Annotated in this window: 57 protein-coding genes; 23 read left to right on the top strand and 34 right to left on the bottom strand. The window is 68.9% G+C overall.

Features of this window, described 5'->3' with window-relative positions:
• Positions 1–89: 89 nt before the first annotated feature.
• Positions 90–626 carry a CinA family protein gene (locus A5789_RS05315; protein WP_369817534.1) on the bottom strand — a complete coding sequence of 179 codons (537 nt, stop codon included), beginning with the start codon at positions 624–626 and terminating at the stop codon, positions 90–92.
• Positions 623–1,285 carry a CDP-diacylglycerol--glycerol-3-phosphate 3-phosphatidyltransferase gene (gene pgsA / locus A5789_RS05310; RefSeq protein ID WP_227463066.1) on the bottom strand — a complete coding sequence of 221 codons (663 nt, stop codon included), beginning with the start codon at positions 1,283–1,285 and terminating at the stop codon, positions 623–625. The genes A5789_RS05315 and pgsA overlap by 4 nt, the downstream gene beginning before the upstream one ends.
• A 119-nt stretch (positions 1,286–1,404) precedes the next feature.
• Here pgsA and A5789_RS05305 point away from each other — a divergent pair, with 119 nt between their 5' ends.
• From A5789_RS05305 to A5789_RS05290, 4 genes are all read left to right on the top strand, one after another.
• Positions 1,405–1,947 carry an amino-acid N-acetyltransferase gene (locus A5789_RS05305; protein WP_064904197.1) on the top strand — a complete coding sequence of 181 codons (543 nt, stop codon included), beginning with the start codon at positions 1,405–1,407 and terminating at the stop codon, positions 1,945–1,947.
• Between the two features lie 17 nt (positions 1,948–1,964).
• Positions 1,965–2,267, top strand: a complete 303-nt coding sequence (locus tag A5789_RS05300) for a YciI family protein (RefSeq protein WP_064904196.1) — start codon at positions 1,965–1,967, stop codon at positions 2,265–2,267.
• Between the two features lie 64 nt (positions 2,268–2,331).
• Positions 2,332–2,742 (top strand): nuclear transport factor 2 family protein, encoded by a 411-nt coding sequence (locus A5789_RS05295; RefSeq protein WP_064904206.1) that lies wholly within the window; start codon positions 2,332–2,334, stop codon positions 2,740–2,742.
• Between the two features lie 36 nt (positions 2,743–2,778).
• The gene (locus tag A5789_RS05290) at positions 2,779–3,204 is read left to right on the top strand and encodes a TIGR03668 family PPOX class F420-dependent oxidoreductase (RefSeq protein ID WP_064904194.1); all 426 of its coding nucleotides are present in this window, start codon (positions 2,779–2,781) and stop codon (positions 3,202–3,204) included.
• 15 nt (positions 3,205–3,219) lie between these two features.
• Here A5789_RS05290 and A5789_RS05285 read toward each other — a convergent pair whose 3' ends face one another.
• From A5789_RS05285 to dapA, 4 genes are all read right to left on the bottom strand, one after another.
• Positions 3,220–5,808 (bottom strand): DNA translocase FtsK, encoded by a 2,589-nt coding sequence (locus tag A5789_RS05285; protein ID WP_064904192.1) that lies wholly within the window; start codon positions 5,806–5,808, stop codon positions 3,220–3,222.
• 114 nt (positions 5,809–5,922) lie between these two features.
• The gene (locus A5789_RS05280; protein ID WP_030513197.1) at positions 5,923–6,546 is read right to left on the bottom strand and encodes a TIGR03085 family metal-binding protein; all 624 of its coding nucleotides are present in this window, start codon (positions 6,544–6,546) and stop codon (positions 5,923–5,925) included.
• Positions 6,547–6,676: 130 nt separating this feature from the next.
• A complete protein-coding gene (locus A5789_RS05275; RefSeq protein WP_064904191.1) occupies positions 6,677–8,737 on the bottom strand; it encodes a ribonuclease J in 2,061 nt (686 codons plus the stop codon).
• On the bottom strand, positions 8,734–9,642 hold the full coding sequence (dapA, locus tag A5789_RS05270) for a 4-hydroxy-tetrahydrodipicolinate synthase (protein ID WP_063019211.1): 909 nt from the start codon (positions 9,640–9,642) through the stop codon (positions 8,734–8,736). The genes A5789_RS05275 and dapA overlap by 4 nt, the downstream gene beginning before the upstream one ends.
• A gap of 147 nt (positions 9,643–9,789) precedes the next feature.
• On the opposite strand from dapA, the gene A5789_RS05265 reads away from it, so the two are divergent.
• Entirely contained in the window at positions 9,790–10,236 is a 447-nt protein-coding gene (locus A5789_RS05265; protein ID WP_063019217.1) for a hypothetical protein, read from the top strand.
• Position 10,237: 1 nt separating this feature from the next.
• Here A5789_RS05265 and A5789_RS05260 read toward each other — a convergent pair whose 3' ends face one another.
• The 9 genes from A5789_RS05260 to A5789_RS05220 form a co-directional block, all read right to left on the bottom strand.
• On the bottom strand, positions 10,238–11,275 hold the full coding sequence (locus tag A5789_RS05260; protein WP_064904189.1) for a hypothetical protein: 1,038 nt from the start codon (positions 11,273–11,275) through the stop codon (positions 10,238–10,240).
• Complete coding sequence (locus A5789_RS05255; RefSeq protein WP_146100927.1) at positions 11,259–12,560, bottom strand: sensor histidine kinase; 1,302 nt, start codon at positions 12,558–12,560, stop codon at positions 11,259–11,261. The genes A5789_RS05260 and A5789_RS05255 overlap by 17 nt, the downstream gene beginning before the upstream one ends.
• The gene (locus tag A5789_RS05250; protein WP_030513191.1) at positions 12,524–13,180 is read right to left on the bottom strand and encodes a response regulator transcription factor; all 657 of its coding nucleotides are present in this window, start codon (positions 13,178–13,180) and stop codon (positions 12,524–12,526) included. Before A5789_RS05250 ends, A5789_RS05255 begins: the two co-directional genes overlap by 37 nt.
• Before the next feature lie 125 nt (positions 13,181–13,305).
• Positions 13,306–13,758: a flavodoxin family protein gene (locus tag A5789_RS05245; protein WP_030513190.1), complete on the bottom strand. Its 453-nt coding sequence runs from the start codon at positions 13,756–13,758 to the stop codon at positions 13,306–13,308.
• Between the two features lie 30 nt (positions 13,759–13,788).
• Complete coding sequence (locus A5789_RS05240) at positions 13,789–14,277, bottom strand: hypothetical protein (protein ID WP_064904188.1); 489 nt, start codon at positions 14,275–14,277, stop codon at positions 13,789–13,791.
• Positions 14,274–15,029: a 4-hydroxy-tetrahydrodipicolinate reductase gene (gene dapB / locus A5789_RS05235; RefSeq protein ID WP_369817533.1), complete on the bottom strand. Its 756-nt coding sequence runs from the start codon at positions 15,027–15,029 to the stop codon at positions 14,274–14,276. The genes A5789_RS05240 and dapB overlap by 4 nt, the downstream gene beginning before the upstream one ends.
• A 147-nt stretch (positions 15,030–15,176) precedes the next feature.
• Positions 15,177–16,292 carry an alcohol dehydrogenase catalytic domain-containing protein gene (locus A5789_RS05230; RefSeq protein WP_063019226.1) on the bottom strand — a complete coding sequence of 372 codons (1,116 nt, stop codon included), beginning with the start codon at positions 16,290–16,292 and terminating at the stop codon, positions 15,177–15,179.
• A gap of 50 nt (positions 16,293–16,342) precedes the next feature.
• Positions 16,343–17,659: a pentapeptide repeat-containing protein gene (locus A5789_RS05225; RefSeq protein WP_156747624.1), complete on the bottom strand. Its 1,317-nt coding sequence runs from the start codon at positions 17,657–17,659 to the stop codon at positions 16,343–16,345.
• A gap of 130 nt (positions 17,660–17,789) precedes the next feature.
• Positions 17,790–18,995, bottom strand: a complete 1,206-nt coding sequence (locus A5789_RS05220; protein WP_064904184.1) for an MFS transporter — start codon at positions 18,993–18,995, stop codon at positions 17,790–17,792.
• 96 nt (positions 18,996–19,091) lie between these two features.
• Between A5789_RS05220 and A5789_RS05215 the strand changes: the two genes are divergently transcribed.
• On the top strand, positions 19,092–19,436 hold the full coding sequence (locus A5789_RS05215; protein ID WP_063019229.1) for a helix-turn-helix transcriptional regulator: 345 nt from the start codon (positions 19,092–19,094) through the stop codon (positions 19,434–19,436).
• 1 nt (position 19,437) lies between these two features.
• Here A5789_RS05215 and A5789_RS05210 read toward each other — a convergent pair whose 3' ends face one another.
• The 4 genes from A5789_RS05210 to A5789_RS05195 all read right to left on the bottom strand — a co-directional run bounded on the left by A5789_RS05210 (position 19,438) and on the right by A5789_RS05195 (position 25,053).
• Positions 19,438–20,754 (bottom strand): pitrilysin family protein, encoded by a 1,317-nt coding sequence (locus A5789_RS05210; RefSeq protein WP_104406637.1) that lies wholly within the window; start codon positions 20,752–20,754, stop codon positions 19,438–19,440.
• 178 nt (positions 20,755–20,932) lie between these two features.
• The gene (locus A5789_RS05205) at positions 20,933–23,218 is read right to left on the bottom strand and encodes a polyribonucleotide nucleotidyltransferase (protein ID WP_063019231.1); all 2,286 of its coding nucleotides are present in this window, start codon (positions 23,216–23,218) and stop codon (positions 20,933–20,935) included.
• 404 nt (positions 23,219–23,622) lie between these two features.
• Complete coding sequence (rpsO, locus tag A5789_RS05200) at positions 23,623–23,892, bottom strand: 30S ribosomal protein S15 (RefSeq protein WP_040720363.1); 270 nt, start codon at positions 23,890–23,892, stop codon at positions 23,623–23,625.
• A 177-nt stretch (positions 23,893–24,069) separates the two neighbouring features.
• Positions 24,070–25,053, bottom strand: a complete 984-nt coding sequence (locus A5789_RS05195; RefSeq protein WP_030513180.1) for a bifunctional riboflavin kinase/FAD synthetase — start codon at positions 25,051–25,053, stop codon at positions 24,070–24,072.
• 581 nt (positions 25,054–25,634) lie between these two features.
• On the opposite strand from A5789_RS05195, the gene A5789_RS05190 reads away from it, so the two are divergent.
• Positions 25,635–26,297, top strand: a complete 663-nt coding sequence (locus A5789_RS05190; RefSeq protein WP_051755147.1) for a metal-dependent transcriptional regulator — start codon at positions 25,635–25,637, stop codon at positions 26,295–26,297.
• A 54-nt stretch (positions 26,298–26,351) separates the two neighbouring features.
• Here the strand turns inward: A5789_RS05190 and A5789_RS05185 are convergent, their stop codons facing one another.
• Together A5789_RS05185 and A5789_RS05180 are read right to left on the bottom strand one after the other, a co-directional pair.
• A complete protein-coding gene (locus tag A5789_RS05185; protein WP_063019048.1) occupies positions 26,352–27,413 on the bottom strand; it encodes a tartrate dehydrogenase in 1,062 nt (353 codons plus the stop codon).
• The gene (locus tag A5789_RS05180; RefSeq protein WP_064904182.1) at positions 27,413–28,888 is read right to left on the bottom strand and encodes an NAD-dependent succinate-semialdehyde dehydrogenase; all 1,476 of its coding nucleotides are present in this window, start codon (positions 28,886–28,888) and stop codon (positions 27,413–27,415) included. The genes A5789_RS05185 and A5789_RS05180 overlap by 1 nt, the downstream gene beginning before the upstream one ends.
• A gap of 150 nt (positions 28,889–29,038) precedes the next feature.
• Between A5789_RS05180 and A5789_RS05175 the strand changes: the two genes are divergently transcribed.
• On the top strand, positions 29,039–30,280 hold the full coding sequence (locus tag A5789_RS05175) for an aspartate aminotransferase family protein (RefSeq protein ID WP_064904181.1): 1,242 nt from the start codon (positions 29,039–29,041) through the stop codon (positions 30,278–30,280).
• 35 nt (positions 30,281–30,315) lie between these two features.
• Positions 30,316–30,816 (top strand): DUF3830 family protein, encoded by a 501-nt coding sequence (locus A5789_RS05170; protein ID WP_064904179.1) that lies wholly within the window; start codon positions 30,316–30,318, stop codon positions 30,814–30,816.
• 60 nt (positions 30,817–30,876) lie between these two features.
• On the opposite strand, the gene A5789_RS05165 is transcribed toward A5789_RS05170, so the two are convergent.
• Positions 30,877–32,268: an amidase gene (locus A5789_RS05165; protein ID WP_227463065.1), complete on the bottom strand. Its 1,392-nt coding sequence runs from the start codon at positions 32,266–32,268 to the stop codon at positions 30,877–30,879.
• An 11-nt stretch (positions 32,269–32,279) separates the two neighbouring features.
• A complete protein-coding gene (locus A5789_RS05160) occupies positions 32,280–33,245 on the bottom strand; it encodes a D-2-hydroxyacid dehydrogenase (RefSeq protein WP_063019053.1) in 966 nt (321 codons plus the stop codon).
• Between the two features lie 85 nt (positions 33,246–33,330).
• Between A5789_RS05160 and A5789_RS05155 the strand changes: the two genes are divergently transcribed.
• The 3 genes from A5789_RS05155 to A5789_RS05145 are packed head-to-tail and all read left to right on the top strand — an operon-like array spanning position 33,331 to position 35,481.
• A complete protein-coding gene (locus A5789_RS05155; RefSeq protein WP_063019077.1) occupies positions 33,331–34,071 on the top strand; it encodes an Asp/Glu/hydantoin racemase in 741 nt (246 codons plus the stop codon).
• A gap of 8 nt (positions 34,072–34,079) precedes the next feature.
• Entirely contained in the window at positions 34,080–34,826 is a 747-nt protein-coding gene (locus A5789_RS05150) for a hypothetical protein (RefSeq protein WP_064904177.1), read from the top strand.
• The gene (locus A5789_RS05145) at positions 34,813–35,481 is read left to right on the top strand and encodes a GntR family transcriptional regulator (protein ID WP_030513170.1); all 669 of its coding nucleotides are present in this window, start codon (positions 34,813–34,815) and stop codon (positions 35,479–35,481) included. Before A5789_RS05150 ends, A5789_RS05145 begins: the two co-directional genes overlap by 14 nt.
• 8 nt (positions 35,482–35,489) lie before the next feature.
• Here the strand turns inward: A5789_RS05145 and truB are convergent, their stop codons facing one another.
• On the bottom strand, positions 35,490–36,413 hold the full coding sequence (gene truB / locus A5789_RS05140) for a tRNA pseudouridine(55) synthase TruB (RefSeq protein WP_064904175.1): 924 nt from the start codon (positions 36,411–36,413) through the stop codon (positions 35,490–35,492).
• On the bottom strand, positions 36,413–37,051 hold the full coding sequence (gene npt, locus A5789_RS05135) for a 4'-phosphopantetheinyl transferase Npt (RefSeq protein ID WP_281210275.1): 639 nt from the start codon (positions 37,049–37,051) through the stop codon (positions 36,413–36,415). Before npt ends, truB begins: the two co-directional genes overlap by 1 nt.
• A 203-nt stretch (positions 37,052–37,254) precedes the next feature.
• On the opposite strand from npt, the gene A5789_RS05130 reads away from it, so the two are divergent.
• The 10 genes from A5789_RS05130 to A5789_RS05085 all read left to right on the top strand — a co-directional run bounded on the left by A5789_RS05130 (position 37,255) and on the right by A5789_RS05085 (position 46,415).
• Positions 37,255–37,752 (top strand): GNAT family N-acetyltransferase, encoded by a 498-nt coding sequence (locus tag A5789_RS05130; protein WP_064904173.1) that lies wholly within the window; start codon positions 37,255–37,257, stop codon positions 37,750–37,752.
• A 292-nt stretch (positions 37,753–38,044) separates the two neighbouring features.
• Positions 38,045–38,320: an acyl carrier protein gene (locus tag A5789_RS37195; protein WP_197516554.1), complete on the top strand. Its 276-nt coding sequence runs from the start codon at positions 38,045–38,047 to the stop codon at positions 38,318–38,320.
• Positions 38,317–39,825, top strand: coding sequence for an AMP-binding protein (locus A5789_RS05120; protein WP_064904170.1), 1,509 nt, complete (start codon positions 38,317–38,319; stop codon positions 39,823–39,825). Before A5789_RS37195 ends, A5789_RS05120 begins: the two co-directional genes overlap by 4 nt.
• Entirely contained in the window at positions 39,825–40,970 is a 1,146-nt protein-coding gene (locus A5789_RS05115; RefSeq protein WP_064904168.1) for a beta-ketoacyl synthase, read from the top strand. Before A5789_RS05120 ends, A5789_RS05115 begins: the two co-directional genes overlap by 1 nt.
• Positions 40,967–41,959: a beta-ketoacyl synthase N-terminal-like domain-containing protein gene (locus A5789_RS05110; protein ID WP_064904166.1), complete on the top strand. Its 993-nt coding sequence runs from the start codon at positions 40,967–40,969 to the stop codon at positions 41,957–41,959. Before A5789_RS05115 ends, A5789_RS05110 begins: the two co-directional genes overlap by 4 nt.
• Positions 41,956–42,225, top strand: coding sequence for an acyl carrier protein (locus tag A5789_RS05105; RefSeq protein WP_064904164.1), 270 nt, complete (start codon positions 41,956–41,958; stop codon positions 42,223–42,225). Before A5789_RS05110 ends, A5789_RS05105 begins: the two co-directional genes overlap by 4 nt.
• 14 nt (positions 42,226–42,239) lie before the next feature.
• On the top strand, positions 42,240–43,625 hold the full coding sequence (locus A5789_RS05100) for a salicylate synthase (RefSeq protein WP_227463064.1): 1,386 nt from the start codon (positions 42,240–42,242) through the stop codon (positions 43,623–43,625).
• A gap of 206 nt (positions 43,626–43,831) precedes the next feature.
• Positions 43,832–45,334 (top strand): PLP-dependent aminotransferase family protein, encoded by a 1,503-nt coding sequence (locus A5789_RS05095; protein WP_082940470.1) that lies wholly within the window; start codon positions 43,832–43,834, stop codon positions 45,332–45,334.
• A gap of 155 nt (positions 45,335–45,489) precedes the next feature.
• Complete coding sequence (locus A5789_RS05090; protein WP_064904159.1) at positions 45,490–46,029, top strand: hypothetical protein; 540 nt, start codon at positions 45,490–45,492, stop codon at positions 46,027–46,029.
• Positions 46,029–46,415, top strand: a complete 387-nt coding sequence (locus A5789_RS05085) for an S-adenosylmethionine decarboxylase family protein (RefSeq protein WP_064904157.1) — start codon at positions 46,029–46,031, stop codon at positions 46,413–46,415. The genes A5789_RS05090 and A5789_RS05085 overlap by 1 nt, the downstream gene beginning before the upstream one ends.
• 171 nt (positions 46,416–46,586) lie before the next feature.
• Here A5789_RS05085 and A5789_RS05080 read toward each other — a convergent pair whose 3' ends face one another.
• The 9 genes from A5789_RS05080 to rimP form a co-directional block, all read right to left on the bottom strand.
• Positions 46,587–47,546 (bottom strand): metallophosphoesterase, encoded by a 960-nt coding sequence (locus tag A5789_RS05080; RefSeq protein ID WP_104406554.1) that lies wholly within the window; start codon positions 47,544–47,546, stop codon positions 46,587–46,589.
• Positions 47,547–47,697: 151 nt separating this feature from the next.
• Positions 47,698–49,071 (bottom strand): MATE family efflux transporter, encoded by a 1,374-nt coding sequence (locus A5789_RS05075; protein ID WP_064904153.1) that lies wholly within the window; start codon positions 49,069–49,071, stop codon positions 47,698–47,700.
• A gap of 75 nt (positions 49,072–49,146) precedes the next feature.
• Complete coding sequence (locus A5789_RS05070) at positions 49,147–50,163, bottom strand: bifunctional oligoribonuclease/PAP phosphatase NrnA (protein ID WP_063019063.1); 1,017 nt, start codon at positions 50,161–50,163, stop codon at positions 49,147–49,149.
• A gap of 97 nt (positions 50,164–50,260) precedes the next feature.
• Positions 50,261–50,704, bottom strand: coding sequence for a 30S ribosome-binding factor RbfA (rbfA, locus tag A5789_RS05065; RefSeq protein ID WP_030513162.1), 444 nt, complete (start codon positions 50,702–50,704; stop codon positions 50,261–50,263).
• Between the two features lie 23 nt (positions 50,705–50,727).
• Positions 50,728–51,018, bottom strand: coding sequence for a DUF503 domain-containing protein (locus tag A5789_RS05060; RefSeq protein ID WP_063019065.1), 291 nt, complete (start codon positions 51,016–51,018; stop codon positions 50,728–50,730).
• A 101-nt stretch (positions 51,019–51,119) separates the two neighbouring features.
• A complete protein-coding gene (gene infB, locus A5789_RS05055; RefSeq protein ID WP_064904151.1) occupies positions 51,120–54,083 on the bottom strand; it encodes a translation initiation factor IF-2 in 2,964 nt (987 codons plus the stop codon).
• A 120-nt stretch (positions 54,084–54,203) separates the two neighbouring features.
• Positions 54,204–54,584: a YlxR family protein gene (locus tag A5789_RS35300; RefSeq protein WP_082857046.1), complete on the bottom strand. Its 381-nt coding sequence runs from the start codon at positions 54,582–54,584 to the stop codon at positions 54,204–54,206.
• Between the two features lie 63 nt (positions 54,585–54,647).
• Positions 54,648–55,676 (bottom strand): transcription termination factor NusA, encoded by a 1,029-nt coding sequence (nusA, locus tag A5789_RS05050; protein ID WP_063014867.1) that lies wholly within the window; start codon positions 55,674–55,676, stop codon positions 54,648–54,650.
• Positions 55,673–56,326, bottom strand: coding sequence for a ribosome maturation factor RimP (gene rimP / locus A5789_RS05045; protein WP_064904149.1), 654 nt, complete (start codon positions 56,324–56,326; stop codon positions 55,673–55,675). Before rimP ends, nusA begins: the two co-directional genes overlap by 4 nt.
• A gap of 404 nt (positions 56,327–56,730) precedes the next feature.
• Between rimP and A5789_RS05040 the strand changes: the two genes are divergently transcribed.
• The coding region (locus A5789_RS05040) for a hypothetical protein (protein WP_156772987.1) at positions 56,731–57,170 on the top strand (440 nt) is incomplete at its 3' end.

Genomic DNA, 57,170 nt, shown 5'->3' with positions numbered 1-57,170 from the left:
GCACCCCTCCGTCTACAGTGCCAACGTCGCATGCCACCCCGTTGGTTCCCGTCCGCGGGAACCGATCGGCAGCCACCGGAAAGCCGTCGTCAGCCGGTGCCGGTGCGGTCGCCGCCACCGACGCGGCGCAGCAGCTCCGCGACGGCCGTACGAACGGCGCTCATCCTGATCGTCCACCGGTCCCCGGCCAGCTGCAACCGCACCACCTCGGTCCCTTCGGGCCCGCTCAGCCCCAGGAAGACGGTGCCGACCGGGCAGCCGTTCTGCGGGTCCGGCCCGGCGACGCCGGTCAATCCGATCCCCCAGTCGGCCCCGCACACCGTGCGCGCGCCGACGGCGAGCTGTTCGGCGGTTCCGGCCGCGACCGGCCCGTCCGTGGCCAAGGTGTCCTCGCTCACGCCGGCCAGGCGATGTTTGAGATCGGTGGCGTAGACGATCACTCCGCCGCGCAACACCACACTGGCTCCCGGCACCCCCGCGATGGTGGCCGCGAGCAAACCGGCGGTCAGGGATTCGGCGGTGGCCACGGTCTGACCGATGCGGGTCAGCGTCGCCACCAGTTCGCCGGCCTCGGGGACAGCGGCCAGCGGGTCGGCGGCGGCCACCTCGGTGCCCACCGTCGTCACCGCCGCTCGACCGGCCGCGCCCACAATCGGGCCGCCTGCACCACGTAATCCAGTCCGGTCACCACGGTCAGCACCACGGCGACATACATCAGCGCCATTCCGGCGCTCGCCCACGCGCCCGCCAGCGGCAGCAGCAGAACGGCGATCGCCACCGACTGCACCAGGGTCTTGGCCTTACCGCCGCGGCCGGCCGGAATCACGCCGCGGCGCACCACCGCCAGTCGCAGCAACGTCACGCCGATCTCGCGGGCACAGATCACGACAGTGATCCACCACGGCAGATCGCCCAGCGCCGACAACCCGATCAGGGCCGCACCGATCAACGCCTTGTCGGCGATCGGATCCGCCAATTTGCCGAAGTCGGTGACCAGTCCGTACTTGCGCGCGAGCTGTCCGTCGATGCGGTCGGTGATGGCCGCGACGCCGAACAGCGCGGCCGCGGCGATCCGCCACCCGGTGTCGTGGCCGCCGGCGGCGAACAGCGCCAGCAGGAAGATCGGCACGATCACGATGCGCAGGACCGTGAGAATGTTGGCGATGTTCATCAGTGGCACCGCGGACGGCTCGACCGTCCGCTTCGGTTGCGGCGGAACGAGATTCGCCCGCGCTCTGCCGGCCTCGGCCCAGGTCCGGTCCATGTCGTCGCTCTGCACGCTCACCGGCACCCCCGGCCGGAATGCACGCAGCCGCGGCCCCCGGCGGATCGAGGCAGGCGGGCGGACGAGATGTGCGGCACTCCACCAGACTATCGGTTAACGACCCGACTACTGTGCACCCCATGACGACGCGGGCACACCACACTGATTCGATCGGCGCCACCGGCCCCGGCACCGTGGTCGTCCGACGCGCCCGCACCTCGGATGTGCCCGAGATCAAAAGCCTCGTCGACGTCTACGCGGGCCGCATTCTGCTGGAGAAGAATCTCGTCACACTCTACGAGTCGGTCCAGGAATTCTGGGTGGCCGAGGCCGACGGGCGCCTGGTGGGATGTGGCGCATTACACGTGCTGTGGGCCGATCTGGGCGAGGTGCGTACGGTCGCCGTCCACCCCGACGCCAAAGGACAGGGCGTCGGGCGCCTGATCGTGGATCAGCTGATCGCGACCGCCCGCGAACTCCAGCTGCAGCGACTGTTCGTGCTGACTTTCGAGGTGGAGTTCTTTTCCCGGCACGGGTTCGCCGAGATCGACGGCACGCCCGTCACGGCGGAAGTGTTCGCGGAGATGTGCCGCTCCTACGACACCGGTGTGGCCGAATTCCTCGACCTCAGCTACGTCAAGCCGAATACCCTCGGCAATACTCGAATGCTGTTGACCCTCTGAATCTTTCGGGAGCTCGCGTGCCGATCTTCGCCGTCCACTACACCTATTCCGATGTCACCGCCGCCGGGCGAGACGAGCATCGGCCCCGCCATCGGGAATGGCTGTCGAATCTGGTCGACCGGGATGTGGTCCTGTCGACCGGGCCGTATGCCGACGGCTCCGGCGCGCTGCTGCTGTTCCGCGCCGACGATGCCGCGGCGTTGGAGGAGCTGCTCGCGGCCGATCCGTTCGCCCGGGAGGGGCTGATCGACGCGAAGCGATTCCTGGAATGGACCCCGGTGATGGGCGCCTTCTCGGCACAGGCGGCGCCGAACGCCTAGGCAGGCGCGGCGAAGCCCGCTACGATGCTCGGCATAGTCAACCAGTTGCATATGCGAGGTGGCGATGCAGGCATTCCGACAGGCCGTGGAGGCACGTGACAGCGCGGCGATCGAGGCGTTGCTCGCCGAGAACGTCGTGTTCACCAGCCCGGTGGCGTTCAAGCCTTATCCCGGCCGGGCCATCACCGCCGCGATTCTGCGCGGCGTCATGCGGGTCTTCGAGGACTTCCGTTACGTCCGCGAAATCACCGAGGGGCACGACTCGACGTTGATCTTCGAGGCGACGGTCGACGGTAAGCATGTCACCGGTGCGGATTTCATCCATACCGACGAGGCGGGCCGCATCGACGATCTGATGGTGATGGTCCGCCCGCTTTCGGCGGCCAATGCCCTGGCCGCGGCGATGGGTGCGCAGTTCGAGCGCATCCAGGCGGAGGCGGCCGAGCAGATCCAGCGAGAGAACGCGCCGCTGTAGGCCACACCGCGCCGTCCGGCGATCTACCGTGAACCGGTGCGATTGGATCCCGATACGGCACTGACGCGAGCTCGCGCGGCCCGCGTGGCCCGGCTGGGTACGACCGATCCGACCGGCCGGCCCCATCTGGTGCCCGTGACCTTCGCGCTCTCCCCGACGGGCCGCATCCTGGTCACCGCGGTCGATCAGAAGCCCAAATCGACGACGGATTTGCGGCGGCTGCGCAATATCGCCGCCGAGAACCGGGTCTCGGTACTGGCCGACGAATACGACGAGGACTGGTCGCGGCTGTGGTGGGTCCGGCTCGACGGCACCGCCGCCGTCGCCACCGGCGACACCGAACGCGCGGAGGCGATCGCCTGGCTCACCGCGAAATACCCGCAGTATCGCGGCAACGCCCCGCGCGGACCGGTTATCCGGGTCGAGATCCGGACCGTCACCGGCTGGGCCTACACCGGGTGAGGCCTACGCCGGGAGCTAGGCATCGATCGCATCGGGTTCGGCCGCCGGCTCCGCCTCTCCCCCGCCGCGGATCGAATACAGCAGTCCGTCCAGCTCATCGGGTTTGACGAGCACGTCGCGCGCCTTGGAGCCCTCGCTCGGGCCGACCACGCCGCGGGTCTCCATCAGATCCATCAGGCGGCCCGCCTTGGCGAATCCGACGCGCAATTTGCGCTGCAGCATCGAGGTGGAACCGAACTGCGAGGTGACGACCAATTCGACGGCCTGCAGGAAGACATCCAGATCATCGCCGATATCCGGGTCGACGTCCTTCTTCTCCCCGGCCTTGGCGGTGGTGACGCCTTCCTGGTACTCGGGTTCGGCCTGATTCTTGGCGAAGTCGACGACGGCCTGAATCTCCTCGTCGGAGATGAACGCGCCCTGCAATCGGGTCGGCTTGGACGCGCCCATCGGCAGGAACAGGCCGTCGCCCATACCGATCAATTTCTCCGCACCCGGCTGGTCCAGGATGACGCGGGAGTCGGTGAGCGAGGACGTCGCGAACGCCAGCCGGGAGGGGACGTTGGTCTTGATCAGACCGGTCACCACGTCCACCGAGGGCCGCTGGGTCGCCAGCACCAGATGGATGCCGGCCGCGCGCGCCTTCTGGGTGATGCGCACGATGGCGTCCTCGACGTCGCGCGGCGCGGTCATCATCAGATCGGCCAGCTCGTCGACGATCGCCAAAATGTAGGGGTAGGGCCGGTACACGCGCTCGCTGCCCAGCGGCGTGGTGATCTGGCCCGATTTCACCTTCTTGTTGAAATCGTCGATGTGGCGGACCTTGCTGGCCTGCATGTCCTGATACCGCTGTTCCATCTCCTCCACCAGCCAGGCCAGCGCGGCGGCGGCCTTCTTGGGCTGGGTGATGATGGGCGTGATCAGATGCGGAATGCCTTCATACGGTGTGAGTTCCACCATCTTCGGGTCGATGAGGATCATCCGGACCTCGTCCGGAGTGGCGCGGCCCAGCAGCGAGACCAGCATCGAGTTGACGAAACTCGACTTACCCGAACCGGTGGAACCGGCGACCAGCAGATGCGGCATCTTCGCCAGATTCGCGGAGACGAATTCGCCCTCGATGTTCTTGCCGAGACCGATCACCAAGGGGTGGTGGTCGTTTCGCGTGGACGGCGCCTTGAGCACATCGGCCAGCCGGACCAGTTCGCGGTCGGCATTGGGCACCTCGATACCGACCGCCGACTTGCCCGGAATCGGTGCGAGCAAACGCACATTCTCGGTGGCCACCGCATACGCGATATTGCGAGCCAGGGCGGTGATCTTCTCGACCTTCACACCGGGGCCGAGTTCGACCTCGTAGCGGGTGACCGTCGGACCGCGCACGAAACCGGTGACCGCCGCGTCGATCTTGAACTGCACCAGCACCTCGGTGATCGCTTCGATCATCGATTCGTTGGCGGCGCTGCGCTTCTTCGGCGGATCACCGTCGGTCAGCAGGGTCAGCGGCGGCAGCTGATAATCCCCGTCGACCTCGCGGTCGGTGACGAATTCCAGTTGCTGCGGAGGCTGCGGCTCGGGTGTCTGGTCGACGACCTTCGGCGGCTTGCGCGTCTTGGGTTTGCTTGCGGGGGGCGGTGTTTCGTCCGGCTCGGCGATATCCTTCGCATCGCGCAACGGCGGTTCGCCGAGAACCTCGGTGACGGCGTCGGCGCCACCGAATTCGTCGGTCGGATAATTCTCCGCCGGGGTGCGGCCACGCCGCGAGGAACGGCTCTTGTGCATCGGAAAGCCGTCGGCGTCATAGTTTTCCGGGTCGTAGAGCCCGTATTGCCCGTCGTCGCCGCCGTATTCGGGATCGGGCAGGCCGAACAGTTCACGCAGCCGGTGCGGGACCTCGCGCACGGTCGTCCCGGTCACCAGCAGCAGTCCGAAGAGCATGGCCAGCAACAGCAGCGGCACCGCCAGCCACGCGGTGAGCCCGTTGCGCAGCGGCCCGCCCAGCACATAGCCGACGAAACCCGCCGCATGGGCGCGCCCGTGCGCATCGGCCGGCGCGCCCGCGAAGATATGCCAGATTCCGAGCGCCGGCAGTCCCACCAGCAATCCGCCGAGCACCAGCCGGGGCCGGATCTCGGGCCGCGGTTCGGTGCGCATGAGCACCACCGCGATACCGGAGGCCACGAACGGCAGCACGGCCGCGGCGGATCCGGCGATCGCGCGCACCGCGGTGTCGACCCAGTGCCCCACCGGGCCGCCCGCCGACATCCAGACCGCCGCCGCGATGACGACGCTGAAAGCGACCAGCGCCAACGCGATTCCGTCGCGGCGGTGACCGTGTTCGATCTCCCCCGCGCGGCTGATGGTGCGGGTGGTGGCGCCGAATCCGCGCGCCAGCACCGACCAGCCGTTGCCGATACCGCGTCCGAGCACCGCCAGCGGCGCAGTCTGCGGTGACCGGCGCACCGGCCGGCGGGCCGCGGTGGTGCGGCCACGCGGCGCCGATCGGGCGCGTCCGCCTCCGGAGCGAGTCCGCGCCGGAGCCCGCCCCCGGGTGGATCCCGCCCGCGAACTCGACGTCGTGGTGCCGCGGGACTTACCTGCCATGACCTCAGGCTAGCCGCAACAGCCCCATCGGGACCATCCGCAACACCCATCCCAACCACATCATTGCCGACCTCACAACGCCGTCAGCGGCCGGAAACGACGCGCGCGAAGGCCTCAGACGCTGCGATCGGAGGCGAAGACCGCGGCCACATCGTCCACCCCGCCGGCGGCATCGATGCGGACCTCGTTGCGCCCGAATGCGTGAAGCAGCAGTTCGGAGGGCTGCCCGGTGAGTACCACCGCATCGCCGCCGACGTTGTGCGCCGTCACGCGATCACCCTCCGGCGTCGCCAGCACGACGGTGACCGGGGATTTGCGATACGCCATCCGCGCCATCCGCCGCGTCGCCGACCACAACTTGCGCTCGTCCTCGGCCGACAAGGTGCGGGGCTTCCACTCCGGGTCGGCGCGGCGCACGTCCTCGTGGTGGACGAACATCTCGGTCAGGTTGACCACGGCGTCGACCGGCTTCAGCGGCGACCACCACGGCGGCCCGGTGCGGATCTGCTCCAGCAGTTCGGTGAACGGCTTCTCGGACACCTTCGCCTGCACCGAATCGAGGTATCCCGCAAGGGGTTTCAGCAGAATCCCCGGCGCGGCCGCGGGATGGCGTTCCCGTACCACCAGATGCGCGGCCAGATCGTGCACCGTCCAGGTACCGCACAGGGTCGGGGCGTCGGGACCGACCGCCGTCATGGTCGACACCAGGGCCCGGCGTTCCCGTTGAGCCATACTCATGGGCCGAGCGTAATGGGTCCGAGCCCGGTGGAGGTAGGCAGCGTCACCCCGCAGGTGTCCCTGCGCTTCATCGGCACTGCGCAGCGGCCCCGCCCGGGCTCATCGCTGCGGGCGGGGCCACATCGAAGGATCAGACGCCCATGACGGTCGGCACGATCATCGGGCGGCGGCGGTAGGTGTCGGCGACCCAGCGGCCCACCACGCGCCGCACACCCTGTGCGATGCGGTGCGTATCGGTGACACCCTCCCCGGCCAGGCGCAGCAGTTCGGCCTCCACCAGCTCCTGCGCACCCAGCAGCGCACCCGGATCGTCGGAGAAGCCGCGGCCGCTGACCTCGGGCGTGCTGACCGCCTTACCCGTGGTCTCGTCGACGACCACGGTGATCGCGATGAAACCGCCCTCACCGAGCACCAGACGGTCCGACAGCGTCGATTCACCCACGTCGCCGACCGACAAACCGTCGACGTACACCTGCCCGACCGGATAGCGGCCGACGATCGAGGCGATGCCGTCGACCAGGTCGACCACCACACCGTCCTCGGCGAGCATGACCCGTTCCTCGGGCACGCCGGTCGCCACCGCGAGCGCGGCATTGGCGCGCAGATGCCGCCACTCGCCGTGCACCGGCATGGCATTCGTGGGGCGGACCGCGTTGTACAGGTAGAGCAGCTCACCGGCCGAGGCGTGCCCGGAGACGTGCACCTTCGCGCTCTGCTGGGTCACCACGGTGGCGCCCAGCCGGGCCAGGCCGTTGACCACCGCGAACACCGCGTTCTCGTTGCCCGGGATCAGCGAGGAGGCCAGCACCACCAGATCGTCGGCTCGGATGTTGATCTGACGATGGTCGCCGCGCGCCATCCGCGACAGCGCCGAGAGCGGTTCGCCCTGCGAGCCGGTGGAGATCAGCACCAGTTTGTGCACGGGCAGATTCGCGGCCTGATCCAGATCGACCACGATGCCCTCGGGAATGTTCAGATACCCGAGATCCTGCGCGATCTGCATATTGCGGACCATCGAACGACCGACGAAGCACACCCGGCGGTTGTAGCGCTGCGCCACGTCGACGACCTGCTGGATGCGATGGACGTGGCTGGCGAAGGAGGCCACGATGACGCGGCCCTTGGCCTTGCCGATCACACTGTCGAGGACCGGGCCGATCTCCCGTTCCGGAGTGACGAAGCCGGGGACCTCGGCATTGGTCGAATCGACCAGGAACAGGTCCACGCCCTCGTCGCCGAGGCGGGAGAACCCGGCCAGGTCGGTGAGACGGCCGTCGAGCGGCAACTGATCGAGTTTGATGTCACCGGTGTGCAGGGCCAGTCCGGCCGGCGTGCGCACCGCGACCGCGATGGCGTCGGGAATGGAGTGGTTGACCGCGAAGTACTCGCAGTCGAACGGGCCATGGGTAGTCCGCTGGCCCTCGGTGACCTCGATCAGCTTGGGCTGCAGGCGATGTTCGCGGCATTTCGCGGCCACCAGCGCGAGCGTGAATTTCGAACCGACGACCGGAATGTCGGGACGCAGCCGCAACAGGAACGGCACCGCGCCGATGTGGTCCTCGTGCCCGTGAGTCAGCACCACGGCGGCCACCTCGTCGATCCGGTCCTCGATCGGCCGGAAGTCGGGCAGGATCAGGTCGACGCCGGGCTGCTGATCCTCGGGGAACAACACACCGCAGTCGACGATCAGCATCGCGCCGTCGTATTCGAACACGGTCATATTGCGGCCGATTTCACCGATGCCGCCGAGGGCGTAGACGCGCAGGCCCTGCTTCGGCAGCTTGGGCGGCAGCCCGATCGGCAATGCCGACGAAACCGGTTGCGGCGCAGCCTGTTCCGTACGACCGCGGCCCGACTGGCGGCCCCGGCCGGAACGCCGGGAACGGCCCCGGTCGCCGGTCTGCTCGCCGCGCTGCGCGGGAGCCGATTCGCCGCGCTGTGGCGCGGGAGCGGTTTCGCGCTGGGCCGCGGGAGCGGATTCGCGTCGCTCAGGGGCGGTCCGGCGCTCGACGGCCGGTTCGGCGGCGCGCGCGGGCTCCGGGGGCGGCGCCTGTTGCGTCGCGGACGCTGAAACCTCTTGCACCGCAGGCGCTTCGGGTTCCTTGCGCGGCGCGGGCGGCGGCGCCGGAGCCGGCGCTCCCGCCGCTCGGCTCGCGGTCCGGCGCGGACGACGGTTCACCGGTTCACTCATGCAAGCACTCCCGCCAGCCGCAGTTCGGCGACGATCGATTCCAAGTTCACACCCACGGGCATCAGCTGCGGCAGCCTCGGCTCGCCGACTTCCATTCCGAGCAGTCGCAGCGAGGATTTGATCAGGGCCACGCCGCCGACGCGGGCCATCGCGCGGTTGACGGGCAACAGACTGGCGTTGATGTCACGGGCCAGCGTCACCTCACCGGCCGCGTACGCGTCGCGCAGCTGCACCAGCCGCTCCGGCACCAAATGCCCGATCACGCTGATGAATCCGACCGCGCCGACCGACAACCACGGCAGGTTGAGCACATCGTCACCGGAGTAGTAGGCCAGTCCGGTGTCGGCGATCAGTTCCGCCCCCGCGCCCAGGTCGCCCTTGGCGTCCTTCACCGCGACGATATTCGGATGTTCGGCCAGGCGACGCAGCGTATCCGGGGCGATCGGCACGATCGAGCGCGGCGGAATGTCGTAGAGCGTCACCGGCAGATCGGTGGCATCGGCGACGGCGGTGAAATGCGCCAGCAGGCCTTCCTGTGACGGACGCGAGTAGTACGGCGTCACCACCAGCAAACCGTGCGCACCCGCACGCTCGGCGTTGCGAGCGAGCTCGATACTGTGCGCGGTGTCGTAGGTGCCGGCGCCCGCGATGACGGTGGCGCGGTCGCCCACGGCGTCGACGACGGCGTGCAGCAGGTCGAACTTCTCCGATTCGGTGGTGGTCGGCGATTCCCCGGTGGTGCCGGAGATGGCGAGCAGGTCGACACCGCGGTCGACCAGGCGTGCGGCCAAGGCGACGCCGGAATCGACATCGAGCTTGCCCTCGGCGGTAAAGGGGGTCACCATCGCGACACCGACCGTGCCGGACGCGCGCAGCTCTCTTCGCGTCGATTCACCGTTCGTCATGGTCAGAAAGGCTACCCGGTCGCGGAGACGACACCGAACCGTCGCCCGTGATATCGGCAGACATTCCGGTCACATTCCAGCAATGACAGCAACCGTGACGATATCCTGGCGGTGGCGTGATGTCACAAATGACGTCATACTGATGTCATGGATCTGAACAAGTACACCGCCCGCCTGCGCGACGACCTCATCGCGGCGGCCGCCCTGGGCGACGAGAAGACCCAGGCGACCGCCGCGGCCCTGGCCGCCGCCACGGAGAATTCGCTGCGGCTGACGCTGCTGGCCGCGCTCTCGGACCTGGCCGAGGAGGTCAACGCGACCCTCGACGATCGCACGGTGCACGTCTCGCTGTCGGGTACCGACGCGCAGGTCGAGGTACGCCGCACCGCGAGCGAGGAGTCGCACCCGACCTTCGAGGAGATGACCGGCGACATCAGCCGGGTCACCCTGCGCATGGTCGAGAATCTGAAGGCCCGCGCCGAGGAGGCCGCGACCCAGAGCGGTCAATCGCTGAATTCCTGGCTCTCCGGCGCGGTACAGGGCGCCCTGCGCGATCAGATGCGCAAGGGCGGCCCCGGGCGCTGCGACAGCTGAGTCAGTCCATCACCGTCACGGTGCCGGTGGGGCCGATCTCGGTGCGGCGGTCGTGGTCGGGCGCCTGCGCGAGCACCGTCGACAGCACCCGCCGACCTGGCGGCAGGATGCGCACCGTCACCGAACCGGCGTTGGCCGCGTCCAATTCCCGTGTGGCGACGTCGATGACGCGTTCGCGCAACCACTTCGGCGCATCGGCGAAACCACCGTCGTCGAGCAGGACGACCTCCACCCCGCGTGCGCGCGCACCCCGCGCGGCGCCGCTGAGTTCCTCGGTCATCAACTGCGGGGCGCGCAGTCCGTCGCGCAGTTCCGCCTCCAGGAGCCGGCACTGTTCCCGTTCACCGACGGTGAGGACCGCGCCGTCGGCGATGCGTTCCAGGATCGGGCGGGCCACCCGGTCCAGGCGCTCCAGCTGCCGCGTGCGTTCGCCGTCGGCGGCCGCCATCGTCGCCTCCGCGGCGGCCTGGGCGCTCGCTTCCTCGCGCAACCCCCGCAGCGAACGCTGGGTGGGCCGCATGATCTGCGCGAACACCGAGATGGCGATGACGGTGCCGATGGGCACGATCGCGGCGACGATCGCGCTCGCGTTCAGCCAGGCCCGCGCGCCGTCGACACCGATGACGACCGCGACTCCGGCCACGCCGAGCCACGCCGTGCCCATCCGGCCGCGCAGGACCAGCACGGCCAGCACATACGAGGTCGCGAAGGTGGTCCACACCATCTGGCGGGTTTCCGGTATGCCGGGAGCGACCGAGGTCAGGGCGGTGGCGACCGGTCCGGCGGCGGCGACGAAGATCGTCACGGTCCACGGCAGCGGATCGCCGGGGACCACCAGCACCAGTGCACCGCCCACCACCATCACGATCAGCGCGGTCACCGCCGGCAGCGCAGTGGTGGAGTCGAGGTTGCGGACCATGTAGAGGGTGATGGTCCCCTCCAGCAGGACCAGGAACAGCCACGCGGTGGGGCCGCGCAGTCCGAGCAGCTCACGCAACCCGAACGCTTGTTCACGACCGGATTCAGTGCGCACCGTCACCGCCCCACACCAAGGTCACAGCGGTGCCCTCCCCGGGTTGCGATTCCACGAATCCGGCGCCACCGGCCAGCTGGCGCATGCGGCCGAGAATGCTCACCGAGATGCCGAGGCGGTCCGCGGAGACCGCGTTCGCGTCGAATCCCGCGCCGTCGTCGGTGAAGACGACCCGGATGCTGCCCGCGCTGATCGTGCAGGTCACCGTGCGCGTCACCGCGCGACCGGGCACCGCCGCGTGGCGCAGGCTGTTGCGGACCGCTTCGGCCAGGGCGGCGGCGAGGGTGCGCGCGGCGGCGGCGGGCATGCGCAGGTCGTCGAAGCCCGGCCAGGTCCTGGTGGTGAACCGAATGCCGGCATTCACCTCGTGCACCGCGGCGCGCAGGAAAGTCACGGCCGCACGAGCGTCGAGCACATCGGGTTCGCGCGATTCGACGCGGATCTCGTCGAGTTGGTCCAGGGTGCGTTCGGCCTGCCGGCGCAACACATCCGAGGGTTCGCTACCGCGCGAGGCGTCCAGCAGCGTGGAGAGAACGGCGTCGTGAATGAGGGCGGCGAAGCGGGCACTCTCGTTGTCGCGGGCCGCGGCCGCGGCGGCTTCGGCAGCCTGTCTACTCGCCGCCACCGATTCGCGGTCCACCCGGGCCGCGGCCGACAACGCCGAAACCACACACCACACGAACAGCGCCGACAACCCGACCGCGCGGGCGAACGCGCTGAGTACGGACGCTGCCGTGAACTGTTCCGCCAGATAGATATTCGTCAACGCGACGGCCGCCGACCCGATCAGCAGATACGCCACCGCGACGAGCGCCGGCCACGCCAACGTCGCCGCGAGCACACCGAGTGGCAGCATCCGATACAGCCACACCGAATTCGCGCCGATGCTGTGGGTGTCGAGCCCGATCAGCATGGTCGCCACCGCGGACAGGAAGGCCACCGCGGCGCAACTCGACACCAGCCGGATGGTGCGCGGGCTCGACCGGATCGACAGCACGGCCAGTACCGGGAACAGTCCGAACGCCAGCGCGCTGGCACTCGGCGTCCACCAGGCGGGCGTGAACCGCGCCTGCTCGGTGATCTCCGGAAGATCGGCGAGGCCCATGATCACCCCACCGGCGCCGATCGAGAGCCCCAGCCGGCGCATGACGCGCTCCACCGCAGGCGTATCGGAGCGCACCTGCGCGCGGCCGGGAACCCGGATGCGGGCCGCGGCTGCGGTGCGCGCGAAGACTCCGGGTGCGTCGACCGCGATCATGCCTGGTTGTTGCGTTCGGGCACCGGAAGCCATCCGTCCTCCACCGCGCGCTTGTAGAGGTCGGTCTTGGTGGGCGCGGGGCGGCCGGCGTCGGCGTATTTCTGGCGGATCCGGCCCAGGTAGTCGTTGACCGTCTGTTCCGAGAGCCCGGTCAGCCGCGCCACCCGGGAAGCCTTCTCGCCGGACGCGTAGAGGGTCAGCACCTCCTGCTGACGCGGGCTCAATCCGACGTCGCGCAGCTGCGGATCGCCGTCGATGGCGGCCGCCCAATCGGTGGTGACCACCTGTTCGCCGCTCGCGGCGGCGCGCACCGCGGCGACCACGGTCTGCACATCCTCGGATTTGCGCACCACGCCCAGCACCCCGGCGCGCGCGGCCGAGCGCACCAAGAAGGGATTATCGGCTCCGGTGAACACCAGCACCTCGAGCCCGCGATCGCGCAGGGCCTGCACATTGGACTGCGGGGTGGAGCCGTCGGCGAGCCGCAGATCGAGGATCACCAGATCCAGTTCCGGTGCCGCCGAGAGCAATTCGGACACCGTTCCGGCGGTGATGACCAGTTCCAGATCGCTTTCGCCGGCCAGCATGCTGGCCAGGCCGAGCGCGACCGACTCGTGGTCCTCGACCAGACCGATCCGCCGCGGTGGCGTCATATGGTCCTCACCCTTCCCGAAACCCGAACACCACGCCGCGCCCCGGCCGGGAACGCGACGTCCTGCCGTCGAGTATGCCGGTGCCGGTGATATCCGTGTGAGACACCAGAAATCGGGTCACCGGCTCAGGCGGTCAATTGCGCCGCTATCGTCGCGCCCAGTTCCCAGCACTTCTCCCGGTCGTCCTTGCCCGGCTGACCGGTGACGATCACGGGTGCGGCGGCCTGTTGCCACCCCATCCCGGTCGTCACGGTCGTGATGCTGCGCTCGGCGCCCTCGGTGCCCTGATTGCCGTGGATGTACACCCCGAACGGCCGGCCGCGGGTGCTGTCTAGGCAGGGGTAGTAGAAGGTGTCGAAGGCGTGTTTGAGCGCGCCCGACATATAGCCCAGATTGGCCGGCGTGCCCAGCACATAGCCGTCGGCGGCGAGGACATCGCTCGCGGTCACGGCCAGTGCCGCCCGCCGCACCACCTCGACTCCCTCGATCTCGGGGTCGGTGGCGCCCGCGACCACCGCTTCGAACATGTCCTGCAGGAACGGCGAAGGCGTGTGATGGATGATCAGCAACGTCGGCACCCAGGCGAGCCTAGTGGGGCCGGCGGTGGGTCAGGACCCGGTCCGGCGTTCGACGCGCTCGAGTTCCACGGCGCGGCGCATGGTTTCGCGAGCGCGCGAGCGGTCGCCGGCGTAGTCGTAGGCCCGGGCGGCGCGATAGTTGGTGCGCCAGTTGTCGGGGTCTGCCTCCCACTCCTTCTTGACCTGTTCGAACAGCTCGTCGGCGGCGGCCTTCTCCAGCCGGCCGGAGGGGCGGCGGGGCAGGTCGGAGACGTCGAGTTCGAGGCCCTCGCCGTGGATGCGCCGGGCCAGATGCTGGTGGGCGAGGGCGGCGCGAATGCTGGTGGCCACCACCCACACTCCGAGGATCGGCAGGATCAGCACGCCCACGCCCATCGCGACGGCGGCGGGCTTGCCCGAGGTCATCAGTTCGATCGCGATGCGACCCAGCAGCAGGAAGTAGAAGGCCAGCGCGACGACCAGGAAGACGATGAAGGCGACGATGCGCAGCACCTGTCGCCCGCTGTCGCGCTCGTTCACAGGTCCAGCAGCGGATCGAGCCCGACGGTGAGGCCCGGGCGGGCGCCGATCCGGCGCACACCCAGCAGTACACCCGGTGCGAAGGAGGTGCGGTCGATCGAATCGTGGCGGATCGTGAGCGTTTCGCCCTGGGTGCCGAACAGCACCTCCTGGTGCGCGACCAGCCCGGCCAGCCGCACCGAATGCACCCGCACCCCGTCGACGCTCGCTCCGCGCGCGCCGTCGAGTTCGGTGGTGGTGGCATCGGGGCTCGGGCCCACGCCGGCCTGCTTGCGGGCCTCGGCGATGATGCCGGCGGTGCGATAGGCGGTGCCGGAGGGTGCGTCGGCCTTGTTCGGGTGGTGCAGTTCGACGACCTCGACCGAATCGAACCAGCGGGCGGCCTGTTCGGCGAACCGCATCGACAGCACCGCGCCGATGGCGAAGTTGGGGGCGATCAGCACGCCGACCTCGGGATTGTCCGCCAGCCAGGAGCGCACCTGCGCGAGGCGGGATTCGTCGAAACCGGTGGTGCCGACCACGGCGTGAATACCGTGTTCCACCAACCACTTCAGATTCGGCATCACCACGTCGGGGTGGGTGAAGTCGACCACGACCTGGGCGCCGGCCTCGGTGAAGGCCTCGAGCGCGTCGTCCTTGTCGACCCCGGCGACCAGCTCCAGGTCGTCGGCGGCCTCGACCGCCGCGCAGATCGCCTGCCCGACCTTGCCCTGCGCGCCGAGTACGCCCACCCGGATCCGGTTCGTCGCCACCGTGAACTCCTCACATACCGTTCGATGCCCGTTGCGGTCAGAGCCTATCGGCAGGGGTGCCGGGCGCCACCACACCGGTCACCCGGAAGTCGCGTGCGTCACCCGGCGCGACCACCGAGAGCCGACGGCAGAGGCGAGGCCGGCGCCTCAGTCGAAGACGATCACCTGACGCAAGGCGTGCCCGGCGGCCAGCTCGTCCATGGCGTGGTTGATCTCGTCGAGCCGGATACGCGAGGAGACCAGTCGTTCGACGGGCAGCCGGCCCTCCCGCCACATCCGCACGTACTCCGGGATGTCGCGCGCCGGAACCGCCGAGCCGAGGTAGCTGCCTACGATGGAACGTCCCTGCGCGACCAGACCGAGCGGTGAAATACTCGCGCGCGCTTCGGGATGGGGTAGCCCGACGGTCACCGTGGTGCCGCCGGGCGCGGTGGCCGTCACCGCGGTCTCGAAGGCCCGCACATTCCCCGCGGCCTCCACCACGACCTCCGCCGCGATGCCGCGCTCGGCCACCTCCACCGGCGTGTAAACCTGCGTGGCGCCCAATTCCTTTGCCAGCGTGAGCTTTTCGGGCACGGTGTCGACGGCGATGACCTCGGCGCCGAGGCTGTCCCGCAGCGAGGCGGCCGCCAGCACGGCGGCCATACCCACGCCACCGAGACCGACGACCATGATGCGGTCCCCCGCGCCGGGGCGGGCCGAATTCAGCAAGGCCCCGCCGCCGGTGAGGACCGCGCAGCCGAGTACGGCGGCGACCTCCGGCGGGACATCGTCGTCGACCGGCACCACCGACCGCCGATCGACCACGGCGTGGGTGGCGAATCCGGAGACGCCGAGATGGTGGTGGACGGGTCCGTTCGCGCGGCGCAGTCGGCGACCGCCGCCCAGCAGCTCGCCCTCGTTGTTGGCGACGCTGCCCGGCACACACGGGGTGCGGCCGTCGGTGGCGCAGCCCTCGCACTGTCCGCAGCGCGGCAGGAAGGTCATCACGACCCGCTGGCCGACCCGCAGATCGCTGTCACCGGGACCCACCTGCTCGACCCGTCCGGCCGCCTCGTGGCCGAGCAGCATCGGCACCGGCCGCACCCGGTTTCCGTCCACCACCGACAGGTCCGAATGACACAGTCCGGCCGCCTCGATCCGGACCAGCAGCTCCCCCGGTCCCGGCTCCGCCAACTCCAGATCCTCGATCACGATCGGGGTCGAATCGGCATAGGGAGTCGGGTCGCCGATCCGCTCCAGCACAGCACCACGAATCTTCATGGCACCGACGGTACCGGGCGAGCGCCGCGCCGAGTATCGGCGCCGACTACTCAGTCTTCCGGCGGTCCGGCGACCGAAGCGGTGCCGGCGGGAAGACCCGCCTCCTCCGCGTCCGACTCCACCGGCGCCCGGTCCGGTGCGCCCGGGCCGCACGGCCACCCCGGGATGAGGGCGTGCTCCGCCGACACCGTGCCACGACAGGTGACTCCCCGGAGATCGACATCGGGCACATCCCGTTCGACGCCGATGCGAGCGTTGTCGAACACCGTGTCGCCGGAGTCGAAACGTGTGTCGGCACAGGTGATTCGCGAGCTGCCGACCACGATGCCGTCGAAACGCGCACTGTCCCCCGCCACCTCGACGCCGTCGAAGAAGGTGCTGTCGGCGGTGAAGCGCGCCCGGGTGAACGACGTCGTCGGGCCGGTGAACCGGGCGCCGGTGAATCGTGTTCGGGGCCCGCCGAATTCGGCCTCGGTGAAGTCGGCCTTACCGCGGAAGACGGCATTCACGAAGCTGGTGCCGGCGCGCCCGGTGTAGACGTCGCCCGAGGTCGGGGTGAATTTCGTGCCCCGGAACAGCGCGTCGCTCTCGAAGTGCGCGCTGTGGAACGTCACGTGCGTGCCGACGAATTCCACGTTCTCGAAGTTGGCGGACCGCTCACCGATGAAGCGGGTACCGCGCAGATGCGTATGCCCGCCGGCGAAGACCGCCCAGCGGAAGTCGACATCCTCGAGCACCGCGTCGTCGAAGTTGAAATCGCAGTGCGACCACGATGTTTCGGCCTGCGGGCGCAGATGGGTCACGATCACCGCGATGATGGTGCGCCGCACCTCGCGATCGTTCTGCCGCAGCTGGTAGGCGCGCTCCACCTGCGGCCCGCCCGCTCCGTCGGTGATCTTGCGAGAGCTCAGGTGGGTAGCCCCTTCGTCGGGGTCGTAGGGCAGTCGCAGATAGCCGCACAGGACGTCGATGCACTGCTGGCGCATGCCGCGCGCGGCGAATTCGTCGGCCACCCCCGCCATCGCGTAGACGCCCGCCATGCGCACCGCGACATCGGCATTACCCAGTTGCGCCGCGGCGGCCCCGAACAGCTGCGCGAAGCGGCCGCGTTCGTTGTCGCGCTGTTTGCGATAGGCCACGACCAGCGCCACCGCACCGCCCACACCGGCCGAGACCGACAACGCGATCTTCGTCAGATCCAGCTGGTTCGGCGTATCGGCCTTCGCGCCGAGCGCGAGCCACAGCACCCACCAGGCGATACCCGCGATCGCCAAACCGCCGAGCACCACCGAGACGACCGATACCAGCAATGCCGAACGCTGTATCCGCTGAGCCTGCCGCTGCGCAAATGTCCCCCGCCGAGCCATGGGCGCATAGTAACGACAATTCCGGATCCGCCACAGCCGGTGGAGGATTCGGCCCGGCCGAGCGGCGACGCGGCGCCCGCCTTTCGGGCGGACGCCGCATCGTCTTGTCCGGCAGACTGTTTCGCGCCGATCAGTTCGCCGTGCGACTCCCGCGCACCCCGATCGCGGCCGCGGTCAGGCAGGCCGCGGCGACCACCACCACGAACCACGGGAAGATCGTGCCCATCCCCCACTGCGTGGCCGCCCAACCGGCCAGCACGGTCGGCAGGGCCATCGCCGTATAGGCCAGCAGGTAGTAGGCGGACATGGTCTCGCCGCGCTTGTGCTGCGGCACCACATTCGACAGATGCCGCAGCGATCCGCCGAAGCCCAGGCCGAAGGTCGCGCCGAGCAGAACACCGGCCAGCAGCACCACGACCCAGTTGTGGGTCGCCAGCGCCGGAATGGTCAGCAGCAGCGCGATCGCCATCCCGGTATCACCGCCGACGGCCGCGCGACGCGCCGGAATCGCGGTCGCGAACAGCTGAGCCAGCGCCCCGGCCGTCGCGGTCGAGGCGACCACGGCACCGCCGAAGACCAGATTGTGCACGCCGGTCTTCTCGGCGGCCAGCGAGGGATACAGCGACAGCAGCACACCCAGTACCGACCACGCCGCCATGACGCCCAGCGCCGAGAACCAGAAATCGGCCCGGATCTCCTGCGGTACCGCCGGTTTCGCGATCCGGATGGGACCCGACATCCGCGCGGTGTGCGTTTCGGTCATCACCACCACGCCCACGCCGATCAGCAGGCAGAACACCGTGATCACCACATACGGCGTGCGCAGCGGATGCGGAACGTACTGGGCGAGCAGTGCCGACCCCAGAATGGCCACGGCCATACCGACATTGAAGGCCACACCCGTCAGCTGCCCCGACCGCGCGCCGTGCTGGGGACGCAGATCCAGCAGCGCCGCCGCCCCGGCGACGACGGTGGCACCGACGGCCACGCCGTGCAGCGCCCGCGCCACCAGCAGCATCGCGACATTGTCGGCGAACAGGAAGACGACCAGTCCGATCACCATCGTGGCGAGTGCGCCCAGCAGCACCGGCTTGCGGCCGACCACATCGGAAATCTTGCCCGACACCAGAACCGCGGCCAGCGCGGCGATGGCGTAGACGGCGAAAACGATGGTGGTGGTCAGCGGCGAGAAATGCCATTCCTTCTGGTACAGGCCGTAGAGCGGGGCGGGAACACCGGATACTCCGAGCGCGACTCCGCTGGCGACCAGAATCAGTGCATAGGCCCAGGACTGTGTGGTCCGCGGAGCCGGTGCAACCGTGACAGTTGCGGCCATCGATTCTCTCCATCAGGTAAGTTTGATTGCGATCGAACTCAACCACCGTAGCGATGGTTTGATTCCCATCAAACCGAATTTCCCGTGAGAAAGATCATGAGCGATAGCAACAAGACCGTGGAAGCTCATCCGGTCGCCACCGTGCAGGAGGTGCTCGGCGCCCTGCACGACCCGGTCCGGCTCGAGATGGTGCGCAGGCTCAGCAATGCCGGCGGCCCGGTGCGCTGCGGCATGCTCTACGACACCATCAACAAATCCACCGCGACCCACCACCTGAAGATTCTGCGCGAGGCCGGGGTCACCGAACGCATCGTCGCCGACGGCCAGACCTACGCGCGGCTGCGCACCGAGGAAGTCGAGCACGCCCTGCCGGGACTGCTCGCGGCGGTGGTGGGCGCGGCCAATCGCGCGGGCGAATCCGGCGCCGCACCGCGCGACTGACTCACTCCGCCAAGCGTTTCACCGCACCGGGCAGGTCGCGCATCCTCCGATACGGTCCCGCCACCGAGGCCGCGTACGGCCGCGCCAGCAGGGTGCGGGCGATCGCGGACACCTCCGCGGTGGTGACGGCGTCGATGCGCGCCAGCGTCTCCGAGACGCTGCGGTGATTGCCGTAGCTGAGTTCACTGCGGCCGATGCGGTTCATCCGGGAGCCGGAATCCTCGAGGCCCAGCACCAGTCCACCGCGCAGCGATCCCTTGGCCCGGGCACATTCGGCGTCGGTGATCCCGTTGGCGGCAACATCTTCCAGGACCTCGCGCGCCAATGTCGTGACCTCGCCGAGATTTTCGGGCTGACATCCCAGATAGACCGAGAAGGCGCCGGTGTCGGCGAAGGTGTCGACGCTGGAATACACCGAGTACGCCAGGCCGCGTTCCTCCCGGATTCGTTGGAAGAGACGGGAACTGAGCCCGCCGCCGAGCACGGTGTTCAGCACCGACAGCGGCCAGCGCTTATGCCCTTCGTGCCGGCCGAACGCGCGCACCCCGAACACCAGATGCGCCTGTTCGCTGTCGCGGTAGGTCCAGTGCAGCTGCGGTGCCGTGCGCTTGCGGAAATGCCCTTCGCGGCGCGGCGCCGGTTCCCGCAACGGATCGAGCCGGTCGCCGAACGCGCGATGTACCAGCTCCACGGTGTGTTCGTGCTCGATATTGCCGGCCACCGCCACCACCATCCGGTCCGGACGGTAGCGGCGCAGATGGAACCCGCGCAGCTGCGCGGCGGTCATCTGCTCGACTGAGTCGACGGTGCCGATCACCGGCCGCCCGATCGGATGATCGCCGAACAGCGCGGTCAAGAACGAGTCGCCGACCAGGTCCTCGGGATCGTCGTCGCGCATCGAGATCTCCTCGAGCACCACCTGACGTTCCACGTCGACATCGATCGGACGGCACAACCCGTTCAGCACCACGTCGGAGACGACATCGACCGCGAGCGGCAGATCGTCGTCCAGCACATGGGCGTAGTAACAGGTCTGCTCCTTGGCGGTGAACGCGTTGAGTTCCCCGCCGACCGCATCCACGGCCTCGGCGATGTCCAGCGCGGTACGAGTCGGGGTCGCCTTGAACAGCAGGTGTTCCAGGAAGTGCGCGGCGCCGGCCACCGAGGGCCCCTCGTCGCGTGAGCCGACGCCGACCCAGACACCGATCGACGCCGATCGCACCCCGGGCACATGTTCGGTGACCACCCGCAGTCCGCCCGGCAGTACCGTACGCCGCACCCCGCTGTCGGAGAACGACCCGTCCTCGGCGAGGACCAGCGAAGAGCCCCCCTGCTCGAGAGCGAGCAAGGGGGCGTCGGCGCCGGCTTTCGCCGGAGTTCCCGCGCGCGAGGCTTGCTTCGTCTTCGGCGCGCGAGCTGTGCTGCCCGGCGCGCGCGTCGAAACCGAGGGCTTCGGGGCGCGCGCCGAGGACTTCTTCTTCGTCACATCCAACTATTTACTCGGCCGCGGCCTCGGCTGCAGCCGGAGCCTCGTCGGCGGCCGGAGCAGCGGTCTCCGCGCTCTCCTCCTCCGACACCGGGACCAGCGAGATCTTGCCGCGGTTGTCGATATCGGCGATCTCGACGCGGATCTTGTCGCCGACGTTCACCACGTCCTCGACCTTGCCGACCCGCTTGCCGTTGCCCAGCTTCGAGATGTGCACCAGACCGTCGCGGCCCGGCAGCAGCGAGACGAACGCGCCGAAGGCGGTGGTCTTGACGACCGTGCCCAGAAAGCGCTCGCCGACCTTCGGCAGCTGCGGGTTGGCGATGGCGTTGATCGCGTCGATCGCGGCCTGCGCCGACGGGCCGTCGGTCGCGCCGACGAACACGGTGCCGTCGTCCTCGATGGAGATGTTGGCGCCGGTGTCCTCGGTGATCTGGTTGATGACCTTGCCCTTGGGCCCGATCACCTCGCCGATCTTGTCGACCGGGATCTTGATCGCGGTGACGCGCGGCGCATAGGGGCTCATCTCGTCCGGGGTGGCGATGGCCTCGGCCATCACGTCCAGGATGGTCAGGCGCGCGTCGCGAGCCTGGTTGAGCGCACCGGCCAGCACCTTCGACGGAATGCCGTCGAGCTTGGTGTCGAGCTGCAGCGCGGTGACGAAGTCGCGGGTACCGGCGACCTTGAAGTCCATGTCGCCGAAGGCGTCCTCGGCGCCGAGAATGTCGGTCAGCGCGACGTAGCGGGTCTCCGACTCACCGTTGTCGCCGGTGACCTCGTCGGACACCAGACCCATGGCGATACCGGCAACCGGGGACTTCAGCGGCACACCCGCGTTCAGCAGCGACAGCGTGGAGGCACACACCGAACCCATCGAGGTGGATCCGTTGGAGCTCAGCGCTTCCGACACCTGGCGGATGGCGTAGGGGAACTCCTCCTGGCTCGGCAGCACCGGCACCAGCGCCCGCTCGGCGAGCGCGCCGTGGCCGATCTCGCGCCGCTTGGGCGAGCCGACGCGGCCCGTCTCACCGGTGGAGAACGGCGGGAAGTTGTAGTGGTGCATGTAGCGCTTGCTGGTCTCCGGGCCGAGCGAGTCGACCTGCTGGGCCATCTTCACCATGTCGAGGGTGGTGACGCCCAGGATCTGGGTCTCACCGCGCTCGAACAGCGCCGAACCGTGCGCCCGCGGGACCACGGCGACCTCGGCGGACAGCGCCCGGATGTCGGCCAGGCCACGACCGTCGATGCGGAAGCCGTCGGACAGGATGCGCTGGCGCACAAGCTTCTTGGTGACCGAGCGGAACGCCGCGCCGATCTCCTTCTCGCGGCCCTCGAAGTCCTCGGTCAGCGCCGAGAGCACCTCGAGCTTGATCTCGTCGATGCGCTCCTCGCGCTCCTGCTTGCCGGCGATCGACAGCGCCTCACCCAGCGGGTTCTTCGCGGTGCCCTCGACGGCGGTGTAGACGTCGGCCTCGTACGGCGGGAAGAGCGGGAACTCCTCGGTGGGCTTGGAGGCCAGCGCCGCCAGGTCGGCCTGCGCCTTGCACAGCCGCGCGATGAACGGCTTGGCGGCCTCGAGACCTTCGGCCACAACGGTTTCCGTCGGCGCCTGGGCGCCGTCTTCGACCAGCGCGATGACCTTGTCGGTCGCCTCGGCCTCGACCATCATGATCGCGACGTCACCGGACTCGACCACGCGGCCGGCGACGACCATGTCGAACACGGCCTCTTCCAGCTGCTCGACGGTCGGGAACGCGACCCACTGGCCCTGGATGAGCGCCACGCGCACGCCACCGACCGGACCCGAGAACGGAAGTCCCGCAATCTGAGTCGAGGCCGACGCCGCGTTGATCGCGACCACGTCGTAGAGATCGTTGGGATCCAGGCTCATCACCGTGACTACGACCTGGATCTCGTTGCGCAGGCCGTCGACGAACGACGGGCGCAGCGGACGGTCGATCAGGCGGCAAGTCAGGATCGCGTCGGTGGAGGGGCGGCCCTCGCGGCGGAAGAACGAGCCGGGGATGCGGCCCGCGGCGTACATCCGCTCCTCGACGTCGACCGTCAGCGGGAAGAAGTCGAACTGGTCCTTGGGGTGCTTACCGGCCGTGGTGGCCGACAGCAGCATGGTCTCGTCGTCCAGGTAGGCGACGACGGAGCCGGCGGCCTGCTTGGCCAGGCGCCCGGTCTCGAACCGGACGGTGCGGGTGCCGTAGCTCCCGTTGTCGATCAGGGCCACCGATTCGAACACACCGGGTTCGACCTCGATGGCGGAGCTCGTCTGGGATTCGGTCATATTTCTGTCTCAACCTCTCGTCTCGCCGGATCGAACGCCGTCGAGGCGCGATCCGGCTGGGTGTCCCCGCGCAGTTTCATCCCTGCCCGGAGGCAGCGGCTTGTCTGCGCGAGGCAGCCGTACCCGGGCTCGGGCGCGCGACAGCCCTCCTGGCTGTGGCGCGACACCCGGCCGATCCCCCATGGAACCGGCGACGCGGAGGCGGTCATCGATCGAAGCCCGCCGGCAACTCTCGCCGAAAGGCCACTACCGAAGACCGACGCCACGCGTGCGGGTGCATACGGCTGGTGCGGTGCCGATATACGACTAGCCGACGGGGAGATTCTATGCCTCCCCGTCGGCTGCGCGTTAACTACCTGTGATTGTCAGCGCGTCTGTCTCGCGTCCGTGCGGGCGCGAGCAGATCAACGCCGCAGTCCGAGCCGCTCGATCAGCGAACGGTAGCGCTCGATGTCCTTGTCCTGCAGGTACTTCGACAGCCGCCGACGGCGACCGATCAGGCCCAGCAGGCCGTGGCGGGTGTGGTGATCGTGCTTGTGCACCTTCAGGTGCTCGGTCAGGTCGGAGATCCGCTTGGACAGCAGCGCGATCTGGGCCTCCGGCGAACCGGTGTCCTTCTCGTGCAGGCCGTACTCCTTGAGGATGGCCGCCTTCTGCTCGGTGGTCAGAGCCACGAATTCACTCCTTGTTTTCTCAGTCCGCGCTCGAGGAAACCGGGAAACCCCGGGCGGGCGCCACCGCGGACCGCAGCAGACCCGACGAGCCAGCCTACCGGATCACCGCACGTCGGACCGAATCGGCCCGATCCGGCCGGCCCCCACACCGGGAATCTGTCCGGCCGGCGGATTCGCTCAGCGCTGGGCGTCGCTCGCCTCGGCGGCGGCCAGCACCTGTCGCGTCTGCTCGACGTCGTCGCCCATGGCCCGGACCAGATCGTCGATCGAGTCGAAGCGGCGCATACCGCGCAGATGCTGCACGAAGTCCACGGCGACGTGCTGGCCGTACAGATCCGCCTCGGTGTCGAGGACGAAGGCCTCGACCGTGCGGGTGCGGCCGGAGAAGGTCGGGTTGGTGCCGACCGAGATCGCGGCCATGGCCCGCTTGCCCGGCCGGGTGACGCCGACCGTCTCTCCGGCGGCCAGCACGGTGAACCAGCCCGCGTATACGCCGTCGGCCGGGATCGCCGCATGCATCGGCGGAGCCACGTTGGCGGTCGGAAAACCGAGTTCGCGACCGCGGCCGTCGCCGTGGACGACGACACCCTCCACCCGGTGCGGGCGGCCGAGCGCGTCGGCGGCCGCGGCCATGTCACCGGCGTCGACACAGGCCCGGATGTAGGTGGAGGAGAACGTGACCGCGTGTTCGCCGACCAGCTTCACACCGTCGACCTCGAAGCCGAACCGGCCGCCCAGCTCGCGCATGGTCTCGACGGTGCCCGCCGCCTTCTTGCCGAAGGTGAAGTTGTCGCCGACCACGACCTCGGCGACATGCAGCTTCTCGACCAGCAGGTCGTGCACGTAGCGGCCGGGAGTGAGCTTCATGAAGTCCTGGGTGAACGGCATCACCAGGAACACATCGATGCCGAGTTCCTCGACCAGCTCCGCGCGCCGGGTCAACGTGGTGAGCTGCGCCGGATGCGATCCGGGACGCACCACTTCCATCGGATGCGGGTCGAAGGTCATGAGAACCGAGGGAACACCGCGCACCGCAGCGGATTTCACCGCACGGCTGATCAATTGGGCGTGACCGCGGTGCACACCGTCGAACACGCCGATGGTGAGCACACACCGACCCCAGTCCGGTGGCATTTCCTCGAGACTTCGCCATCTCTGCACACACCGAAGCCTACGCAAGCGCGGTCACGAACCGGGATTCGGCGGGGCGGTTGTTCACCCGACCGTCACCCGCCCGCGGCGAGCGCGAGGTTGTGCGGGCTTGCGGGCTGCGGCCGCAATGGTCCCGCTGTACCTGATGGCAGGTCCGCGCCGGCCCGGCCCCCGCTGTGCTCGATCGCGGGGTCCGCGGCGGCCTCCGTGGTTACGCAGGCTGCCTCCTCCGGCCGCAACGCTGCCCCCGCTGTGCTCGATCGCGGGGTCCGCGGCGGCCTCCGTGGCTACGCAGGCTGCCTCCTCCGGCCGCAACGCTGCCCCCGCTGTGCTCGATCGCGGGGTCCGCGGCGGCCTCCGTGGCTACGCAGGCTGCCTCCTCCGGCCGCAACGCTGCCCCCGCTGTGCTCGATCGCGGGGTCCGCGGCGGCCTCCGTGGCTACGCAGGCTGCCTCCTCCGGCCGCAACGCTGCCCCCGCTAAGCTCGATACGTGCCCGGAAAACGTGATGTCGCCACCCGGCGTGAGCTGGCAGATTCCGCTGCGTCACAAGCGTCTCCCGATGCGGGCGCGGCCGGGCGCGCGGCGAATGTGGCCCCCTCGCTGTCGTCGGTCGCCCAGGATTATCTGAAGGTCATCTGGAGTGCGCAGGAGTGGTCGCAGGAGAAGGTGTCGACCAAACTGCTCGCCGAGCGGATCGGTGTGTCGGCGTCGACGGTGTCGGAGGCGGTGCGCAAACTCGCCGATCAGGGGCTGGTCGAACACGCCCGCTACGGCGCCATCACGCTGACCGACAACGGCCGCCGGGCCGCAGTCGCCATGGTGCGCCGCCATCGGCTGATCGAAACGTTCCTGGTCAGCGAGCTCGGCTACGGCTGGGACGAGGTGCACGACGAGGCCGAGGTGCTCGAGCACGCGGTGTCGGAGACCCTGGTGGAACGTATCGACGCCAAACTCGGCCATCCCGATCGCGATCCGCACGGCGACCCGATCCCCTCCGTCGACGGTGCGGTCCCCACACCGCCCGCCCATCAGCTCAGCGACTTCCAGGCCGGACAATCCGGCCGGGTGGCGCGCATCTCCGATTTCGATCCCGCCATGCTGCGGTATTTCGATTCCGTCGGCATCGCGCTCGACACCGTGATCACCGTGGTGGAGCGGCGCGATTTCGCCGGCACCATCGCGGTGCGGATCGGCGAGCACACCATCGACCTGGGAAGCCCTGCGGCAGAAGCGATCTGGCTGACCTCCTGACCGGCCACCGCAGCGCCTCGCCCCGGCACCTGGAGTCGCGGCGTATCGCCGCCCCTACTGTGTGACCAGCGCCGCGGCGCGTTCGGCGATCGCGGTGCCGAGTTCGGCGGTGGTCGCCGTACCGCCCAGATCGGGGGTGAGCACCTCCCCCGCGGCCAGCACATCGCAGACCGCGCGGTCGACGGCCGCGGCCGCCGCGGATTCGCCCAGGTGGTCGAGCATCATCGCACCGGCGAGGATCTGCGCCACCGGATCGGCGATGCCCATACCCGCGATATCGGGCGCACTGCCGTGCACCGCCTCGAACATCGAGGGCGCCTCGCGCGCGGGGTTGATATTCCCCGAGGGCGCGAGCCCGAGCCCTCCGGTCACCGCGGCGGCGAGGTCGGACAGGATGTCGCCGAACAGATTCGAGCCGACGATCACGTCCAGCCGATCCGGATGCAGCACGATCTCCGCGGCCAGCGCATCGACATGCATCTGCCGCGTCTCGACGTCCGGATACTCGGCGGCGATCCGCTCGAAAACGCTGTCCCAGTACGGCATCGAATGAATGAGGCCGTTGGACTTGGTGGCCGAACACAGTCTGCGGTCGCGCCGGCGCGCCTGCTCGAACGCGTATCGGATGATGCGTTCACATCCGGTGCGGGTGAATATCGATTCCTGAACCACGAATTCGTCCGGCCGCCCGGGATTGTGCATACCCCCGATCGCGGAATATTCGCCCTCGGAATTCTCCCGCACGATGAGGATGTCGAGATCGTCGGCGCCGCGTCCGCGGAGCGCGGATTCGGTGCCGGGCAGCAGCCGGACCGGGCGCAGATTCACATACTGCCCGAAGGCGCGCCGCAGCGGGATCAGCAGACCCCACAGCGAAATATGGTCGGCCACACCGGGAAATCCCACGGCACCGAGCAGAATCGCGTCGAAAGCCGCCAGCTGCTGCGGACCATCCTCGGGCATCATCGCGCCGGTGCGCAGATATTGCTCACAGGACCAGTCGAATTCGGTCCAGGCGATGCCGGGCAGCACCGCGTCGAGAACCTTGACCGCCTCGGCCGTGACGTCCACGCCGATACCGTCGCCGGGAATGGTGGCAATGCGATACACCGGCATCACAGTGCCACACCGATGTATTTGGTCTCCAGGAATTCGTCGATGCCGGTGAAGCCCCCCTCGCGTCCGAGACCCGATTCCTTCACTCCGCCGAACGGCGCCGCCGGATTGGACACCACGCCCTGGTTGAGTCCCACCATGCCGGTGTCGAGCGCCTCGCTCACCCGCAATCCGCGCCGCAGATTCTCGGTGAACACGTACGCCACCAAACCGTAGGGCGTGTCGTCGGCGCGTTCGATCACCTCGTCCTCGGTGTCGAAGACGGCCAAACCCGCGACAGGGCCGAAGATTTCGGTGCCGAACATCGCGGCGTCGTCCGGGACACCGGTCAGCACCGTGGGTGGATAGAAGTATCCGGGTCCTTCGGCGGCGGTTCCGCCGAGCAGGACAGTGGCGCCGCGCCGGCGCGCATCGGCGACCAGTTCCGACACCTTCGCGACTGCGGCGGCGTCGATCAGCGGTCCGACCACCACGCCGGGATCGGCGCCGCGGCCCATCGGCAGGGCCGCCATGCGTTCGGTGAAGCGGCGGGTGAATTCGTCGGCGATGCCGCGTTGCAGGTAGATCCGGTTGGCCGCGGTGCAGGCCTGGCCGATATTGCGCATCTTCGCCGCGAGCGCGCCCTCCACCGCGGTATCGAGATCGGCGTCGTCGAACACGATCAGCGGGGCGTTGCCGCCCAATTCCATCGACGTGCGCATCACGGATCTCGCGCACTGTTCCAGCAGCAACTTCCCGACGGCGGTCGATCCCGTGAACGACAGTTTGCGCGAGCGCGGATCCGCGATCATCGCACCGGTCACCGCCGCCGGATCGGAGGTGGTCACGACATTGACCACGCCGTCGGGAACCCCTGCGGCGGACAGTATTTCGGCGATCGCCAGCGTGCACAGCGGGGTCTGCTCGGCGGGTTTGACCACACAGGTGCAGCCCGCGGCCAGGGCTGGGCCGATCTTGCGGGTCGCCATCGCCATGGGGAAGTTCCACGGGGTGATCAGGATGCTCGGTCCCACGGGCCGGCGCGCCACCACGAAGCGGGATCCACCGGCCGGCGCGGGCATATAGCCGCCGTCCAGCCGCACCGCCTCCTCGGCGAACCAGCGGAAGAACTCCGCCGCGTACACGACCTCGCCGCGCGCCTCGGCCAGCGGTTTGCCCATCTCGGCGGTGGCGATGCGGGCGAGCCGGTCGGTGTCGTCGAGCATGGCCCGATGGGCGCGCATCAGGATCTCCGACCGGGTCCGCGCGGGCACCTCGGCCCACGCGTCCTGGGCCGCCGCGGCCGCGGCCAGCGCGGCGACGCCGTCCTCGGGGCCGGCATCGGCGACGGCGGTCAGGATCTGCCCGGTGGCCGGGTCCTCCACGTCCAGCCGGGTAGCGGCCTCGCGCCGGCGCCCGCCGATGAACAGGCCGGTCGGGACGCTGTCGATCGCCGCGCGCGTCGCGGCATCCGGATCCGCAACGGTATACGTCATCGCTCGCTCCTCTTCTCGGAACAGCAGGTCGGTTCGGCGCAGTCGTTGCCGTCACCGTCGCGGCCATGTTATACACATTGTCAACAATCCGACAATAAGAATCCGGCCGTCACCGGCGCGGATTTCCCGTCGCCCGGGAGGCGGATCACCATGACTGCACTTTCCCCCGTTCTCCGGCAGGCCACGCCGGTCACCGTCGATCACGGCGAGGGCTGCTACCTGTACGGCACCGACGGTCGCCGGTACCTCGACTTCACCGCCGGGATCGGCGTCACCAGCACCGGGCACTGTCATCCGCGGGTGGTCGAGGCCGCGCGTGAACAGGTCGGCAGCCTCATCCACGGCCAGTACACGACGGTCATGCACCGGCCGCTGCTGCGGCTGACCGAACGGCTCGCCGATGTGCTTCCCGCCCACCTGGATTCGGTGTTCTTCGCCAACTCCGGCAGCGAGGCCGTGGAGGCCGCGCTGCGGCTGGCCCGGCAGGCCACCGGCCGCCCCAATGTGGTGGTGTTCCACGGCGGCTTCCACGGCCGCACGGTCGCCGCCGCGACCATGACCACCTCCGGAACCCGCTTCTCGGCCGGTTTCAGCCCGCTCATGGGTGGTGTGCACGTGGCGCCGTTCCCCACCGCCTACCGCTACGGCTGGTCGGAGGAGGAGGCGACCGATTTCGCCTTGCGCGAGCTCGACTACATCCTCACCACGCTCACCGCCCCGGCCGAGACGGCCGCCTTCATCGTCGAACCCGTGCTCGGCGAGGGCGGCTACATCCCGGGCAACACCCGGTTCTTCCAGGGCCTGCGCGAGCGCGCCGACCGGCACGGCATCCTGTTGATCTTCGACGAGATCCAGACCGGGTTCGGCCGCACCGGAAAGTTCTTCGGGCACCAGCATTTCGACGTACAGCCCGACGTCATCACCATAGCCAAGGGGTTGGCCAGCGGTTTTCCGCTGTCGGGAATCGCCGCGCCACAGGAGCTGATGGCCAAGGCCTGGCCGGGATCTCAAGGCGGCACCTACGGCGCCAATGCCGTGGCCTGCGCGGCCGCGGTCGCCACCATCGACGTCATCGAATCCGAGGGGCTGGTGGACAACGCCGCCGCCCGCGGGGACCAATTGCTGGCCGGCACCCGGGCCTGCGCCACCAAGGCGATCGGCGATGTGCGCGGCCTGGGCCTGCTCGTGGGCAGCGAATTCACCACGGCGGCAGGCGAACCCGACACCGCCACGGCCGCGACGGCCCAGCGGCTGGCCGCCGAGCGCGGCCTGCTCCTGCTGACCTGCGGGGCCTACAGCAACGTCGTGCGAATGATCCCGCCCCTGATCGTGACCGCGGAACAGGTCGACGAGGCGCTGGCGCTGTGGACCGGCGTCCTGGACGAGCTGTAGCGATACCCACGCCCCGAGCGGAACAGGAGATCTCGATGGCCCGGTACCTCACCATCACCCTCACCAAGGCCGGCGTGCGGGCTCGCGCGCGATTGCTGGACGAGCTGGCCCCGCACACCTGCGCGGCGGTGTGGGACGCACTGCCGCAGGAGGGCGACGCGTTCCACGCCAAATACGCCCGCAACGAGGTGTACACCCTCGTGCCGCGCATCACCGCCGCGCCGCATCGCGAAAACCCCACCGTCACACCGATTCCCGGTGACGTCTGCCTGTTCGACTTCGAACCGTGGGAGATCGGCAATCCCGCCTACGGCTACGAACCGGGCTCGGCCGCGCACGACGCGCAGGGCGCCACCGATCTGGCAATGTTCTACGACCGCAACAACCTGCTGATCAACGGCGATATGGGCTGGGTCCCGGGCAATGTGTTCGCGACCATCGAGGAAGGACTGCCGGAGCTGGCCACCGCGTGCAACGCGCTGTGGCTGCGCGGCGTGGAAGGCGAAACACTGTCCTTCACACGGTCTTCGGAGTAACGACACGTCGCAGGTGCGACTGAGCGGCCCGGTCCGAACAGGTCCGGGCCGCGTCGCATTTCAGCTCAGCACCGCCTCGGCGAAGCGGGCCACCGCGAGCACGAAATCGTCGGAGTGGCGCGGCCCGACGATCTGCAGTCCCACCGGCATTCCCGCCGCGGTCCGCCCGGCGGGAATGGTGATCGCCGGCTGCTGGGTGAGATTGAACGGATAGGTGAACGGGGTCCACTGCGGCCAGCTGTCCATCGAACTACCCGGCGGCACATCGTATCCCGCGTCGAAGGCGGTGATCGGCATGGTCGGCGTGACGAGGACGTCGTAAGCGGTATGGAAGGCCCCCATCACGATGCCGATCTCCGCCGCCACCGCACGCGCCTCGATGTAGTCGACCGCGCTCAGCGTGCGGCCGCGGTCCCACATGGCGCCCAGGCCGGGGTCGACCCGCTCCCGGGTGCCCTCGGGGAAGGTCGAGAGCATGGCCGCCGCCCCGGCCGCCCACATCGTTTCGAACGCCGGGCGCGGATCGGCGAATCCGGGATCGGCCTCGACCACCCGTAGGCCGGCCTCGTCGAGCGCCCGCACCGCCGCCGCGACGACCGCCGCGACCTCCGGATCGACCTGCGCGAAACCGAGATTCGCCGAAAAGCCGACCGTCGCACCGCGCACCTCGCGCTGCAGTTCGCCGCGGAAGGTCAGCAGCGGCGGCGCACCCGCGGTCGGATCGCGGTGATCGGGCAGCGACAGGATGTCCATCAGCAGCGCCACGTCCTCGACGGTGCGGGCGATGGGCCCGGCGTGTGCCAGCGGCCCGAACGGGCTGGCCGGGTACAGCGGGACGCGGCCGTGCGTGGGCTTGAATCCCACCACCCCGCAGAACGAGGCCGGAATCCGGATGCTGCCACCGCCGTCGGTCCCGATCGACACTGGTCCCATACCGGCCGCGACCGCCACCGCCGAACCGCCGGAGGAACCGCCGGACGTCTTGTCCGGGTCGACCGGATTACGGGTGATTCCCGTCAGCGCGCTGTCGGTGGTGGCCTTCCACGCCAGCTCCGGCGTGGTGGTCTTACCCAGGAACACGAGTCCGTCCTCACGCAGCCGGGCGGTGGCCGGGCTGTCGACCGGCCACGGCACATCCGGCCGGATCGAGGTCGAGCCGCGCAGCGTCGGCCACCCCTCGGTGAGGAAGATGTCCTTGATCGAGATCGGCACGCCGTCGAGCAGGCCCTGCGCACGACCACCCTGCCAGCGCGCCTCGGACTCCTTGGCCTGCACCATCGCCCGCTCCGGGTCGACCAGGCAGAACGCGTCGAGGACGTCGTCGCGGGCCGCGATCGCGTCCAGCGCGGCCTGCGTGGCCTCGACAGGAGACAAGGCCCCGGCCGAATAGGCGGCGGCCAACTCGGCCGCGGTCATCGCCGCGGGGTCGGTCCCTGTATCGGGGTGGGCCATCGTGACTCCCTTCAGCTGGGCACGTAACCCAGCTTCTTGTCGACCACATTGTGTAAGGGCTGACCGCTTGCCCACCGCTCGAAATTCTCGGTGAACGCGGCGACGATCTCCGCCCGCCAGCCGATGAAGTCGCCGCTGTTGTGCGGGGTGACAACGACATTCGGCAGATCCCACAGCGGGTGGCCGGCCGGCAGCGGTTCCGGATCGACCACGTCCAGCGCCGCACCGGCGAGCACGCCGCCGCGCAGCGCCGCGACCAGATCGTCGGTGACCACGGATTCCCCACGCCCGACATTGATGAAACGCGCATGCGGCTTCATCGCCGCGAAGGCGCTCGCGTCGAACATGTGCCGGGTCTGCGGGGTGAGCGGCGTCACGCAGACCACGTAATCCGCCCCGGGCAGTTCGGCGTGCAAATCGGTTGCCACCGTGCCGAAATCGGGATCGCCGATGCGCGCGGTCCGCCCCAGCCCGCGCACCCGCATCCCGGCCGCGCGCAGCAGGCGGGCGATCGCGCGTCCGATCGAGCCGGTGCCGACCACCAGCACCGCGGCTCCCGCCACCCGCTCGGATTCGCGGTGGCGCCACTGGTGACGCTGCTGCAGCCGCAGCGATTCGGGCAGATCCTTGGCGAAGGCGAGCACCTGGGCGAGAACGTATTCCGCGATGGGCTCGTCGAACAGGCCGCGAGTGTTGGTGACCTGTACGTCGCTGTCGATCAGTGTGTCGAACATCACGGCGTCGACACCCGTGCCCCCCACATGCACCCACCGCATCCGATCGGCGCGATCCCAGGCGCCGGGCAGGGCGGTGCTGCGGAAGTCGTAGACGAACAGCGCCTCGGCGCCGGGCAGCGCGTCCGCGAGCGACGCCCCGTCGGCGAAGCGGACGGTCGCCTGCTCCAACACCGGACGCATGAATTCCGCGTCGGGCTCGACGCCGTCGTGCAGGACGGTGACAACTGGGCCCGCGTTCATATTGACAGGCTAAAAACCCATCGTATGCTTGTCAACAATCCGATTGTGCGCGGAGGATTGTCGCCCGGACGCGAGAGGGGCCCTCGTGGAACTGAATTTTCCCGAGCTGGACGGGCCTGTCGCGCAACGGGGCATCGGGATCATCGCGCCGTTCGATCTGGCGCTCGAGCGCGAACTGTGGCGGTGGGCTCCCCTGGAAGTGAGCCTGCATCTGGCGCGCACGCCGTACGAGCCGGTGCCGGTCTCGCTCGAGATGGCCGAATTGGTCTCCGACGCAGCACATCTCACCGCGGCGACGCGCAATGTCCTGCACGTGGAACCCGAGGTGATCGCCTATCTGTGCACCTCGGGCAGCTTCATCAAGGGGCTGGCCTACGAGCGAGCGCTGCGCGACACCATCTGCCGGGCCGGCGCCCGCGACGCGATCACCACCTCCGGCGCACTGATCGAGGCCGTGCACAAACTGCAGTTGTCCAAGATGTCGGTCATCACGCCCTACGACGAGATTCTGACCACGAAGCTGCACGAGTTCCTGCACGAGGCCGGTTGCGAGGTCCTGCGATCGGATCATCTGGGACTCGGCGGCGGCATCTGGAAGGTCAGCTATCGCACGATCGCCGAACGCATCATGGCCGCCGACGATCCCGCCGCGCAGGCCATCTTCGTCAGCTGCACCAACCTTCCTACCTACGACCTGGTCGAACCGCTGGAACAGCTGCTCGGCAAACCGGTCCTGACCGCCAACCAACTGACCATGTGGGCCTGTCTCGGACGGATGAAACTGCCGATGATGGGCCCTGGCAAGTGGCTGCAGAACGTTTTCTAGGAGGCGCTGTGGAACGGACACCGACCGTCGGATTCATCTATCCCGATCACGCCGCCGAGGACGAATATCCCTGGGCAGCAGCGCATCTCGGCGTCGAACTTCGTGTCGCGCACATCTACGGCACCGACCTGCACGCGGTGCCCGAACTGCTCGAGCTGGGCAGTCCGGACAAGTTGGGCCGGGGCGCGGATCTGCTGGCGCCCTTCGATCCCCTGGCCGTGGTGTGGGCCTGCACCTCGGGCAGCTTCGTCTACGGGCCGCAGGGTGCGCGCGAACAGGCGGACGAGCTCTCCCGGATCTGCGGCGTCCCCGCATCGAGCACCAGTTTCGCGTTCGTGGAGGCGGTGCGGGCGATAGCCGCCGGCCGCGTCGCCGTGTGCGCGAGCTATCCGGACGAGGTCGCCGCCCTCTTCGTGGACTTCCTCGACGCCGCCGGCATCCGGGTGGTCTCGATGTCGAGCGCCGGAATCGACACGGCCGCCGAAGTGGGGACGCTGACACCGTCGCAGGTGCTGGACCTGGCGGCGGCGAACGACCATCCCGACGCCGAGGCGCTGCTGATTCCCGATACCGCGATGCATACGATACAACTGCTTCCGGAGCTGGAATCAGCGCTCGGCAAGCCGGTGCTCACCGCGAACCAGGTCACCGTCTGGCACGGGCTGCGACTGGCGGGACTGCCCGCCCACACGCCTGCGTCCGGACCGGGGCTCGGAACGCTCTTCTCGGAAAGGCCGATTCATGTCGGTGATTGAGTTCGAACCCGTGAATCGGCAGTCCACGGCGGAGATGATCGCCGACCGGCTGCGCGCGGCGATCGTGCGCGGCACGCTGGCGCCGGGGACCCAGCTGGTGGAGGCCGAACTGGCCGCGCAATTCGACGTCTCGCGCGGACCCGTCCGGGAGGCCATGCAGCGCTTGGTTTCCGAAGGGCTGCTGCACAGCGTGCGGCATCGCGGCATCTTCGTCATCGAACTCAGCCTGGCCGACGTCGTCGACATCTACCGCGCCCGCACCGCGATCGAGGGCGGTGCGCTGGACCTGATCCTGGACGGCCGCCGCGAGATCGCCTACGAGGCCTTGCAATCCAGCGTCGCCGATATGCAGGCCTGTGCCGAACGCGGCGATGCCACCGGCGTCACCGATGCCGACCACGAATTCCATCAGGCGCTGGTCACCAGCGCCGACAGCCCGCGGCTGGTGCGGGCCGCGCGGACACTGCTGATCGAGACCCGGATGTGCCTGGGCGCCCTGCAGACGACCTACACCGACCTCGGTGAGCAGGTCCGCGAACATGTGGCGCTGCGCGAGGCCATCGCCGCCGGCCCGCCGCGCGATGTGCACGAACTGCTCGTCGGGCATATGCGCGACGCGGTCGATCGGCTCCGGGAGCAGATCGGCGAGGGGTAGGCCCGCGCTCAGTCGATGAGCCCGCGCGGGCGCACCACGAAGACGGGCGAGGAGCGCTTGCCCTTCTCCTCGAGCAAGGCGATGGTCCGGCCGTCGGTGGTCGTGGCCGCGTGCACCCCGCGCAGGCCCACCGGGTCCAGCCAGCGTCCGTCGCGCAGCGATTCGGCCTGTTCGGCGTCGATCTCCCGATGCGGAAAGGCAAGGCGCACAGCGGCATCGACGTCGAGATTCAGGCTCGGCTCGTCGGCGAGCTGCTCCAGGGTGCGAGCGTGTTCGAGAGTGAACGGGCCGACCCGGGTGCGGCGCAACGCGGTCAGATGTCCGCCGACCCCCAGGGCGGTGCCGAGATCGCGGGCCAGCGCCCGGATGTAGGTGCCCGAGGAACAGTCGACCTCGACGTCCAGATCGACGAATGTCGTTGCGCCGGTGTCGATATCACGCCGGCCCAGAATGTCGAACCGGGAGACCGTGACCGGCCGGGCCGCCAGTTCCACCTGTTCGCCCGCCCGGGCGCGCGCGTACGCCCGCTCACCGTTGACCTTGATCGCGCTCACCGTCGAGGGCACCTGCTGGATATCACCGGTGAGCGCGGCGACGGCCGCGGCGATATCGGCGTGGGCGAGATGGCCGGCGGGGATGGTGGCCAGCACCTCACCCTCGGCATCGTCGGTGACGGTGGCCTGGCCGAGGCGAATCGTCGCGGTATATGACTTGGTGGTCAGGCTCAGCAGGCCCAGCAGTTTGGTGGCGCGCTCGACGCCGAGCACCAGCACGCCGGTGGCCATCGGGTCGAGCGTGCCGGCGTGGCCGATCTTCCTGGTACGCAGGATCTTCCGGCAGCGCGCGACCACGTCGTGGCTGGTCTGCCCACCGTCCTTGTCGATGATCAGCAGACCGCCGAGCGGATCGACGATCGCCTCGCGTTCGGCCATCAGCCGGCCACGATCGCGGTCAGGATCAGCCCCTCGGCGACCGTCCAGCGGCCGTCGAACGCGGTCAGTGGCGCACCGCCGTCGAGAGTCTGCCCGGGAACCAGCAGCGCACTGTGGAAGGTGCCCGCGGTGCCGGTGTCGTCGACGGTGAAGGTGATGTGGGCGTCCTCGAAGCCGAGCCAGCGCTGGGTGAGCGGGAACCACGCCTTGTAGGTGGCCTCCTTCGCGCAGAACAGCAGCCGGTCCATATGCAGTCCGGTCGCGGGGATCGCGCCGCGCAGCCAGTCCCGTTCGGCGGGCAGGCTCACCGAGTCCAGCACCCCCTCGGGCAGCGTGTCGTGCGGTTCGGCGTCGATGCCCACCGACCGCCAGCGCAGCCGATGCGCCAGCACCGCCGCTCGGTACCCGTCACAGTGGGTGAGGCTGCCGACGACCCCGCGCGGAAACAGCGGCATCCCGCGCTCGCCCTTGCCGATCGCCGCCGGCGGCTCACCGAGCTGGGCCAGCGCCAGCCGCGCACAGTGCCGGGCGCCGATGAAATCGCGCCGCCGCTTCTCGACCGATTGCGCGATCAGATGTTCCTCACCGGGATGCGGTTTCAGATCCTCCGGATACCGCAACAGCTCCGCCGCGGCCACTCCCGCGGGCAGAATGCTGCCGATGACGCGCGCCTGTTCCTCGATGACCGCCTCCTGAGTCGACCCTGTCTGCGCTACGAGCCTAGCGGTGCGGGCGGTACGCGGACCCGGCCAGCTCCGGGGAAGCGGCAGCGGCCCACCGCACCAGGCGCACCGGAAAATGGGAGGATCCGTCGGGGTCGAAGGCCGTAAAGTCGCGCGGCATGCCCCATTCGGTCGCCACCGCCACACCTGCCGACGAGCCCCTGCTGTGGGCGATGCTGTTCGAAGCCTCTCACGCGGCCGAACAGAACATGACTTCGGACGAACTGCGCTCGGTGCCCGAACTCGCGCGCTACGTCGAGGGCTGGGGCCGCCCGGGGGATCTCGGGGTCGTCGGCGGTCCGACCGGCGGCGCGGGTGCCGCCTGGCTGCGACTGTTTCCCGCCGACAACCCCGGCTACGGATACGTCGACGACGCGACACCCGAACTCGCGATCGGAGTGGCGCCACAGCTGCGCGGCAGCGGGCTCGGCACCACTCTGCTGCGCCGTCTGCTGGCGGATGCGCGGCAGCGCTACGACACGGTGAGTCTCAGTGTGCGGCAATCCAATCCGGCGCTGCGACTGTACGAGCGACTCGGTTTCGACATCGTCCCGGGCTCGCATGTGGTCAACCGGGCCGGTACGACGAGCGTGACCATGGTGCATCGCTTCCGCTGAACCGCCGAGCGTCCGCACCGCACACCGACGCCGGGAACAAAGGCGGGTCCATACAGCGGCCGGTCGAGCCCCCCGCTCATTCTGCCCGCAACCGGACCACTGCGGTTCGCTGATATTGGCACTTTTCCTTAGAGGTTCGGAAATATATGGTGCAACCGTACGAGGAAAGAAATAGCGGATCGGGTGGACGGAATCTTATCCAACGCCGCCGAAGCAATTTCGTTCGACCCGGTGCGCGACCGCATTTCGGGTGCCTCGTCAATGGCGGAAAGAGCAGTGTCAGGATATGAATATGGCCGGATCCGAAGAACGGCACGGCGGCAGTGGCAGCAATTGTGACCGGCTTCGCGCCATTACCGCCGAAGTGCTCGAGATGGACGTAGACGGTGTCGATATACGGGCGCATTTCTACGAGGATCTGGGCGCGTCTTCGCTGGAAAAGACCGAAATACTAGCCCGAATCGAACGCGAATTCTCGGTGACGCTTTCGGATGGTTCGATCGCACGGCTCGATTCGCTCGGCGACGCATTGGCGGTCGTCGACAGCTCGGGTGGGGTGCATCGGTGAACCTCGTCGAATTCTTCGTCGGACGACACCTCGACTCGCCCAGAAAAGACGCGCCCGCCTATATTGATTCCGAGCTCGGCGAGATCGGCTACACCGAATTGTACCGCGCTGCAGGCGCATTCGCGGATCTGCTCTCCGGCAACGGAGTCGCGCCGGGCAGCCGGGCCATGGTGTTGGCGGACGACTCGGTCGCCACGGTGGTGGCTGTGCTCGGGCTGTGGTGGCACGGCTGCGCGGCGGTGCCGGTGAATCCGGCGCTGTCGGACAAGGAGATCGGGTTTATCGCGGCCGACAGCGGGGTGAAGTTCGGATACGTCGATGTATCCGGGACGCGCCTGAGCAGACTTGCCGCGGCGCTCCCGGACATCGGCCAGTTCCGGAACCACGTCCGCGAGTTGATACTGCGGCAACGGCGTTCCGGTGAGGCGGCCACGCCGCCGCCCCAGCAGCAGTGGCTGCCCGATCAAGAAGCCTTGGTGCAGTACACCTCCGGCAGCACCGGCGTGCCGAAGGGCGTGGCGCATCGGGCGAGCGCGCTGCAGTGGGTGCCGTCCGGGTTCGGGCGGATAGCCGCGCTGGCACCCGGCGATATTGTGCTCTCGACGGCCAAACTCTCGTTCGCGTACGGGTTCGGCAATTCCCTGTTGCTGCCGCTGCACGCGGGTGCGACGACCGTGCTGCTCAACGGCGGGGTGGACGCCCAGTTCGTCGCCGCGGCGCTGCGCCGCCACCGTCCGACCGTGTTGTTCTCGGTGCCGCGCCTCTACGCGGCTCTGGCCGAATCATTCGACGACCGTGGCAGCAGGCTGCGTTTGGCGGTTTCCGCGGGGGAAGCGCTGCCGGCAGACCTGAGCGAACGGGTGATGCGGCGACTTGGGGTTCCGCTGGTGAATAGTCTCGGGACGACCGAAGCGCTGTACATCCTGCTGGCAACGAATCCCGCCGAACCGGGTCCCGGCACCATCGGCAGGCCCGTGCCCGGGGTACGGGCCACGGTGCGCGACCAGGACGGCAGGATTCTCGACGGTGACGAAGTGCAGGGCCGCCTGCACGTCGCGGGTCCGTCCGTCGCGGCCGGCTATCTCGACCGACCGGAAGCGACTCGGGAAACCTTCGCCGACGGCGGCGCGTACACCGGCGACATTGTCCGGCGCACCCGCGGCGGCCCGATCTACTACGTCGGCCGCGCCGACGACTTTCTGAATCTCGGCGGCTACAAGGTGGCGCCTGCCGAGATCGAGGGTGTCGTCCGTGCTGTCGTAGGGGTGCGCGATTGCGCCGTGGTAGGGGTGGCGGACGACCACGGGCTGCAGCAGGCAGTGCTTTTCGTCGTCGTTGAGGGTGACCGGGAGTCCAGTGCCGTTCGTCGCGCTGTCATCGCCTGTCTGCGTGCCGAGCTCGCGTCGTTGAAGCGCCCCAGCCGCATCGAGTTGGTCGATGCCCTGCCGACGACCTGGACCGGCAAGCTCGCGCGAAACCAGCTTCGGGCGATCGGAGCGCACTGATGTCGTGGGATGTCACCGGGATGGCAGCTGTCGCGTCCATCGGGGAGACGCCCGATGCGATCTTCGAGTCACTGTGCGCACAGCGGAGCGGAATCTCGAAGCTACGCGCGTTCGACGCGGCGAAATACCGGACGTGCCACGCGTATGAGGTCGACGATCGGACCGCAGACGGCGACCGGCCGTTTCGCGCCACCGAGTGGCTTCGCACCGTGATCGAGGCGGCGCTGACCGATGCGGGCCTGGAGGGAACTACCGAGCGGTATCCGGTGGTGGTCGGAACCACCCTGCGGGAACAGCGGTCCGCCGAACTCTGGTGGCGAGAAATCGGCGGAAAGACCGGGGAGGGACTCGATCCCGATCGCCTCGACTTCTCGGCTGCGTTGCGGGACCTTCCCCAGGTCGGGCGGGTGCACACCGTCGCCTGTGCCTGTGCTGCGTCGCTGTATGCGCTGGGCATGGCGACCGACATGATCGAACTGGGCCTCGCCGAGACCGTGGTGGTCGCGGGCACCGACTCGATCACCGAGAGCGCATTCGGGACCATCGATCGCGTTCAGACCAGGACGCCGCAGGCGCTGCGTCCGTTCGACGTCGCGCGCGCGGGCATGATCATGGGCGAAGGCGCCGTGGCCGCCGTCGTGAGCCGGGCCGGGGCCGCCACCGCACGACACGTGGGCCTGCTCGGTGTCGGCATGAACTGCGACGCCCGCCATGCCACGGCGCCGGACCGGGAGAGTATCCGCGAGGTCATCGCCGACGCGCACGAACGGGCCGGCATCGACGCCGCCGACGTCGACCTGGTGATGTTGCACGGAAGCGGAACGCAACTCAACGACGCCGTCGAGGCGTCTGTTTTGACCGACGTGTTCGGGGATTCCGCCGCGCCACCGGTAATGACGGCGATCAAGTCGATGACCGGCCATACGCTCGGCGGGTCCGGGTTGTTGAGTCTGATCGTCGCGGCCGTCGCCATGCGCCGCGGATCGGTGCCGCCGATTCTGGGTCTCACCGATCCGATCGCCGAGGCGGGCGGGCTGCACCTGGCTCGCGACGTCGTGCGGGCGGACCTGGCCGTGGCGCAGATCGACGCGTTCGGTTTCGGTGGCATCAATGCGGTCGCCGTCATCGGGAAGGGGACACGGTGACGGGCCGGGCGACGGTGGTCACCGGCGTCGGCCTAGCCGGCCCGGGCCTGCGGGCCGCTGCCGATCTGCTGTCGACAGCTCCGGTCGAGCCGGGAGTCGGGCCGTCACCCGATCTCACGGGACGGCACATGCGACACAAGGACCGTGCGTCGCGACTGGCACTGTGCGCGGTCGAGCAGGCGCTCGCCGACGCCGGCCTGGCCACCGACTCGACCGGTGGCGAGCACTCGACGACAGCCACCGTCGTCAGCTCCAACTTCGGCAATCTCGACAGCGTCTGCGAGTTCACCGACCGGATCGCCGAGCAATCCACGGCCGCGCTCAGTCCACTGGGTCTGCCGCACGTGTCGTCCAACGCCATCGCGGGGTGGATCGCGATCCGGCACGGGCTGCGCGGACCGAACATCACCCTGTGCAGCGGGCGGACCAGCGGGTTGGACGCGCTGTTGTGGGCCGCCACGCTCATCGGGGCCGGCCGGGCCGACGCTGCGATCGTCGTCGGTGTCGAACCGGACACCGGACCGGTGCGCAGCTTGCTCGGACCCGGTCGGCGGGTGTTCGACGGAGCCGCGGCGGTAATCCTGGAGTCGGATGCGCACGCGGCGAATCGACAGGCAATCGTCCGGGCACTGATCGGCGCTGATTGCCACAGCGACAGTGTGGACCAGGTGATCGACGCGATCCGCACGGTGGCCCGACCGCCGCGATTGTGGCTCACACCGGCGGATGTGTCGACGGAGTTCGGCTCGTCGATCCGCATCCTGGATCTGACCCGACGGCTCGGAGAGTGCTCGGGTGCGCTCGGAGTGCTCCAGTGCGTGGCGGCGGTGGCGCAGTTGGACGGCGGCGACCGGAACCCGGTGTACGCCACCTGTGGCGGTCAGCACGGCGGCGAGGCCGTGACCGTACACCTGCGCGCACCGCACGCCGCATCCGCCTCGGTCGCGCGCAGCGTCGGAAACAGCGAACTCGACCCGGAGGAACGATGACAAGGAATATTCCCGAGCGGGTGGACCCGGAGGACCTACGGCAATTGGTGGCGCGCGTGCTGGAAGTGCCTGCGGCCGAAATCAGTGACCACACAAACTTCACCGACGAATGGAACGTCGACTCGCTGCTCGAACTCGAGCTCGCGACCCGTATCGAGCAGCGCTACCGGATAACAATTCCAGACACCGAGGTCGCTTCGCTGACATCGCTGGCGAATGTCCGCGAACTCGTCGACCGCATGCTCGGCGCGGACCCGAATACCTGATCTTGGAGGACCACGTGACCACCCCGGAATCCGTCCGACTGACAAGCGCCGTCGATCCCGCGACCGCGGTCTCGCGGCTGGCCTGCTCCGGCCATTTCAGTGACTACATCGTCTATGAGCGGCCCGGCCGATGGGTGTTCGCAGCCGCCCCGCTCGGCCGGGTCGAACTGGACACCGACGAGCTGCGGGTGAGCACCTCGGCAGGGTCTGCTCGCGAACGCTGGACCGGCAGACCTGTGGACGCGCTGGAGCGGGCGCTCGACTCGCTGCGGGTGACCTGCGGCCCGGGAGCCTCGGGTACCGCCTATGGCTGGATCGCCTTCGAGTTCTGTGCCGATGCGCTCGGCGCGCAACGGCACCTCACCGAGAGAGCCGATTTGGCGCACGTGATCATTCCGCGAATCGAGGTGACAGTCACCGAATCGGGGGTCGGCGTCGATGGCGCGACCGCTGCCGAAGTCGAGGTGATCGAGCAACTGCTCCTGTCACCGGCCGAGCCACTGCCGACACCGCATCCGGTCGACGTGCGCGCCGATACCTGCGGCTACCGTGCACGTGTGGCGGCGGCCGTCGCGGAGATCGCTGCGGGTGACTATCAGAAGGTGATCCTGTCTCGCCGGGTCGAGTTGCCCTTCCGGGTCGACCTGCCTGCCAGTTACCGTCTGGGCCGGGCACACAACACACCGGCCCGGTCGTTCCTGCTGCGGCTCGGTGGTCTGGCCGCAGCGGGATTCAGCCCGGAGCTGGTGGTGTCGGTCGACGACGAGGGTGTCGTCACCACCGAACCGCTGGCGGGCACCCGGGCGCTGGGGCAGGGCGTCGCGGCAGATCTGGCCGCCCGCAATGACCTGGAATCGGACCCGAAGGAGATCGTGGAACACGCCGTCTCGGTGAAGACGTCGTTCGCCGAGATCGCTTCCATCGCCGAACCGGGTACCACGACGGTGGCCGACTTCATGGCGGTTCGCGAGCGCGGCAGCGTCCAGCATCTGGCCTCCACGGTGCGCGGCAGGCTCGCCCGGCACCGGACCCGGTGGGATGCGCTGGACGCGTTGTTCCCGGCGGTCACCGCGTCCGGCATCCCCAAACGGGCGGCTGTCGACGCCGTGTTCCGCCATGACGCCGCCCGCGGACTGTATTCCGGTGCGGTAGTGACACTTTCGGAAAGCGGCTCACTGGAGGCGGCCCTGGTGTTGCGGGCGGTGTACCAGGACGCGGACGCGGCGTGGGTGCGAGCAGGCGCCGGCATCGTTGCTCAGTCGCGGCCGGACCGGGAATTCGAGGAAACCTGTGAGAAGTTGGGCAGCGTCGCCCCGTATCTGGTGCCCGCGATCTCCCATGGACCTGGGTCGACTCCGCGATCACCGATGGTGACGGGCAGGCGATCGCACCGCTCCTAGCGTCAGGAATCATCGATTTCGCATCGGCACTGCCGGGTATAGCGGCGAAGTTGCGTCGCCCACGCGTGCCTGATTAGTCTCAGGCATGCTCGGCTGGATTCACCCGTGATCGCGCCTCCCTCGATGCCACCACGCGACGCCGAGCGGCTTCGGCGGGCTACCGGCCCTGCTCGTTTTCGGTCGCTGCCCCGCTGTCGAGGCTGACCGTGGATGTGCACGTAACCCTCGCCGGCCGAGGAGATCTCGGCGGGCAGATATACCGGCAGATCAAGGCCGCCGTGCTGGACGGGCGGCTGATCCCGGGTCGGCGGTTGCCGCCTTCCCGGGAACTGGCGCGGAGGCTGGCGGTGTCGCGCAATACCGTGACCGGTGCCTACGACCGACTGGTCGCCGAGGGGCTCGCCGAGAGTCGGGTCGGCGCAGGCATTTTCGTACGCGCGACGGTCGCGCGGCAGCGGCATCACCCGGCGGACGCGACATCGGCTGCGGTGGTCCACCCGCAGCCGTTGTGGGCGGATATCAGGGTGCCCGCGCCCGGCTTCTTCACCGACACACCGCCGTACGACCTACGGCCGGGCATTCCGGACGTGCGGTTGTTTCCTTACGAGGCATGGCGGCGGTTGACCTCGCAGGCGTTCCGGAGGTCGTCGATCGGCACCGGAATGCCCATCGACCCGGCGGGTCTCCCCGCGCTACGGGCGGCCATCGCCCGCCACATCGGGGTCTCGCGGGCAGTTCAGGTGACCGCGGACGAGATCATCATCACGCAGGGCATCCAGCAGGCGCTGGACCTGGTGGGACGGGTGCTGCTACGGCCGGGCGACCGTGTGGTCATCGAAAACCCGTGCTATCCGCTTGTGCGGGAACTGTTTCGCAGCCTCGGGGCAGACGTCGTGGGAGTCGACGTGGACTCGGAGGGCTTGCGGGTCGATCTGCTTCCCGATCGCACGCGGATCGTGTGTGTCACCCCATCGCATCAGTTCCCGCTCGGCGTGCCGATGTCGAGCCGGCGCAGGCGGGCGCTGCTGGACTGGGCGAGTAGTCGCGACGTAGTGGTGATCGAGGACGATTACGACACCGAGTTCCGCTATGGTGGTCGTCCGCTCGAGACGCTGCACAGCATCGACACCGCAGGCCGGGTTATCTACGTGGGAACGTTCTCCAAGGTCATGCTTCCGGTGCTCCGGATCGGTTTCGTCGCCGCTCCCGCGCCGCTGTTCGCGGCACTGCGCGCCGCGAAGTACGTGACCGACTGGCATTCGCCGCAGCCTGCTCAGGTCGCTCTTCTCGGCTTCATCGAAGAAGGCATGCTGGCCAAACACATCCGGCGGATGCGCCGGGAGTACCAGGCCCGCCATGAGCGGATAGTCGAACTGTTGAGCACACGCTTCGCCGACTTGCTGACCGTTATTCCGTCGGCGGTGGGCCTACACGTATCGGCGTGGACCCAGCCCGGCGTCGACGCGGCTGCCGTCGCCGCCCGCGCGCGAACGGACGGCGTCGGCATCTTTCCGATATCCCGGTATCGCATGAGCGACGGTCCCGACGGCCTCATCGTCGGATACGGGGCCATCGCCACAACCGACGTCGACCACGCGCTCGACTTGCTGCGCACCGCGCTGGAGAGGAACAGGCAACCGCGCAGCGAAACCGGGACTGCCACGTGTAGCGGCGATTTCACGGTGGGCTGCGGCCGCGCGGGCAACTGATGTGCAGAGCGCGGGGGTATCCACACGCCGCAGGTTGGCCCAGCGCAGTTCGACGATATTGGCTCTTTGTCGCGGAGCCGGCCGCCGATAGCGTTCAACCCCAAACCTCAACGGGCAGAAGGCACTTCTGTCCAAGCTCTCGGCGGAAGCAGACTGTGAAGATCATCGAGGCGCCTGAAATAGGTCCGACGCCCGCCCTCGACGAGGCGTGGACCTTCTATCGTGAAACGTTCACCGAGATCAATGCAATGGCGGCGCAGCGCCATCTCATGCGCCGTGACGAGTTCATCGACGTCATGGGTGATGAGCGGATCGTCAAGTACCTACTGACCGACGATGACAACACCATCGTCGGGCTCGGTGTGTCGACGAACGACTTGGAAGCGTGGCCGCTGATCTCGCCCGCCTATTTCCGACGGATCTATCCGGCGCACTTTGCGGCCCGCACGCTGTGGTACATCGGTTTCATCGGTGTCCGGCCCGACCTGCGCGGCGGCTTCGCAGCCATGCTGGAGGCCATGTCCGCCCCGCAGCGCGACGCCGGTGGCATCGCGCTCATGGACTACTGCGCGTTCAATGTCGACGAGAAGGCCGTGCTCGCGTCCTCGCTGCGAATTCTGGGGCGCTACAGCGAGCCGAGGTTGCGGACACTCGACACACAGACATTCGTCGCTTATGAATTCGGGGAGCGTTGATGGCGCGCCGATGGCGGCACGACAGCGCCGGCCCGATGACCTTCGGGATGGAACTGATCCTGGACCTGGGTGGCTGCGCCCCGGAGGGGATCAGCGACGCCGAGGCCATCAGGGGGTACGCTCGAGAATTGGTCAAGCTGATCGAGATGAAGCCCTTCGGCGAGCCGCTAATCGAGCACTTCGGCCACGACGATCCGGTCACCTCCGGCTACACCTTGGTGCAGTTGATCGAGACCTCCAGCATCGTAGGGCATTTCAGCGAGAAACTCGGGCGCGCCTATCTGAACATCTTCTCCTGCCGCCGCTTCGACTCCGAACTCGCGCTGCGGTTCAGCGCGGACTGGTTCGGCTCGGACGAGATTCGGCAAACTCTCATCATCCGGTAGTGCGGGGCGGAAGACGCACGTCAATTGTTGTACCGGCCGGCGAATACGTCTCCGGGAATGCTGGTCGCATGTGCAACGAGGTGCCGAGAATCCACTGTGTGACGTGGTGACGCGCCGTCGCGCGCACGCCGCTGCGGCTCGTCACCGCAGGTCGGCGCGCACGCCGCGCGGTCAGCGCACGCCGCGGCGGCGGTCGGCGAGGCGGCGCATCTCCTCGGCGGCCGCCCGCATCTCGGGGGTGATCTTGAAGTGGCCGCCCCATTCGTTCAGGTCGTCCGGCCCGTATTCGGGGGCGGGCAGGATCTGGCGCAGGAGCTTGTCCGGCAGGCCGCGGCGCTGCCATTCGCGCGGATAGCCGAGCGAGACCTCCTCGAACCGGACACCGTCGTAGAAGGTGGTGCGCGGGATGTGCAGGTGGCCGTAGACCGAGCACACCACGTTGTAGCGGGTGTGCCAGTCGGCGGTGTCCTCGGTCCCGCACCACAGCGAGAACTCCGGGTAGAACAGCATCCGGGTGGGTTCGCGCAGCATCGGGAAATGGTTGATCAGCACCACCGCGGAATCGGGTTCCAGCGCGTCGAGCCGGCGCCTGCTGTACTGGACGCGAGCCCGGCACCAGGCGTCGCGCGTCAGGTAGGGGTCGCTGGCCAGCAGGAATTCGTCGGTGGCGACCACATTGCGGTCCCGGGCGATGGCCAGCGCCTCGGCCTTGGTGTACGCCCCCTCGGGCATCCACGAATAGTCGTAGAGGATGAACAGCGGCGCGATCGTCACCCGCCCGCCGTACTGTTCGGCGCCCGCACCCTCCCAGACCGGGAATTCGTCCTCCGGGGTCACCACATCGAGGTCGCGGCACAGCGCGACCAGGTAGTCGTAGCGGGGGGCGCCCTTGATCTGCACGGGATCCTTGGTGGTGGTCCACAATTCGTGATTGCCCGGGACCCAGATCACCTTGGCGAAGCGTTCCCGCAGGGTGCGTAGCGCCCAGCGGATGTCGTCGGTCTTCTCCCCCACGTCGCCGGCGACGATCAGCCAGTCCTCGGGCGAATCCGCGCGGATCTGCTCGACCACCGGTTTGTTCCCCTGATGACCGACATGGATATCGCTCACCGCCATCAACTTAGGAATCACAGTTCCACCATCCCATGATCATCGTGATGCGAGCACACCCGACCCTCGCGTGCGGACATACCCGGCGCCGCGTATTTCGCACACCGTCCGCGGTGCGCACGTCGGCGGCCGGGCACCGACACGCTTCCGGATAGGGCGTCGTGGTGTTCGGTCATACCGACCGCGGGATCTCACTGCCGACTCGAGCCCAGCGTCCCGACAGCGCCCGCCAGCTCACCGCGATCAGGCGCAGCAGGATGAAGGCACTCAGCCCGGACCAGATCCCGGCGATACCCCAGTCGAAGCTCAGCGACAGCCAGATCGCGGGCAGGAATCCCAGCAGCGCCGCGGCCATCGTGGTGGTGCGCAGATACGAGGCGTCGCCCGCGCCCAGCAGCACGCCGTCGAGGGCGAAGACCACCCCGGCGGCGGGAATGAGGGGCACGAAGAACCACCAAATCACATGCACGCGGTCCAGGACCGCCGGATCGTCGGTGAAAACCTGGGGGACGACGGCGTATCCGGCGGCGAAGATCACGGCGAGCACCACCGCGAACAGGGTGGACCACACCGTGATCCGGCGGGCCAGCACGCGCGCGCCGGATGCGTCGCCGGAGCCCAGCGCCGCACCGGTGAGGGTCTGCGCCGCGATGGCCAGCGAATCTAGGGTCAGGGCAAGGAAATTCCACAGCTGCAGCACGAGTTGGTGCGCCGCCACCGAGGCGGCGCCGAACCGGGCGGCGACCGCACCGGCGGAAACGAAACAGGCCTGGAACGCCAGACTCCGGACGATCAGATCCCGGCCGAGCACCAACTGCGCCCGCATGACTCGCGGATGGGGCCGCAGCGGCACCCGCCGGCGCACCAGCGCGGCCACGAACAGCCCGGCCGAGACGACCTGCCCGGCCACATTGGCCACGGCCGATCCGGCCAGTTCCATCCGGGGCGCCCCCAGCAGGCCGTGCACCAGCAGCGGGCACAACAGTGCCGAAACAACCAGTCCCGCAATCACATACACCAGCGGACGCCGCGTCTGCTGCACCCCGCGCAACCAGCCGTTACCGGCCATGGTGAGCAGGATCAACGGGACTCCGAACAGCGCGATCCGCAACCAGCGCAACGCCTCGTCCGCGATATCGGCGCCGCCCGCGATCACATCCACGACGGGTCGTGCGAACACCTGCAGCACAACGACGATCGCCAGTCCGGCGGCCATCGCGAGCCAACTCGCCTGCACCCCTTCGGCAACCGCGCCTCGTTCGTCACCGGCGCCGTGGCGGCGCGCGGAGCGAGCGGTGGTCCCGTAACTCAGGAACGTCAGCTGCGTGCTGACCTGACCGAGTATCAGGCCACCCACGGCGAGTCCCGCGAGCGCCAGCGCTCCCAGCCGGCCCACCACCGCCATATCGAAGAGAAGGTAGATCGGTTCGGCGACAAGCACTCCCAGCGTGGGGATCGCGATGCCGAGGATGCGCCGCGGACCCGCATCGTGGCGCGCGGCACCGGCAACGGCCGTGACACCGTCTTCGGGATGTGTCTCGACCATGCCTTCAGGCCCGGCCCCGGCGACCGCGGCGAACGTCCGCGGAGACCGCTACCGGCCACCGGCCGCGTCTCATGCTCAGCTCTCCCGGCCGGGGGCCAATTCCGCGAGCAGATCGGCAACCACGTCTTCGGACGTCCCGTATGTCGTATAGCCGGCGGCGTAGCGGTGGCCACCACCGCCCAGACCGGTCGCGACTCGGGCGACGTCGACGGCATCGCCGGTGCCTACACCGCTGTCGCGCGAGCGCAGCGATACCGTCCAGCAGCCGGCGTCGGTGCGGGACTGTTTGAATACCGCCGCCACATCCGCCTCGGCGGTGGTGCGGACGACGTCGATGACGCTTTCCACCTCTTCCGACCGCAATCCGTAGGAGTCGTCGCTGCGGACGAAGGCATAGACCAGTCCGGCGCCGCCGGCCGCCCGCGGTTCCAGTCGCGCCGATCCGAGCACCCGCGACAACATCGGCAACCAGCCGAAGGGATGGGTGTCCATCAGCGTGCGAGTGATTCCCGCGCCATCGATTCCGGTGGCCAGCAAACGATCGGCTAGCAAATGGGTGCCCGGACCGCCCCAGCGGAAGCACCCGGTATCGGTGACCAGACCGGCGAACAGGCAGTGCGCGATGTCCCGGTCGATCTCCTCACCCCAGGCGTCGAACAGCCGCGCCAGCACACTGGTGGTGGACTCCGCGGTCTCGTCGATCAGGTTCACATCACCGAAGCGGGTGTTGGAGCGATGGTGGTCGATCACCACAGTGGTTGCGGCGCCGTCGATTCGGTCCGCGAGCGCACCCAGGCGCCCGACGCTGCCGCAGTCGACGGTGACCAGCAGGTCCACTCGCTCCGCCACCTGTGCGGGGGGTACCAGAAACTCCACGCCGGGCAGCGAGCGCATCGATGCCGGGAGTTCGGCCGGCTCGGCGAAGGACACCTGCACCGGCACACCGCGCCGATGCAGCACCTGCGCCAGTGCCAGTCCACTGCCGACGGTATCGGCGTCCGGCTGCACATGACACAGCACGGTCACCGATCGCGCGGCCGCCAATACCTCGACGGCCGCGGCCGGATCCGCCGACGACGTCACAGCTGTCATTTCCAAGCTCGATTCTCCGGCGCTCGACTCACCGGCGACAGAACCGGGGAACCGCCTCGCGAGCCCCGCCCGTCCACCGCGTCGACCGCCGTCGCGGTCAGTCTTCCTCGTCGGGGTCGGGTTTGTAGGGATCGGCGTCGCCGGCATGGGTGGCGTTGGCCGCGACCTGTGCCACCTTCTCGTCGGCCGCACGGGCCTTCGCCAGCAGCTGTTCCATCTCGCGCGCCGCATCCGGCACCGTGTCGAGGACGAAACTCAGCGACGGCGTGAACTTGATCCCGGTGGCCGCGCCCACCTTGGACCGCAGCACACCCTTGGCCTTCTCCAGTCCGGCCGCGGCGCCCGCGAAATCCGGTTCGGCGGCGAGGGTTTCACCCATCACCGTGTAATAGACGGTCGCCTCCCGCAGATCACCGGTCACCTTGGCATCGGTGACGGTGACGAAACGCAGCCGCGGATCCTTGATCTCGTATTCGATCGCCGTCCCGACGATCGAGACGATCCGCTTCGCGAGTCGGCGTGCCCTGGCCTGATCCACCATGGCGGGCCCTCCTCACTTGTCATTCAGTCTTCGGGTCCGAAGATGCGGCGGCGTACTGCCAGCAACTGTAACTCCGGACGGGCCGCCACGTGGCGTTCACACTTGTCCAGCACCGCTGTGAGATGTCCCATCTCGGCGCTGACCAGTGCGACGCCCAACTGTGAACGGCGGTATTGATCGTGATCTCCGCCCTCGACCGCGCTGACGCCGAAGCGCTGCAGTTCGGCCAGTATCGGGCGGATCACCGACCGCTTTTCCTTCAACGAGTGCACATCGCCGAGCAGGATGTCGAACTCCAGCGCACCGACGAACAACGGCTCACCTCTTCACGTATCGCGACACAGCGCCCGGCGAAGCGAACGTCACGTCCGGTCAATGCCTGCACCGAACGTGACGTTCGTTCACTGTGGACGACTCAGTCGCGCGGCTTCTCCCGAAGCTCGTAGGCCTCGATGATGTCGCCTTCCTTGATGTCGTTGTAGCCCAACGTCATACCGCATTCGAAGCCCTCGCGGACCTCGGTGGCGTCGTCCTTCTCCCGGCGCAGCGATTGGATCGTCGTATCGGCGATCACCACACTGTCGCGCAGCAGACGGGCCTTGGCGTTGCGCTTGACCGTCCCGGAGGTGATCATGCAGCCGGCGATGTTGCCGAACTTCGAGGAGCGGAACACCGCGCGGATCTCGGCGCGACCCAGTTCGGCCTCTTCGTAGATCGGCTTGAGCATGCCCTTGAGGGCCTTCTCGATCTCGTCGATGGCCTGGTAGATCACCGAGTAGTAGCGGATGTCCACACCCTCGCGGTTGGCGAGTTCGGTGGCCTTGCCCTCGGCCCGGACGTTGAACCCGATGATGATCGCGTTCGACGCCGAGGCCAGGTTGACGTTGGTCTCGGTGACACCACCGACACCGCGGTCGATGACCCGCAGCCGGACCTCGTCGCTGATCTCGATGCCGAGCAGCGCCTCTTCCAGGGCCTCGACCGTACCGGAGTTGTCGCCCTTGAGGATCAGGTTGAGCTCCGAGGTCTCCTTCAGAGCGGCATCCAGATCTTCCAGGCTGATCCGCTTGCGGCTGCGCGCGGCCAGAGCGTTGCGCTTGCGCGCATTGCGCCGGTCGGCGATCTGGCGGGCGATGCGGTCCTCCTCGACGACGAGCAGGTTGTCGCCCGCGCCCGGCACCGAGGTGAAACCGATGACCTGCACCGGACGCGACGGCAGCGCCGCGTCCACGTCCTCGCCGTGTTCGTCGACCATGCGGCGGACGCGGCCGTAGGCGTCACCCGCCACGATCGAGTCGCCGACGCGCAAGGTACCGCGCTGCACCAGCACGGTGGCCACCGGACCACGGCCGCGGTCCAGATGCGCCTCGATGGCGACACCCTGGGCGTCCATATCCGGGTTGGCCCGCAGGTCCAGTGCGGCGTCCGCGGTCAGCACCACGGCCTCGAGCAGGGCTTCGATATTGGTGCCCTGACGCGCCGAGATGTTGACGAACATGGTGTCGCCGCCGTACTCCTCGGCCACCAGGTTGTATTCGGTGAGCTGCTGGCGGACCTTCTCCGGGTTCGCGCCTTCCTTGTCGATCTTGTTGACCGCCACCACGATCGGCACATCCGCGGCCTGCGCGTGGTTGATGGCCTCCACCGTCTGCGGCATGACGCCGTCGTCGGCGGCGACCACCAGGATCGCGATGTCGGTGGCCTTGGCACCACGGGCACGCATGGCGGTGAACGCCTCGTGACCCGGGGTGTCGATGAAGGTGATCAGGCGCTCTTCGTCGTTGACGTTGGTGAGGACCTGGTAGGCGCCGATGTGCTGGGTGATACCGCCGGCCTCGCCCTCGCGGACGTTGGTCTTGCGGATCGTGTCCAGCAGTCGGGTCTTACCGTGGTCGACGTGACCCATGACGGTCACGACCGGCGGGCGGACCTGCAGGTCGCCTTCGTCGCCCTCGTCCTCGCCGTAGCTGAGGTCGAAGCTCTCCAGCAGCTCGCGGTCCTCGTCCTCGGGCGAGACCACGTGCACGACGTAGTTCATCTCGCCGCCGAGCAGCTCGAAGATCTCGTCGTTGACCGACTGGGTCGCGGTGACCATCTCACCGAGGTTGAACAGCACCTGCACCAGCGAGGCCGGGTTGGCGTTGATCTTCTCGGCGAAGTCCGACAGCGACGCGCCGCGGGCGAGACGGATGATCTCGCCGTTGCCGCGCGGCAGCCGCACGCCACCGACCGACGGTGCCTGCATGTTCTCGTATTCGGCGCGTTTCGCCCGCTTCGACTTGCGGCCCTTGCGGGGGGCGCCACCGGGACGGCCGAAGGCACCCGCGGCACCGCCGCGACCGCCGCCACCACCCGGACGGCCACCGCCGCCACCGGGACGACCGCGGAAACCACCGGCCACGGGCGCACCCGCGCCACCGCCGCCACCGGCACCGCCGCCACCGCGGTAGTTACCGCCGCCGCCACCGCCGGGACGACCGCCACCGCCACCCGGCGCACCGCCGGGACGACCCGGACGACCCGCCGACGGGCCCGGACGGGCCGCACGAGCGGGCATCGCACCCGGATTCGGCCGGGGCGGCATCGAGCCGGGAGACGGACGCGGGCCACCGGGACGGGGACCGCCCTGGCCTGCGGCCGGACGCGGCGCACCCTGACCCGGGCCCGGACGCGGGCCACCCTGGCCGGGGCGCGGACCGCCCTGACCCGGACGCGGCGCACCCTGACCGGGCCCCGGACGCGGGCCGGGAGCCGGACGCGGCGCCGGGCGCTCGGGCGCCGAGGAGAACGGGTTGTTGCCCACCCGCGGGGTCTTCGGACCGGGCTTGGGACCGGGCGTCGCCGGACGCGGCGCACCCTGCTGTCCGCCGGGTGTGCGCGGCTGACCGGGACGCGGCGCGCCCTGGGCCGGACGGGCACCGGGCTGCTGCGCCGGAGCCGACGGGGCGGACGCCGACGGCGCCGCACCGGCGGAGGCCGCGGGAGCGGCCGGCTTCGGACCGGGCCTGACGGCCGGACCGGGCTTCACCGCATCGGGACGCGCTGCCGCCGCGGGGGTTTCGGCCACGGGAGCCGAATCGGCCTGCGCCGCAGCCGGAGCCGGACGGGGGCCGGGACGCGGACCCGGGGTCGCGCCACCGGCCGGCTTGGCGGCCGGACGTGCCTGGGCGGGACCGGGTTTCGCGGAGGATTTCGCGGAGCCGTTGGACGGGGCGGACTTCGCCGCGAACGACTCCCGCAGCCGACGCGCGACGGGTGCCTCCACCGTCGACGACGCCGACTTCACGAACTCGCCCTGCTCCTTGAGCGTTGCGAGTAGTTCTTTGCTCGTGACACCGAGTTCTTTAGCCAACTCGTGCACGCGGGCCTTGCCTGCCACTGCTCTCCTCACTGAGAGGTCGAGCGCGACAGTCTCTTGCTCCCCGTTCAGGGGTCAGGACGCCCGCACGACCTCGGGTTATCTTCGATGGCCGTTCATCGTTGGTACTTCACGGTGTGCTCATGAGTGCTCGTGCCTGTTCTCGACGTAGTGCTCCAGGGCTGAGATATCCAGTTTTCCGGACACTCGTAGCGCTCTGCCGAACGCTCGGCGCCGCTCTGCCATGCTCAGACAAGCCGAAACGGGGTGCAACCAGGCACCCCTCCCGGGAAGTCTGCGCCGCGGATCGGGAACGATCGCGACGACGGCGTCCCTGTCGGGAGCGCTGCCGGGCGATTGCGCCACGACCCGCAACAGATCGGCGGCCAGCTCGCGTTTCCGGCATCCGACACAGGTCCGGACCGGGCCGGGAGTTCGGGTTTTCACCCGAGCACCGACCTGGGCGGAAAGTGCGGATACCGAAGACTCGCGCTGAGCCTGTGTCCACTGTACCGCTGCCATGTCCCGATCTCCGCATCCAGCCCCTCGTTGACCCCCGCACTCGCACTGCCGTCTCGCCGCGGCCTACCCGTGCTGGGCGTGCGGCCGCTGCGATCCGGCCACGTCGGGGGCGGCGTCGGAGCGGATATCGATGCGCCAACCGGTCAATCGCGCGGCCAACCGGGCGTTCTGACCTTCCTTGCCGATCGCCAGCGACAGCTGGAAATCGGGGACCACGACCCGGGCGGCACGAGCCTCCGGATCGACGATCGTGACCGAGACAACCTTCGACGGGCTCAGTGCATTCCCGACGAAGGCGGCCGGATCCTCGGCCCAGTCGATGATGTCGATCTTCTCGCCCGCCAGCTCGCTCATCACGTTGCGCACCCGCTGGCCCATCGGGCCGATGCACGCGCCCTTGGCGTTCACCCCGGGCACCGTGGAGCGCACCGCGATCTTGGAGCGGTGGCCGGCCTCGCGGGCTACGGCGACGATCTCCACCGAACCGTCGGCGATCTCGGGCACCTCGAGCGCGAACAGCCGGCGCACCAGATTCGGGTGGGTGCGCGAGAGCGTGATCTGCGGGCCGCGCGCGCCCCGGGAGACGCCGTAGACGTAGCACTTGATGCGATCGCCGTGCTCGTAGGTCTCGCCGGGTACCTGCTCGGCCGGGGGGATCAGGCCCTCGGCGCCGCTGGCCTCGCTGCCGATGCGCACCACGACCGTGCCGCGGGCGTTCATCCGGGCATCGCGCTGGACGACGCCGCCGACGATATCACCCTCGTGCGTCGAGAACTCACCGAAGGATTTCTCGTTCTCGGCGTCGCGCAGGCGCTGCAGCACCACCTGGCGGGCGGTGGTGGCGGCGATGCGGCCGAAGCCCTCCGGGGTGTCGTCCCATTCGGAGACCACATTGCCGTCGGCATCGGTCTCGGTGGCCATCACCCGCACCACGCCGGTCTTCTGATTGATGTCGATGCGTGCGTTGGGCTCGTGGCCCTCGGTGTGCCGATAGGCGGTCAGCAGAGCCGACTCGATCGCGGAGAGCACTGTCTCCATCGAGATTCCCTTATCGGCGACGATCGCACGCAGGGCTTCGATTTCGATGTTCATTCCACGATCCCTTCGGTCGGCGCAACTTCTGTGTGTTCTCCCCGGGCGGCGTGTTCTCCCCCGGCGGCGGATGCGGCCGGATCGACTGCCTGATCGGTGGCGCCCGGTTCCGGGCGGCCCGCGGCCACGCCCCCGGCCAGTTCCATTTCCGCCGCACCGGGTGGGGAGAACTCCACCTGGACGACCGCGGATTCGATATCCGCCAATGCCACGCTCACCCGGCGGGGCGCGCGCTTACCGCCCAGCACCAGGGCCACCTCGGTGTCGGTGCTCGCGCCGACGCGGGCGTCGAAGGTGGACGCGCCCTCGGGGGCCTGCGCGCCCGGCCGCATCCGCACCCGCACCTTCCGGCCGCGAGCCCGTCGCCAGTGGCGCGGGGCGGTCAGCGGGCGGTCGACACCCGGAGTGGTGACTTCCAGCAGATAGGGGGTTTCGCCGAGATCGGCGGCGTCGTCGAGCACTTCCGAGATCTCGGAACTGACTTCCGCGATCGTGTCCAGATCGACGGTTTCGTCGCCGTCGACGGTCACCGTCACCCGCGCCTGCGGCCCGCCCGCGGCCGTGATGTGCACGCCCTCGAGGTCGAGCCCTCGGCGTTCGACGAGCCCAGCAACGAGCTGGCTCACCCTTTCCTCGGTCGGCATCGGCATATGGGGCGGCTCCTGGTTCAGTTGTGACGCGGTATTGGTCCTGGTACGGCATGGTCGGCGCGCATGTCCCGCGGATTGTTCCGCCGGAGGTCTAGCGTAACGCGCTGCAAGAGTGTAAAGGACCAGCCAACCCGGTTGAGTCGGCCCGGGGCAGGTTCTGCTGCGCGCCCACGGTCCGCCGGACGGTCTCGGGTGCGCCGGAACGGAGCGGCCGCCGCGCCCCAGCGCTTCCGTCCGGAAGCATCCCTCGGCGGGTCCGCCGGCGACACGCGGGCGTGCACCGCCGGCAGCACCCGGGCTCAGCAGGGCGGACGGACGACCGTCCCGGCTGCGAACGAGCGCGAGTGAGGCATGTCGGCGGGCTGGGCGCGAGGGCGCGTGATGATCACTGGCACGATGTAGGCGTGCCCAGCCGTCTCGATGTGATTCCGGTGCCGCCGGATCGGACCGTTCCCCCACGCCTCGACCGCCGCTCGCTGTTGCGCTCGGCCGGAGGTGGCGTGGTCGCGCTCGTCGCCGTGAGTGCGGTCGCGGCCTGTTCGGACGACAAGCCGTCGGTACCGGATGTGCTTGTGTCGCAGGAGGAATCGGCGCGTACGGACGCCGTGTGGGCGAAGGCGGCCATCGCCGCCGCACCGGAGCACACCGCCGCGCTGACCGTCGTCGCCGCCCAGCGCGCCCAGCACGCCGACGCGCTGCGCACCGAAATCGACCGCGCGGTAGGCGTATACGGCGACGGCACCAAGCCGAAATCCGCGACTCCCCCCGTTGCCGAACCGCCCCCTTCGATGTGCACGTCGTCATCGCCAACAAGGACGAGGCGGCCCGCACCGGAGCCGAGGAG

The sequence above is a fragment of the Nocardia sp. 852002-51101_SCH5132738 genome, from assembly GCF_001665695.1.
GTDB lineage: Bacteria > Actinomycetota > Actinomycetes > Mycobacteriales > Mycobacteriaceae > Nocardia > Nocardia nova.
Note: the sequence above shows the minus strand (reverse complement) of the source record. Positions and strands in the feature narration are given on the sequence as shown.

What these genes read in the sequence shown, in the direction of transcription:
- nusA (WP_063014867.1), bottom strand. Translation starts at nt 55,676, where the DNA reads ATGAACATCGAAATCGAAGCCCTGCGTGCGATCGTCGCCGATAAGGGA.
- A5789_RS05250 (WP_030513191.1), bottom strand. Translation starts at nt 13,180, where the DNA reads ATGACGCCACCGCGGCGGATCGGTCTGGTCGAGGACCACGAGTCGGTC.
- A5789_RS05070 (WP_063019063.1), bottom strand. Translation starts at nt 50,163, where the DNA reads ATGACAGCTGTGACGTCGTCGGCGGATCCGGCCGCGGCCGTCGAGGTA.
- A5789_RS05255 (WP_146100927.1), bottom strand. Translation starts at nt 12,560, where the DNA reads ATGGCTTCCGGTGCCCGAACGCAACAACCAGGCATGATCGCGGTCGAC.
- A5789_RS05175 (WP_064904181.1), top strand. Translation starts at nt 29,039, where the DNA reads ATGACTGCACTTTCCCCCGTTCTCCGGCAGGCCACGCCGGTCACCGTC.
- A5789_RS05170 (WP_064904179.1), top strand. Translation starts at nt 30,316, where the DNA reads ATGGCCCGGTACCTCACCATCACCCTCACCAAGGCCGGCGTGCGGGCT.
- A5789_RS05075 (WP_064904153.1), bottom strand. Translation starts at nt 49,071, where the DNA reads ATGGTCGAGACACATCCCGAAGACGGTGTCACGGCCGTTGCCGGTGCC.
- A5789_RS05230 (WP_063019226.1), bottom strand. Translation starts at nt 16,292, where the DNA reads ATGAAGATTCGTGGTGCTGTGCTGGAGCGGATCGGCGACCCGACTCCC.
- A5789_RS05280 (WP_030513197.1), bottom strand. Translation starts at nt 6,546, where the DNA reads ATGAGTATGGCTCAACGGGAACGCCGGGCCCTGGTGTCGACCATGACG.
- A5789_RS05145 (WP_030513170.1), top strand. Translation starts at nt 34,813, where the DNA reads ATGTCGGTGATTGAGTTCGAACCCGTGAATCGGCAGTCCACGGCGGAG.
- truB (WP_064904175.1), bottom strand. Translation starts at nt 36,413, where the DNA reads ATGGCCGAACGCGAGGCGATCGTCGATCCGCTCGGCGGTCTGCTGATC.
- A5789_RS05215 (WP_063019229.1), top strand. Translation starts at nt 19,092, where the DNA reads ATGAGCGATAGCAACAAGACCGTGGAAGCTCATCCGGTCGCCACCGTG.
- A5789_RS05185 (WP_063019048.1), bottom strand. Translation starts at nt 27,413, where the DNA reads ATGCCGGTGTATCGCATTGCCACCATTCCCGGCGACGGTATCGGCGTG.
- A5789_RS05105 (WP_064904164.1), top strand. Translation starts at nt 41,956, where the DNA reads ATGACAAGGAATATTCCCGAGCGGGTGGACCCGGAGGACCTACGGCAA.
- A5789_RS05160 (WP_063019053.1), bottom strand. Translation starts at nt 33,245, where the DNA reads ATGAACGCGGGCCCAGTTGTCACCGTCCTGCACGACGGCGTCGAGCCC.
- A5789_RS05115 (WP_064904168.1), top strand. Translation starts at nt 39,825, where the DNA reads ATGTCGTGGGATGTCACCGGGATGGCAGCTGTCGCGTCCATCGGGGAG.
- A5789_RS05275 (WP_064904191.1), bottom strand. Translation starts at nt 8,737, where the DNA reads ATGAGTGAACCGGTGAACCGTCGTCCGCGCCGGACCGCGAGCCGAGCG.
- A5789_RS05305 (WP_064904197.1), top strand. Translation starts at nt 1,405, where the DNA reads ATGACGACGCGGGCACACCACACTGATTCGATCGGCGCCACCGGCCCC.
- A5789_RS05265 (WP_063019217.1), top strand. Translation starts at nt 9,790, where the DNA reads ATGGATCTGAACAAGTACACCGCCCGCCTGCGCGACGACCTCATCGCG.
- A5789_RS35300 (WP_082857046.1), bottom strand. Translation starts at nt 54,584, where the DNA reads ATGGCAGCGGTACAGTGGACACAGGCTCAGCGCGAGTCTTCGGTATCC.
- A5789_RS05085 (WP_064904157.1), top strand. Translation starts at nt 46,029, where the DNA reads ATGGCGCGCCGATGGCGGCACGACAGCGCCGGCCCGATGACCTTCGGG.
- rimP (WP_064904149.1), bottom strand. Translation starts at nt 56,326, where the DNA reads ATGCCGATGCCGACCGAGGAAAGGGTGAGCCAGCTCGTTGCTGGGCTC.
- A5789_RS05285 (WP_064904192.1), bottom strand. Translation starts at nt 5,808, where the DNA reads ATGGCAGGTAAGTCCCGCGGCACCACGACGTCGAGTTCGCGGGCGGGA.
- dapA (WP_063019211.1), bottom strand. Translation starts at nt 9,642, where the DNA reads ATGACGAACGGTGAATCGACGCGAAGAGAGCTGCGCGCGTCCGGCACG.
- A5789_RS05205 (WP_063019231.1), bottom strand. Translation starts at nt 23,218, where the DNA reads ATGACCGAATCCCAGACGAGCTCCGCCATCGAGGTCGAACCCGGTGTG.
- rbfA (WP_030513162.1), bottom strand. Translation starts at nt 50,704, where the DNA reads ATGGTGGATCAGGCCAGGGCACGCCGACTCGCGAAGCGGATCGTCTCG.
- A5789_RS05220 (WP_064904184.1), bottom strand. Translation starts at nt 18,995, where the DNA reads ATGGCCGCAACTGTCACGGTTGCACCGGCTCCGCGGACCACACAGTCC.
- A5789_RS37195 (WP_197516554.1), top strand. Translation starts at nt 38,045, where the DNA reads ATGGCCGGATCCGAAGAACGGCACGGCGGCAGTGGCAGCAATTGTGAC.
- A5789_RS05180 (WP_064904182.1), bottom strand. Translation starts at nt 28,888, where the DNA reads ATGACGTATACCGTTGCGGATCCGGATGCCGCGACGCGCGCGGCGATC.
- A5789_RS05295 (WP_064904206.1), top strand. Translation starts at nt 2,332, where the DNA reads ATGCAGGCATTCCGACAGGCCGTGGAGGCACGTGACAGCGCGGCGATC.
- A5789_RS05225 (WP_156747624.1), bottom strand. Translation starts at nt 17,659, where the DNA reads ATGGCTCGGCGGGGGACATTTGCGCAGCGGCAGGCTCAGCGGATACAG.
- A5789_RS05130 (WP_064904173.1), top strand. Translation starts at nt 37,255, where the DNA reads ATGCCCCATTCGGTCGCCACCGCCACACCTGCCGACGAGCCCCTGCTG.
- A5789_RS05165 (WP_227463065.1), bottom strand. Translation starts at nt 32,268, where the DNA reads ATGGCCCACCCCGATACAGGGACCGACCCCGCGGCGATGACCGCGGCC.